Source organism: Kribbella orskensis (genome assembly GCF_004342085.1).
GTDB lineage: Bacteria > Actinomycetota > Actinomycetes > Propionibacteriales > Kribbellaceae > Kribbella > Kribbella orskensis.
Window position 1 is genome coordinate 57,672 of sequence record NZ_SLWM01000019.1, and the last position, 57,671, is coordinate 115,342.

A 57,671-nucleotide genomic window follows, 5' to 3' on the forward strand; every position below is an offset into this window, starting at 1 on the left:
CGGCATCCACTTCGACTGCGCCGCGCCGTACCTGGTCGATCTGGGCACCGAGGAGCAGAAGCAGCGCTGGCTGCCGAAGTTCTGCTCCGGTGAACTGGTCGCCGCGATCGGGATGACCGAGCCGTCCGGCGGGTCCGACCTGGCCGCGCTGAAGACGACCGCGAAGAAGACCGACGGCGGCTGGGTGATGAACGGTTCCAAGACCTTCATCACCAACGGCGACATGGCCGACCTCGTCATCACCGCGGCCCGGACCGACCCGAGCAAGGGCGCCAAGGGCATCACGCTGTTCGTGATCGAGGAGGGCATGGAGGGCTTCGCCCGCGGCCGCAAGCTGGACAAGGTCGGCCAGACCGAGTCCGGTACGTCGGAGCTCTTCTTCTCCGACGTCTTCGTGCCGGACGAGAACGTGCTCGGCGAGGTCGACCGCGGCTTCATCCACATGATGGAGCGGCTGGCCCAGGAGCGGGTCGGCGCGGCGGTGTCGAACATCGCGCACGCGATCCAGATCCTCGACGAGACCGTCGACTACGTGAAGCAGCGCAAGGCGTTCGGGCAGTCGGTCGGCTCGTTCCAGTACAACAAGTTCCTGATCGCCGAGCTCGTCACCAAGGCCGAGGTCACCCAGGCCTACGTCGACAACGCGATCGTCGCGCACGACGAGGACCGGCTGTCCGCGGTCGACGCGGCGAAGGCGAAGTGGTGGAGCGCGCACGTGCAGAACGAGATCCTGGACGCGTGCGTCCAGCTGCACGGCGGCTACGGCTACATGAACGAGTACCGCGTCGCGCGGGCCTGGCGGGACGCCCGGGTGACCAAGATCTGGGCCGGCTCGAACGAGATCATGAAAGAGCTCATCGGCCGCGACCTCGGTCTGTAGAACCTCCGCCGGGCCGATAGCAACCATCCAAGGAAGGCCGGAAATGCCTGAAGCAGTCATCGTCTCCACCGCGCGGTCGCCGATCGGCCGGGCCTACAAGGGTTCGCTGAAGGACATCCGGCCGGACGACCTGGCCGTGCAGATGATCCAGGCCGCGATCGGGAAGGCCGGCCTGACCGGGGACCAGATCGAGGACCTGATGGTCGGCTGTGCCGAGCCGCACGACGAGCACGGCGGCAACATGGCCCGCCGGATCGCGGTACAGCTCGGCTGGGACAACACCCCGGCGACCACGGTCAACCGGTTCTGCGCGTCGTCGACCCAGACCGCGCGGATGGCGTACCACGCGATCAAGTCCGGTGAGGGCGACATCTTCGTCAGCGCCGGCGTCGAGTGCGTCTCGCGGTACAAGAACTTCGGGTCGGCCGGCGTCGGCGACCCGAGCTCGTTCAACACCGTCTTCGCGGACGCGGTCCAGCGCACCGAGAAGTACGCCGAGACCAACGACACCTGGCACGACCCACGCGAGGACGGCCTGATCCCGGATGTCTACATCGCGATGGGTCAGACCGCGGAGAACGTGGCGACGCTCAAGGGGATCACCCGGGCAGACCAGGACGCGTTCGGCGTCCGCTCGCAGAACCTGGCCGAGCAGGCGATCAACAACGGTTTCTTCGAGCGCGAGATCACCCCGGTGACGCTGCCGGACGGCACGGTCGTCAGCAAGGACGACGGCCTCCGGGCGGGCACCACGCTGGAGAAGGTCAGCCAGTTGCAGCCGGTGTTCCGGCCCGACGGCACCGTCACCGCCGGCAACTGCTGCCCGCTGAACGACGGCGCCGCGGCGGTGGTGATCATGAGCGACACCAAGGCGCGTGAGCTCGGCCTGACCCCGCTGGCGCGGATCGTCTCGACCGGTGTCAGCGGCCTCTCGCCGGAGATCATGGGCCTGGGACCGATCGAGGCCAGCAAGCAGGCACTCGCCCGCGCCGGGATGAGCATCAACGACATCGACCTGGTCGAGATCAACGAGGCCTTCGCGGTCCAGGTGATCGGTTCGGCCCGCGAGCTGGGCATCCAGGAGGACCGGCTGAACGTGCACGGCGGCGCGATCGCGCTCGGGCATCCGTTCGGCTCCACCGGCGCCCGGATCATGACCACGCTGGTGAACGGCCTGCAGTTCGAGGACAAGCAGTTCGGCCTCGAGACGATGTGCGTCGGCGGCGGCCAGGGTATGGCGGTCGTCCTCGAGCGCCTCAGCTGATGAGCCTCAAGGACCGTACGGCGATCGTCACCGGCGCCTCCCGGGGTATCGGGCTGGCGATCGCAAAGCGTCTCGTGGCCGATGGCGCTCGCGTGGTGATCACCGGTCGCACCCAGGAGACGTTGGACGACGCAGTGGAGTCCCTGGGCGGCCGGGAGTACGCGATGGCCGTTGAGGGCAAGGCTGCGGACCCTGAGCACCGGGCCAGTGTCGTAGCCGCCGCAGTGGCCACGTATGGGTCTGTCGATCTGCTGGTGAACAACACGGGCATCAACCCGATCTACGGCTCGCTACTCGACGTCGACAGTGCTGTTGCGGCCAAGATGGTCGACACGAACGTGCTGGCGACCATCGCCTGGGTCAAGGCCTGCCGCGATGCCTGGATGGGCGTGCACGGCGGTGCTGTGGTCAACCTGTCGTCGGTGGCGGGCCTGGCGCCGTCACCCGGCATCGGCTGGTACGGCGCAACCAAGGCGATGCTCTCCCGGGTGACCACCGAACTGGCGGTGGAACTGGCACCGGCGATCCGGATCAACGCGGTCGCGCCCGCGGTGGTGAAGACCAAGTTCGCCGGTGCTCTGTACGAAGGACGCGAGGACGAGGTGGCGGCGACGTACCCGCTGAAGCGGCTCGGCCGGCCCGAGGACGTCGCGTCGCTGGTCTGGTTCCTGTTGTCCGACGAAGCCTCCTGGATCACGGGTCAGACCATCACCATTGATGGCGGCCTGACCCTCAACGGAGGCATGGTCAGCTAGCAGCTAGGGCTTGCGCCCCTCCCAGGCGACCAAGCGGTCGTACGCCGGTGCCTCGTCCGCGACCTGTACTACGGGCCCGAAGGGGATGTGGCCGCCTCGGGGCTCGGCCGGGATGAACTGCTGGACCAGCGGCAGGCAGTACTCGGCCAGCGAGTCGTCCAGGAGGTCGGTGCGGCCGGTCGCCTTGGCGAGGTCCCACGAGTGCGTGGTGAGCTCTCCGGTGTAGGCGGCGATGGCGGCGGCGCCCGGCAGGGTTCCCCAGGGCAGCTTGCAGGTGCGGCCGAGCACCGACCCGTCGGACAGCGTCTCGTCGAGAGTCGCGCGGCGCTCCTTCCACGTGGTCGGGAAGTCCGTCACACCAGGCGTCACCGTCGGGATCGACAACGGGTCGTTCCCGGTCAGTGCCAGCTCGATCCGGCTGACCACGGTCATCAGGTGGCCCAGCAGGGTGCGGACCTCGTACTCCGGGCACGGCGTCGGCAGGTCGAGTTCGTCGGCGCCGATGGTGTCGATCATGGCCTGGGTCTGGTCCAGGGCGAGCACGAGCATCGGGCGTGGGTCCGTCACGATTCCTCCAGTAGTAGGTGTCGGAACCACTCTCGCGCCCTATATACGACATCTTCTGTCGTGTATTCCTGGCATCATCGTCGGCATGAGAGCCGACCGGTTGCTGCAGATCATCCTGTTGCTGCAACGGCATCCCCGGCTGAGCGCTCGCGAGCTGGCCGAGCGGCTGGAGGTGTCCACGCGCACCGTGATGCGTGACATGGAGGCGTTGTCGGCCGCCGGTGTCCCGGTCTACACCGAGCGCGGGCGAAACGGTGGGTGCGTGCTCCTGCCGGGCTACCGGGCCGACGTGAGTGGGCTGACCCCGCGCGAGGCGCAGGCGTTGTTCGCGTGGTCCGGCCGGGCTTCGTTGTCGGAGGAGCTCGGGCTGCGGGACGCGCTGCAGTCCGCGATGGGCAAGCTGTCTTCCACCCTGCCGCTGCAACTGCAGGGCGATGCGGAGGCCCTGTCGGACGCGATCGTGGTGGACCGGCGACGGTGGTTCGCCGAGGCCGAGGAGGTCGGCGCACTGCCCGCGCTCCGGAAGGCCGTGGTGACCCGCCGGCGGGTGTCCCTGCGGTATGCGTCGGCGACCGCGGGCCGCCCGGTACGTCGTACCGTCGACCCCTGGGGGCTCGTGGAGCAGGCGGGGCGGTGGTACCTGGTGGCCGCGCATCGCGGAGTGGCCCGGATGTACCGGGTGTCGCGGATCCAGCAGGTCGACGTACGGGCGGAATCTGCGGTCAGGCCTGCCGACCTGGACCTCCAGGAGGAGTGGCAACGCCTCCGCTCCGGACTCGAGCGAAGCCTGCCGGCCGGGGTTGACGTGGTTGTCCGAGTCCGCCCGGAGCGAGCCGAGCTGGTCAGGCGCGTGGCAACCCCGATGCTGGCCAAGGGCGAGCAAGCCCGCGACGTTCCAGCCCCCGAGGACGTCTGGCCCCACGTGGCACTGCGCTTCCGCGTTCGAGAAGCAGCCTGCGGGGTGCTCCTGGGCTTCGGTGGAGACGTCGAGGTCCTGCAGCCGCCAGACCTGCGCGCCGAGCTCCTCCGCCTCGCCACAGCCGCCGTCGAGGTCTACAGCCGAGAGCGGGTGGCGGTGAAGCGCTGACGGACGGTGATGGTGCCGTCGGCAGCTTCGTCTTCGTTGCGCCAGTGGAAGCTGGTGGGGGTGATGTCGGTGAAGATCCAGCGGGTCTTGGCGGACTTGGGTTCGCGGGCCTCCAGGGTGATGGAGTTGGCGCCTGGGTGACCGATGAAGGTCATCACCATCGCGTGCTTCGGGCCCATCCAGGTCGAGCGGAAGGCGCCGAGCTCGGGGTCATGGAGCCGAATGGTGAGGCCCCACTCGCCGTCTCCGTCCACCGCGCGCTGCGCACGGCTCGGCGTGATCCAGATGTCTGCGACCGCACGTCCGTCCAGGGCCCAGGCGAAGTGCCACTCGCCCTTGGTCTCCCGCACCACCTCGCCCGCGTCGTCGTACCACTTGACCTCGAGATCCCAGCTGCCGATCAGCGGCGCGAACGAAGCAAACGCCTCGGCGAACTCCTCCCGCGGCCCGTCCGACACCATCAGTCCGGCCAACCTCTCGGCCGGTGAAGTCCTGGCTCCATCAGTCATGATGACAGCATACCTCCCACCTGACAGTGTGCTGTCAATCGAAGGAGCGGAGACCTGCCGCGGATGGCTGCTGGTATCTGGTCAGGAACGCAGAGGCGCCAACCGCGGCTCCCCAGAGCACGGCCGCCCAGGACCAGGTCGTGCTGAAGCCGCCCGGGGTGCCCTGGTGCGCCGCCGAGACGATGCCCAGATACATCCCGGACACCGCCACTCCGATCGCGGCGAGCAGGAACTGATGCGGCCACCACGCCGCCAACGCGGTCAGGGCGACCAGGGCCAGCGCCAGCGCGCCTTGGACGGAGTAGTGGTCCACGCCGTTGGTGTAGTCGCCATCCGGGCGATTCTCGCGATCCGCGGCGAACATCTCGAAGGCATAAACGACCCATGGGCCGAGGCTCACGAGCGCGAGCACAGCCAGCGGTACTGAGAGGCGTGAAGGTCCGAGTCCGCGCCAAGCACGAGGGGAACCGATCAGGACGATGGAGAGGATCTGCACGGCCAGGACACCGTCGAGAACGGCCGCCTGCCAGGCCAGCGACACAGCCGCCGCCAGGGCGATCACGAGGCAGACGACGGTCAACTGGACGATCGCGGCGGTGTTGAAAGGGGTATGGACGAGGGCAATCAGAGGCGCGGCGATCAGGGCGCCGAACATGAGGCCCCAACCAGCCTCCAGCATCACCGGCCAGGACGAACTCCACGTGACGGTCAGGTCGATGATGGCAAAGCCCGGCAGAAGCCACACCAGCGCATAGAAGACGGCGAGCGCCCGAACACTGGTCTGCCGCCAGTTGCCCACGACGCCAGCATGCGCACTGCCGGGCACCCCAGCAAGACGCTGGTTGAGGTTATTCGGAGGTGGACAGCACCAGCGAGCGGAGGCGGGTGATGGCCAGGGTCAGGCCGACCGTGGTGACTGCTAGCAGGAGGATCACGGCGATCGGGAGTTTGACCGCGGACTCGACGTGGGGAGCGTCGGAGAGCTTCTGGATCACCGCGAGGGACCACTGCTGGACCGACAGAGCCTTGGCGCCGTCCACGTACTGTCCCATCACGCTTTCCCAGAGCAACGAGTAGAGCAGACCGATGGTGACGGCGTTGGCCGAGATCACCGAGATGGCGGTGAAGATCGCGGTGTAGGCGATGCCGGCGACCAGGGCGCCGATGCCGAAGGCAAGGGCCGTCCGGAGGTCGGACGGGTCGAGGATGATGCCGGCCAGCGTCATCGGGATCGCGCCGAGGGCGAGGATGACGCCGATGGCGACGCCGGCCTTGGTGAGGATGATCGTGTAGCGCTTGATCGGCTTGCTCAGCAGGTAGACGATCGAGCCGTCGTCGATCTCGGTCGCGATCGCGCCGGTCGCCGCGATCAGGGCGACCAGCGGCAGGATCACCGCGAGCCCGAACTGCTGGAGCAACGCGGTACTGAAGTCGGCGGTGTCGTCCACCGTCAGGGCGAGCAGCACGCAGAGCGCGAGCAGCACCACGGGGAGGACGAACAGCAGCAACCCGCGCCGGTGGCCGAAGAGCGTGGCCAGCGTGAGCCGGGCGATCGTGGCGACCATCAGCGCCTCCCGACGAGGTAGGAGAAGACGCTCTCGAGGGACTCGTCCGTCGGCGCGACCTCGAGCAGCCGGATGCCCAGCTCCCGTGCCAGCGTGGGAACCAGCCTGCTGAAGCGCTCGAAGTCGAGCACCTGCACCTGCAGCGAGGAGTCGTCCAGGTCGGCGCCCGAAGTACAGGGGTCGGCGATCAGTGCGGAGGCGAGCCGGCGGTTGTCGGAGGACCGCAGCCGGTAGAGCACAGGGCGGTCCGTCATCAGTGTGCGGATGGCGCGGTAGTCGCCTGAGGCCGCGTGGCGGCCGGACACGACGACCTCGATGTGGGTCGCGACCTGCTGCACCTCCTCGAGGATGTGCGAGCTGAACAGCACCGTGCGCCCGTCCGCGCCCATCTTGCGGAGCAGGTCCATCAGGTGCAGCCGCTGTCGCGGGTCCATCCCGTTGAACGGCTCGTCGAGCAGCAGTACCGACGGCTCGTGCACGAGCGCCGCGGCCATCTTGATCCGCTGCTTCATACCCTTCGAGTACGTCGAGATGCGGCGCCCGGCCGCGTCCTCCATGGCGACGATGGTGATCGCCTCGGCCGCGGCGGCACCGGGATTCGGCAGACCCTGGAGCTGGGCGTTCGCGACCACGAACTGCGAGCCGGTCAACGTGTCGTAGACGGCCTCGGTCTCGGGGACCAGGCCGATGTGCCGGTAGGCGCCCTCGTTGCGCCACACCTCGGCGCCGTCCAGCGTGACCGTGCCGGTCGACGGCGGCAGGAATCCCGCCATCATCGTGATCAGCGTCGACTTGCCCGCGCCGTTCGGGCCGAGCAACCCCGTGACGCCAGGGCCGATCGTCATGGTGACGTCGTTGATCGCCACCACGTTGCCGTACCAGCGGGAGACCTTCTCGATCCGGATCACGCTCATCCGCGCGCCACCTTCGCGTACCGCGCGTTGACGCCCCAGACGCAGGCCGCGACGAGCAGCACGTAGACCGCGGTGAACACCAGGCCCTGCTGGGTGGTCGGCATCCAGCTGCCGTCGCGGTCGTTGCGCAGGAACCACGTCTGCAGGGCCTCGGTGAGGTTGAACGGCGACACCAGACTCGCGTACCGCGCGGCCGTGCTCGACATGTCGCCCTTCTCGTCCACGATCGCCATCGTGGTGGTCGCCGCGGTGAAGGACACGATCAGTACGGCGATGATCGCGGCGACGGCGAATCCCCGGCGTGGGGTGGCCGCAGCGATCAGGCCGCCGATCGCGGCGAGCAGGATCGACAGCAGCAACGCCCCGGCCAGCCCGGCCACGAACTGCTTGCTCATCTGCAGGAAGTTGTACTTGGCCAGCAACGCCCCGGCGTACAGGACGACGAGGGGGATGCAGATCAGGATCATCTGGGCTGCGACCAGCGCGGTCAGCTTCGCCAGCGCGTAGTCGGTACGGCGCGGCGGCCGGGCCAGGTAGAGCACGATCGAGCGGTAGCGCAGGTCGCGCGAGAACAGTTGGGGAGCCTGCGAGGCGAGGTACAGCGCGATCACCGGCTGCAGCAGGTAGATGTAGTCGACCGGCTCGATCGGCGGCTTGTCGAACTGCAGGCCGTTCTCGATGCCGACCACGATCGCCGCCGGCACCACCATCACTGCGAGCAGGAAGATCGGCATCACCTTGGACTTGCCGGACCGGCCGATTCCGTAGGCGTGCCGGAGGCTGCTGACCATCAGGGCCTGCGTGATCGCCCACCGGCCGAGCCGCGGTCCGTCGTAGTGCCGGTAGCCGATGTCGTGGATGACGCCCGTGCGGTCAGACACTGAAGACCTCTTCCAGCCGGTGCCGGTGCGGTTCGACCCGGACCAGGCCGAGGCCGAGCTCGGCGACCGTGTCGCGGACGATGTCGTACGTCTCCTCGCCGCTGATCTCCACCAGCACCAGCGGCCCTTCGGCCCTCGCCCTGGCGCCGGCCCGTTCCAGCGCCGCACCGAGCCGGTCGCGTCCGCTCAGGTCGCGGACCTCGACAGCCAGAACTCCGGTCTCGCCGGTCAGGGCCGCCTTCGACTCCGACCGGAGCAACCGGCCGCCGTCCAGCACGACGATGTGGTCGCAGACGTGCTCGAGCTCGCCGAGCAGGTGCGAGGTGATCAGCACGGGGATGCCGAACTCGGTGCCGATCCGCCGGACCAGCGTGAGCATCTCGTCGCGCCCGGCGGGGTCGAGGCCGTTGGTGGGCTCGTCGAGCAGCACGAGCTTGGGGTCGTGGGTCAGCGCCTGCGCCAGCTTGACCCGCTGCTTCATGCCGGTGGAGTAACCACCCATCGGGCGGTACCGAGCCTCGTCCAGCCCGACGTGGCGCAGTACGTCGGCGGCGCGTTCGCGGGCGGCGGTGGCCGGCAGGCCGGACATCTGGCCGAGGTGCACGACGAACTCGGTCGCCGACACGTCGGGCGGCAGGCAGTCGTGCTCGGGCATGTAGCCGACGAGCGCGCGGACCGCCTCGCCGCCGGTGACCACGTCGTGTCCCAGCACGATGGCACTTCCGGCGGTCGGGGCGATCAGTCCGAGCAGGATCTTCAGCAGGGTCGACTTGCCGGCGCCATTGGCTCCGACCAGTCCGGTCACTCCGGACCCCACCTCGACGGTCAGCTCGTCCAGGGCCGTCACACGCGGGTATCGCTTGGTCAACGATGCGGTCGCGATCACGGGCACCGGCCAACCCTAAGGCCCGAGGGTGTCTGGGCAGAATCACAGGCACCCCTCGGCTGTTGCGATCACGTCCCAACTGCCGCCGGTACGGCGAAACGCGGCGCGATCGTGGGTGCCGGTAAATGCGTGGCGGGTGCGCACGGCGGCTCGTTATCGTCCACGCCATGGAGATCAGGCCGGTGGTACCGGACGACGCCGAGGCGGTGTCCGCGCTGCGGCGCGCGACTTTCTCGTACTCCGTGATGTCCCCGGCGAGTACTCGTCACCTGATCGAGGTGCATTCGCCGGCCGAGAGGTTCCTCGGCCTGGTGGCGATCTCCGGTCGTGACCTGGTGGCGTGGGGAGCGACCGGGCTGAACACCTGGACTAGCGAGGAAGGCCAGGCCGGCGTCTCGATCTACGTGCACCCGGAGCACCGGCGGCAGGGGATCGCGGACGCGCTGGCGAAGCCATTGCATGACCACCTCGCCGAGGTCGGCGCAGTACGGGCGCGGACGTTCGCCGAGCCGGGCGGTGTCGAGTTCGCGAAGCGGTTCGGGTACGACGGGACCCGGCAGATGCACTACTCCGGGGTCGATCCGCGGGTGTTGCCGCCGCGGCCGCCGGCGCCCGAGGGGATCGAACTGGTCACGATGGACACCCTCGATGCGCGGCAGGCCTACACCGCGGACGCGGTGGCGACGTTGGACGAGCCGAGCGATTCGCCGGCCGACGCGATCGACTACGACGACTGGGTCCGCGAGGTGTGGGAGTCGCCGGCGCTGGACAAGTCCCTGGGCGTGGCGGCGATGGCCGGTGACGAGGTGGCCGCGTTCTCGGCGATCGAGACCGATGGTGACCGGGCCTGGTCGGCGATGACCGGATCGATCCCGGCGTACCGCGGCCGCGGGCTCGCGAAGCTCGCCAAGTGGGAGGCGCTGCGGCGTTGCGCCGACGCCGGCATCGTCGGCGCGTTCACCTCCAACGACGACGAGAACGGTCCGATGCTTGCCGTGAACAACTGGCTCGGTTACCGCCGGGTGCAGACCCAGACAGGACTGTTGCGAACCCTCTGAATTGCGTCCCCCTCTGAACAGACTTTCAGTTAGCGGACGAGGAGGACTACGGTTTCGGCCACGCAGGCGGGCTTGGTGGAGTTTTCCAGTTCTATGACCCATTGGAGGGAGACCTGGACGCCGGCGGGGGTTTCCTGGGCGCCGGCGATCGACGCGCTGGCCCGGACTCGGGAGCCGACCGGGACCGGGGCCGGGAAGCGGACCTTGTTGACGCCGTAGTTCAGCTTGGCGGTGACGCCCTTGATCGAGAAGAGCTCCTCGCCGAAGCGGGCGATCAGGCTCAGGGTGAGGTAGCCGTGCGCGATCGTGCCGCCGTACGGGCCCTTGGCGGCACGGGCGACGTCGACGTGGATCCACTGGTGGTCACCGGTCGCCTCGGCGAACTTGTTCACCTGTTCCTGGGTGATCTCGAGCCACTGGGTCTCGCCGAGTTGGGTGCCGACCGCGTGGACGACCTCGTCGACCCCGGTGAAGGTTTGCGCCATGTCGGTCTCTTCAGCTCCTAGCTAGCTCAGTTGCGGGGGCCGCCGGCGACGTACAGGACCTGGCCGGAGACGAAGCCGGCCTCCTCGCTGCAGAAGAACGACGCGGCGGCGGCGATGTCCTCGGGCTTGCCGGTCCGGTTCACCGGGATGGTGGCCGCGGTGGCCTTCTTGAACTCCTCGAAGTCGACGCCGACCCGGGCCGCGGTGGCCGCCGTCATGTCGGTCTCGATGAAGCCCGGCGCGATCGCGTTCGCGGTGACACCGAACTTGCCCAGCTCGATCGCCAGGGTCTTGGCCAGGCCCTGCAGACCGGCCTTGGCGGAGGCGTAGTTGGCCTGGCCGCGGTTGCCGAGGGCCGAGGTGGAGGAGAGGAAGACCATCCGCCCGTACGCCGCCTCGACCATGTGCGCCTGGCACGCCTTCGACATCAGGAAGCTGCCGCGCAGGTGCACCGACATCACGGTGTCCCAGTCGTCCTCGGTCATCTTGAACAGCAGGTTGTCGCGCAGCACGCCCGCGTTGTTCACCAGGATCGTCGGCGCGCCCAGCTCGGCCACGACCCGCTCCACGGCGGCGGTGACCTGGTCGGACTTGCTCACGTCACACCCGATCGCGACGGCCTTGCCACCCGCGGCGGTGATCGCCTCGACGGTGCCGGCGCAGGCCGCCTCGTCCAGGTCCAGTACCGCGACCGCGTTGCCGTCGGCGGCGAGCCGCTGCGCCACGGCGGCGCCGATCCCCCGGGCTGCCCCGGTGACGATCGCCACCCTCTGCTGCTCGCTCATCCGCCACACTCCTTCGCTGCCGGTCGTGCACTGCGTATAGACCAATACCACCGCGCCCGGTGGACGCGTCCGGGATGCAGACTACCCACGCCTCGTCGGACACGCTGTGGCACGGATGCGATGATCGCCGTGTGCATGATCACAGCGATGATCACAGCGAGCCCCACAACCGACACGTCTATCACTGCCCGCTCCGCTGGGGCGACATGGACGCGCTGGGCCACGTGAACAACGGCCGGTACGTCGACTATCTGCAGGACGCCCGGGTGGACTTCCTCTTTCGGACCGCCAAGGAACTCGGCGCCGACGACCTGGAGACGGGACTGCTGGTGGCCCGGCACGAGGTGCAGTACCGCGCCCCGCTGGTCTTCCGCGCCGATCCGGTCCGGATCGAGCTGTGGATCAGCGAGATCAAGGCCGCCTCCTTCACCGTCGACTACGAGATCCTCGACGCCGAACCGCGCCGGACGTACGTCGAGGCGCGGACCCGGCTGGTCCCGTTCGACTTCGCCGCGAACCGGTTGCGCCGGATCACCCCGGTGGAGCGCGAGGCTCTGTCGAAGCTGGTGGGCTCATGACCTTCACTCATCCGGTCCTGGTCCGCTGGTCGGACATCGACTCCTACGACCACGTGAACAACGTCCGGTACTTCGACTACCTGCAGGAGGCCCGGATCCTGTTCCTGGCCGAGGTGGTCGGCACAGGCGCGGCCGACTACTTCGCCGAGTACCCATGCGTGCTGGTCAGCCAGACCGTCGACTACCTGCGCCCGATCCTGCTCAGGCACCCGCCGTACGACGTGGACGTGTGGGTCGAGTCGATCGGCACCACGTCGTTCACGTTGGGTTCGCGGATTGTCGACCGAGGCGGGGAAGCCGAGTTCGTCTACGCCAAGGCGGTCTCGGTGATCGTCGCGGTGGACGGCGAGACGCAGGCCAAGCGGCCGCTGGGCGAGTCCGAGCGGGCAGCCCTCGGTCGGCACGTTTCGGCGGGTTGAGACACTGGGAGCGATGAGCGAGCCACAGAGTTTCTACGACGCCGTCGGGGGAGCCGACACCTTCCACCGATTGGTGGCCGCGTTCTACCGCGGTGTCGCCGCCGACCCGGAGTTGCGCGCGATGTACCCGGAGGAGGACCTCGGCCCGGCCGAGGAGCGCTTCCGGATGTTCCTGGTGCAGTACTGGGGCGGGCCGCGGACCTATTCCGAGCAGCGCGGGCACCCCCGGCTGCGGATGCGGCACAACCCGTTCGCCGTCACCCCGAGCGCACGGGACCGCTGGCTGGGACACATGCGAGCCGCCCTCGACGAGATCAAGCTGGAGCCGGACCGTGACCAGGAGATCTGGACGTACCTGGTGATGGCGGCACACAGCATGGTGAACACCGACGAACCGCAGTACCCGGGCGCGATCGACGTGTCCGGCACCTGAGCCTTAGGAGAGACAACGAGCATGGCCGCTACCCGCACCGCCAAGGCCCACTGGGAAGGTTCGCTGCTGGAGGGGGCCGGTCAGGTCAACCTCGAGTCGTCGGGCCTCGGCACCTTCGACGTGACCTGGGCCGCCCGGTCCCAGGACAAGGCCGGGGGCAAGACCAGCCCGGAGGAGCTGATCGCAGCCGCGCACTCGACCTGCTTCTCGATGGCGCTGTCGCACGCGCTGGCCGGCGCCGGCCACGCGCCGGAGGCGATCGACACCACCGCCGACGTGACCTTCCAGCCGGGTGAGGGCATCACCGGCATCCTGCTCTCGGTGAACGGCAAGGTCCCCGGCCTGACCGCGGACGAGTTCGCCCAGTTCGCCGAGGAGGCCAAGAAGAACTGCCCGGTCTCCCAGGCGCTGACCGGCACCACGATCACCCTGGACGTCACCTTCACCGCCTGACGTTCCGCCGTACTGCGAACCGGCGCCGGCCCCAACTCCATCGCGGAGCGGGGCCGGCGTCGTCGTGTCTGGAATGAGTGATCAGGCTGCGCGGGTCAGGCGTCTGGTTCGTGGCCTCGGGAGCCTGCGCCGGGCGGCGGCGCGGTAGTGCTGTTGGCGTCCACCGGGCGGGTCTCGCGCGGTTCGGTGGGCTGGTCCAGGTGGGGTGGGTTGTCGGCCGCCTCGGCGGCGCTGCCGACGCCGGTGGACGTGGTGGTGGGTGCGTCGGGGTCGCGGGTGGTCAGGTTGCCGACCCGGAGCACCTCGCCGTTGCGGACGTACCAGGTGGTGCCGTCCTCGCCGCGCAGCCGGGTGACCCGCAGGCCGACCGCCTCGACCACGCCGGTGGCCTTCTCCATGTCGACCAGGTCGCCGACGCCGTACTGGTCCTCGAAGATCATGAAGACGCCGGCCAGGAAGTCCTTCACCAGCGTCTGGGCGCCGAAGCCGAGGACCACGCCGATGATGCTCGCGGACGCGACCACCGGCAGGATGTTGAAGCCGAGCTCGGCCATCACCATCACCACCAGTATCGCGGTCAGCACGATCGTGACGGTGCTGCAGAGCAACGACGCGATGGTCTCCGCCCGCTGGGTCCGGCGTTCGCTGAGCAGGGTCTGCTCGACGAACTCCTGACCGCGCTTGGACTTGGCCAGCACCCCGGCGACAGCGCCGTTGCCGGGCGGCCGGGCGAACCGGCGGATGGCCTTGTGCAGGATCCAGCGGAGCACGAAGAAGGCGACGATCAGGCCGAGGATCCGGGCCGGGACCGTGATGATCTGGTCGGTCACTTCGAGCTTGCCGTCGTTCCCTCTGCGGATGAACGTCGGGAAGCTCTGGGGCACGGAGAACAGGGGGTGACTGAGCAGGGACACGGGGTAACTGAGCAGAATAGGCATCTCGCCGCCCTACTGTAGTGATCACCGCCAGGATCGCCGCATCCCCGGACCCCGGAAAGCGCGAGGAGGAGAAACGGCCATGCCGAGCCGGCTCGATGACGAGCTGACCAGGCTGGTGAGCGCGGGTGTCCTGCGTCAGTACCAGGCCGACGCGCTGCGGTCCGCCGCCGCTGCGGACTTCGACACCGCTCCCGCCTCCACGCAAGGGTTTTCCGAACCGACCACCCCCAGGACCTCACGGCAGCCACCCACAGCAACGCACGCGTCGGCCTTGACCGAGGTGCTCGGCTACATCGGCGGTGCCTTGCTGCTGGGCGCTGTAGCCCTTCTCACGGTCGCGAACTGGGGCGCGAGATGGGCCGTGCGGCCCGGATCGGCACCGGAACCAGCGCCGCCGTCATCCTGCTCGGTGTCGCCGTGGTGCTCGCGTTGCTCCGCAGAGGTGAACAACTCAGCTCCGCACTGGCCTCGCTCGGCTGCTGCGTGGCCGGATTCGCCGTGTACGTCGCGGTCGAGGGCGTGATGGGTCGTGTCGTCGGAGTAGCCGTGGCGCTGGCCATCGCCGCGCTGGGAGTCTGGTGGCTCGGCGGCTCATCGTTGCTAGTGGCAACGTTCGGGATTCTCGCGGTCGGCGTGCTGGTGGTCACGGCGGACCTCCTCACGCCGCCGCCACGCCTCGGCGTACGCGGTGGTCGGGTGCTCCATCCTGCTGGTCATCTGGCCGACCGCGCTCTATCAGTTGACCGACAACATGGCAGGGGTGGCCATCGGGCTCGTCGTGGCGAGCGCGGTGCTGCTGGTCGCAGTACTGCTGCTGAGTCGCCGCCAACGACGGGTTCCCGGCTAGAGGGTCGACACCTTCAGGCCGCGCAGGGCCAGGACGCCGTCGGTGGAGCCTCGGCCGATGTGCAGGTAGCCGCCGCGGTACGCCCTGTCGATGACGATCACTTTGGGCGGGACCTTGGCGGACTGGTCCAGCCGGGTCCAAGTGAGGTGGGTCGGGGTGACCTCGAGCCGTAAGGACAGCCATTCGCCACGGAAGGGCGCGGCGGTCTTCTTGGTGGCCAGCTTGGTCCCCGCGGCCTTGCCCTTGCGGTGCGCGTACAGGCCGAGTTGCCCGTCGGCCTGCAGAATCGCGTGGTAGCCGTTGCCGGCGGCCAGATGGTGTTCGTAGTACGCGTCGTCCTGATGGCCGAAGGCCAGCGTCAGGTTGGCGGTCGGGTCCGCCGGGAGGGTGGCGTAGGAGGCCTGGAACTCCACCGAGTAGCTCGGAGCGGTGATCGGGCCGAGGTTGCCGAGGGTGAGGAAGTGCTGCGTCTTCTGGGCACCGAGCAGGATGGTGCCGTCCTTGCCCCACCCGACCGCGAACCGGTCGTCGTACGGATCGCGGGTGAGCTCGCCGGGCACGACAGCGCCGGTGGCCCACTGGTCGGTGACGTCGACCTTCGTCCTGGCGAGCAGGTAGCCGATGTTCGAGGTGACCGCGCCGGGCATGCCGAGCGCCTTGTAGTGGGTCACGTCCGAGCGCCTGTGCAGGGGATACGGCCAGACCGGTAGGCCCGTGGCCATGGCGGCATCGGCGAGTTCGGGCGCGAGGTACCCGCCCGGGCCGGAGTTCGGCACCACGATGGCGTCGGTGCCCGGCGACAACTTGCTCGCCACCGTCCGGATCGCCTCGACCGTCATCTCGGCCGGCGTGGTGAAGTAGGCGAACACGCCCAGCCCGGCGCCCTTGGCCTCGATGATCCGCTTGCTCTTGAAGTAGGTCTTCAGCATCACCGACGTCTCGAGCCCGTACTTGGCGATCATCGACATCATCGGCCCGTGCGCCCGGTCGTCCTTGGCCTCGACGCACAGGATCACCCGGCCGCCGAAGGTCCGCAGTACGTCCTCGAACAGCGGGATCTTGGCCTTGTTCTGCCAAGCCGGGCCCAGCCGGGGGATGTCGAGCCACCCGTCCCGCACGGCGTCGTACGTCGTGGTGCGCAGGTTGCCGGTCAGAGTGGTGGTCCGGTCGAGGGTGAGGTCGTGCAGGCAGACGAGCACGTTGTCGGAGGTGATGCCGACGCTGATCTCCATCGCCTGGGCACCCCAGTCGACCGCCGCCTGGTACGACTCCATGCTGTGCTCGGGGAACACATCGCCGACGCCACGGTGGCCGACCAGGTAGCTGTCGCCGCGGTCCGCGACCCAGTGCGTGAGGTTGTAGTCGCCGATCGCCGAGGTGCTTTTCGCGGACGGGCCCTCGCAGCCGCTGGCGGCCGCCGAGCCCACTGCGAGTGCGCCGAGCCACCCCAGGGTGGTGCGCCTGGTGATCCCGTGCGGCCTCTCCATCCATACCCCCTCTGCCGGCGCGACTGCCCCTTCGCTCACCGAAGGGTAAAGGCTCCCGCCGGTCGGACGGCAGCCGCGCTTCCCGTTCGGGCTGGAGGGGGACTGGGTGTGCCCGGACGCCTCCGCGCGGTGACGCGTGTGGGGTGTGCGGCGCGCGCCGTTCGGTGGCTCGGCCCGGGATACGGCAGACTCGCACGCGTGACTGCTCCCACTCCGGCCCTTGTAGAGCTAGCCGTCGCCCATGGAGTGGCGACCGAGTACTGGGACTGGCAGGGCAAACACGTACTGGTCTCCAGCGAGGTCGTCTCCGCCGTACTGGCTGCTCTGGGCGTTGACGCCTCCAGTCCCGAGCGAGCCGCCGATGCGCTGGCGGAGCACCAGTTGGCGCGCTGGCGGCGTACGTTGCCCGCCACGGTGGTGATGCGCGAGGGCTGGACGCCATGGTTCGCAGTACACCTGCCGCACGGCTCCGCGGCCGAGGTGTGGGTCGACCTGGAGGACGGCGGCCAGCGCCGCGACATCCCGCAGCAGGACCACTGGGTCGAGCCGGAGTGGGTGGACGGCGTACAGATGGGCGAGGCGACCTTCCAGCTGCCCGGGGACCTGCCGCTCGGCTACCACCGGCTGTGCGCGCGGATCGGCGGCAACCCGGAGATCTCCGTCAGCACGCTGATCGTCACCCCGCAGCGGCTCGAGCCGCAGAAGCTGCACCGGACCTGGGGCTGGGTCCTCCAGCTGTACTCCGTGCGCTCCCGCAGGTCGTGGGGGATCGGGGACCTGCACGACCTCGCGGATCTGGCCGCCTGGTCGGCGAACGACCTCGGCGCCGGCTTCGTGCTGGTGAACCCGCTGCACGCCGCGGAGACCGCCGGGCGGATGGAGCCGTCGCCGTACCTGCCGGCCTCCCGCCGGTTCGCGAACCCGCTGTACCTGCGGATCGAGGACATCGACGAGTACGGCGACCTCGCGCCGGCCGAGCGCGACCGGGTCCGGGCCCTCGGCCTGCAGACCCGCGTGCTGAACGAGGACGCGACCGCGCTCGACCGGGACACCGTCTGGGCCGCCAAGCGCGAGGCCCTGCAGCTGCTCTTCGGCGTCCGCCCGTCGATCGGACGGATCGCGGAGTACGGCGCGTACTGCGACCGCGAGGGGCAGGGGCTGATCGACTTCGCCACCTGGGCGGCGATCTCGGACCTGCACGGGCCCGAGTGGAGCAAGTGGCCGGAGGAGCTGCAGGATCCGGCCGCGCCGGATGTCGTTGCCTTCCGCAATGAAAACCCGGACGCGGTGGAGTTCCACTGCTGGCTGCAGTGGCAGCTCGACGAGCAGCTCGCCCGGGCGCAGGCGCGCGCCAGGTCGGCCGGGATGTCGCTCGGCATCGTGCACGACCTCGCGGTCGGCGTACACCCTGACGGCGCGGACGCCTGGGCTCTGCAGCGGGTGCTGGCCGCCGGGATTCACGTGGGTGCTCCGCCGGACGCGTTCAACCAGCAGGGGCAGGACTGGTCGCAGCCGCCGTGGCGCCCGGATGCCCTCGCTGCCACGGGGTATGCGCCGTGGCGTGACCTGGTCCGCGCGGTGATCCGGCACGGCGGTGGCCTGCGGATCGACCACATCCTCGGGTTGTTCCGGCTCTGGTGGGTCACCTCGCCCGAACGACCGACCGAGGGCACGTACGTGCGGTACGACCACGAGGCGCTGATCGGGATCCTCGTGCTCGAGGCGTCCCGGGCCGGCGTGGTCGTGGTGGGGGAGGACCTCGGCACGGTCGAGCCGTGGGTGCGGGACTACCTGACCGAGCGCGGCGTACTGGGTACTTCGGTGCTGTGGTTCGAGCGGGACGCGAACGGGAACCCGCTGCCGCCCGAGCGGTGGCGTGAGCTTTGCCTTGCCACGGTGACCACCCATGACCTGCCGCCGACTGCTGGGTATCTGGCTGGGGACCACGTGGAGCTCCGGGACCGGCTCGGACTGCTGACCCGGCCTGTGGCTGAGGAGTTGGCCGTGGACGAGGCCGAGCGGGACTCATGGCTCAACGCACTGCGCGAGCGCCATCTTCTCGGCAATTCGGACGGGGACGTCGAGCGCATCGTCGAAGCCCTGCATCGGTATGTGGCACACACCCCGGCCAAGCTGGTCGGTGTCGCCCTGACCGATGCCGTGGGAGAGCGCCGGACGCAGAACCAGCCGGGCACGACCGACGAGTACCCGAACTGGCGGATCCCGCTGGGCGGGCCGGACGGCGGGGTGCTGATCGAGGACCTGCCCAACAACCAGCGGCTCCGACGGCTAATCGGCAGCCTCTCCAGCTAGCTTTCTGTAAGCGAGTGCTCACGAATCGTTCGCGCGAAGCACGCGCGAGCGGCACGGTGCAGAACTGCGGCCAGATCCAGTGGGAGCCGCAGCGCACCGAGGGCCCGAAGGGCTTCCCGGGCAGCGGCCGTCTGGACCATGGCGGACACCGCGAACGCCTTCTATCAGTGCTCGGACGTTCACTTCTGATCTGAGGCGTCCCCCGGTCGAGGAGCCGGGCCGACTGCCCACGGCCCGGCTCCCCGTTCTCTCGGCTCCCGTCCGTCCGTTTCCGGCGCCCTTGTTCGGACCCTCGTCCTGCGTTGTTCACGTTTTGTCAACAACTTTCCTGGGAAAGGCCCTCCTTGAAACCCTCCGCCCCGAGTTTCAAGGAGTTCCCATGAAATCCTTCGTACGTCGCGTCGTCGTGCCCGTCGTCGCCGTGCTCGTCGGGTTGCTGCCCGGCGTGATCGCGGTCGAGCAGGCCTCCGCGCTCACCAAGATGACCCACTCGCAGGCCGCCTCGATCTTCCGCGCGGCCGGCATCACCTGGTCGTCCACCGGTGGTTGCTCCGACTGGAACGTCTCCACCTGCACCTCGTTCACGAACATCAACGACAGCACGGTGTACGGCGTCCGGACCCTGAAGCAGGCGAGCGGCTGCGCCGTGAACATCACCGGTGGCACCGAGGTCGGCCACGCCAGCGGCACCTACAGCCACCGCAACGGCTACAAGGTCGACATCTCCGTCTACACCTGCGTCAGCAACTACATCCGCAACACCTTCACCCGTATCGCCAACCGAGGTGACGGCGCCGCGCAGTGGCGCTCCGGCGCCGGCAACATCTACGCCAACGAAGGCAGCCACTGGGACATCACCTACTACAACTGCGGCGGCTGCTGATCTGTCGCCTCCGGACGGGCGAGCTGCGGACGCAACGACAGGAAGTACCGCGTTCCCACTGCGCACCAACCGAATCGGTACGCGTGGAGGTTCACCTCGCGAGCAACATCCTCCTGTCGTTCGGTACAGCCGGGCCCGGTGCAGCAGCCCTTGGTGGACCTCATGCAAGGCGTACCAGCTAGGGTTCGGGGTGTGATCACTCTGCTTTCCGGCCACACCTTGCTGGTGTTCGTCGGCATCCCTGCGCTGGTCGTCGCGGTGGTGGCGCTGCTCGTCTTCGCGTCGTCGATCGCGAGTGGTCCGCGTTACCGTCCGGGTCTGTCGTGGTGGGCTCCGCCGGTCTGGATCGGCGGACCGGACGTCAACGCCAAGCCGGACCCGGCCAACCTGCCCGAGCTTCCCGCCGGCCCCAACTCCGCGACCGCCTCCACCGGCGTCGCCCGTACGACCGGAGGCGCAAGTGCCAGCTGGTGACGCATTCACCCCGGAGCAGTTGTACGACATCGAGCGCGCGGTGCGGCACGCCGAGGAGGCGTCCGGCCTGCATTTCTCCGTGTACGTCGGCGGTGCCGACTCCGAGACCCGCCCGTTCGCGGTGGAGCTGCTGAACGAGCTGGAAGACCCGGACGGCAGTGTTCTGGTGTACGTCGACCCGGCCGGCCGTCGGCTGGAGATCGTCACCGGTGCCACCGCGAAGCGTCAGCTCTCGGACCACGCGGCCGGTCTCGCGGCGCTCAGCATGCAGACCTCGTTCGCCACGGGCGACCTGACCGGCGGCCTGGTCACCGGCGTCCAGCAACTGGGCGACCACGCACGCCAGGCCCCGCTACTGCACGCCAACGAACCCCACAAGCAGTAGGACCGCACCACCTTCGCCCGCTCCCGCCGACCTGCCGGAGCGGGCGAACTGCTGTCCGGAAAATCGCAAGAAGCCCGACCTCAAGTCGGGTAGAAAGGCCGGGTGGAAACAGCTGTGGGCTTGAAGCCGACGCGCATCGAAGTCGACGAGCTCGTACTGCGCCCGCTGGTAGCAGGGGACGAGGCCGCGGTGGCGACAGCGATGGCGGACCCGGACATCCTCCGGTGGACCGCGGGTTCCGCAGTACTGCGGGTGCCGGCTGACAGGCGGGCGGTGAAGTGGCTCGAGTCGCGGATCGACGGGTGGTCGCGAAACAACGCGGTGTTCGCCGTCGCGGACGCGGCGACCGACGTACTGCTGGGGTCTGTCACGCTTCGCGACGTGAACCGGGTCCCGGATCAGGCGGTCGTCGCCTACTGGGTGAGTCCCGCGGCGAGAGGGCGGCGGCTTGCGGCGCGGGCGCTCGACGCGGCGGCGCGGTGGGCGTTCACCTCACCGGGCGACGGCGGCCTCGGGCTGCACCGGTTGTCCCTCGACCACGCGTTGGTGAACGAGGGCTCCTGCCGGGTCGCGATCAGAGCCGGCTTCCTGCTGGAAGGCACCATGCGCGACTACTACGTCGAGGCCGACGGCAGGCGCCATGACTCGCACCTGCACGCCCGCCTCGCCCCCGACCCCCGACCCGCGGAGCGTTTGTAGAGCGGGTGTGGAACAGCTGTTGAGCGGGATGCGGGACGGTGAGTGCTCGACCTCGGGGAGGGGTTCCTGATGAGCACGCCGATCTTGACCTACGTCCACGGCAGTGACCCGATCTCGCGGGCGGGAGTGATCAGCCAGTTGCGGTCGCGGCCCGAGATCCGGCTGGTGCACGAGATGGAGGTGGACGAGGCCGCCGTCGCGGTCGTCGTCACCGATGTGCTCGACGACAACACCGCCCGGACGATGCGAGCGCTGCGCCGCGGCGACCTGCCCCGGCTGCTGCTGGTCGCGACGGTGCTCGACGAGGCCGCGCTGGTGGTGGCCGCGGAGATCGGCGTCGGCGGGTTGCTGCGCCGGATCGATGCCACCCCGGACGCGCTGGTCCGCACGATCGCGCGGGTGGCCGCGGGGGACGGCGAGATCCCGTCCGATCTGCTCGGCCGGCTGATGGAACAACTCGGCCGCCTGCAACGCCAGGTGCTGGCCCCGCGCGGCCTCACCTTCACCGGGCTCAGCCCCCGCGAGGTCGACGTACTGCGGTTGGTCGCGGACGGCCTCGACACCGGCGAGATCGCCGAAGAACTCAACTACAGCGAGCGGACCGTGAAGAACGTGCTGCACGAACTCACCACGCGCCTCCAGCTCCGCAACCGCTCGCACGCGGTCGCCTACGCGGTCCGCGAAGGTCTCATCTAGCCCGCCAGAGTCCCGTTTGGCCGGCAGGAGTCCCGTCTAGCCGGCGAGGAGTCCCTCGAGGGTTCGGGTGGCGACTCTGGCGGCCAGCTGGCCGGGGCGGCTGGTGAGCGGATGGGTCGCGAACGCCTGCCAGGAGGTGAGCGCGGCCAACGCCGCTTCGCGTACTTCGTTCGCCGAGGCGTCTGCTCCCAGTCCCAGCCGCGCGCTCGGGTCATGGCCCGAACCGCCGAGCAGGCGATCGAGTTGCTCGGCCCGCTCCGGCTTGAGGGTGATCCCACCAGACCTCAGCTCGGACAGCAGCCGGATCTCCTGGAACTCGTGTGCTCCGGCACTGATCTCTTCCACCCGCGCCTGCAGCTCGGTGGCGGCATCGAAGTCTCCCGAGCGCAGGAGATCCGCCAGTGCCGCCACCGCGGAGTACGCCTTGAGCACCCGGCTCCGGGTCTCGAACTGACGAACCAGGATCGCCCGCAGCCGGTTCAGCCCACTTCGCTCGGCGAGTTCGGTGCTCAGCTCGGACGACGTGGTCGCGGTGCCGTCGCGGATCAGCTCGACGCTCAACCGCACGCCGTACAGTCCGAGCCGTTCCAGCAGGTGCTCGCGTTCGAGCTCGGTGACCGGGGGCCCGGTCGGTGTCGAGGTGAACCGGTCGGCGGTCAGCAGCAGTTCGGCGACCTCTTCGGCCGGCGCCCGCGCGATCGTTGCCAGCAGCGCGTACTCCGCCTCGCGCAGGGTTGTCGCTGTGTGGCCGAGCAACCCGTTGACCGGCACGATCACCGGGCACAGCCGATGCAGTCGCGGCTCGGCCTCGTACCGTTTGGCGACCCGCTCGGCGACCTCCATCGAGTCGAGCCGGCAGGAACCGATCTCGTCGGCCCGGGACAGCACGCCGATCGCGTTCATCGGCGTACCGTGCGCCAGTTCGTCGTCGTGGAACGACTCGAGGAACCGGATGTCGCTGGAGTGGGTGTGCCGGAGCAGATAGAGGATCGCGTCCGCGACCGGGACCCGGCCGTCGTCCGCGGCCAGCACTCGCTGGGTCCGGGCTGACACGTCGGCCGAGATCGACGCGATGCCGGGGGTGTCGAGGATGGTCAGCTCCCGCAGCCTGCTGGTCGGCCAGCCGATCTCGAGGTGGTCGACGTCGGCCGGTCGCAACCCGCCGAGGTCGACCTGCAGGGCGCCGTCGTCGCGGTCGTAGGGACGTTCGCGGGGTTCGCCCTGGAGGGGGAACAGGGTCGCGTGCGGCCGGTCGTCGAGGGCGTACCAGGTGACGATCTGGGTGCATTCGCCGGCATCGGTCGGGGCCAGCTCCTCACCGAGCAAGGCGTTCAGCAATGTGGACTTGCCGGCTTTCACCTTGCCGGCGATCGCCAGCCGGAGCGGGCCGGTCAGGCGGGCGTGGATCTCGGCGAGTTGCTCGCGGTCGTCGTCCGTCCGGGCCGCACGCTCGGCCTGGTCGAGGACGGCGAGGATCGCGGCGGACAGGTCGTCAGTCATCGTCGTCCACCTGGTCGTCGTCGATCACCTGATGAGCTACCGCGCCGACACCGATCCCGGCGGCCGCACCGATGGCGGGGCGGGCGCCGGCCATCGCCACCTCGCGAAGGCCGGAGCGGAGTGAGCGCAGACGGTTGCCTTCGAGGGAGAGTTCGGCGGCCCGCGCGGTCTGTTCGGCGGGTGGCAGTTTGGCGGTCCGGTCGGCGGCGGTCAGGGCGGCTGCGGCTGACCGGTGGATCAGGCCTGCCCGTTCCTGGAAGTCGTCGCGCAGTTGCCGCTGGGTCTTGCGGAGACTGTCGCGAGTGTCCTTGTTCATCACGAACGCGACCTCGTCGACGTACCGGCGGACCGCGCCCTTGGCCTGCTGCTGGCGGTAGGTGCGCTGGCGCTTGCGTTCGTCCTTCAGCAGCTTGCCGCCGATGCCGGCCCCGAGGGTGGCCGCGACCCCGGCGACCGCGATCACCGGCAGGAACAGCGAGCCGAGGCTGAAGACGATCATCGGGACGAAGATCCCGGTCCGGCCGGCCATCATCAGCGAGGCGAGCCGGCCGCCGGGCATCGACAGGGTGCTGACCGAGGCCAGCTCGAGTTGCTCCAGGTCCGTGCTGAACTGGGACAGCTCGACCTCGACCTCGGTCCCCGCCTCCAGGTCGAAGGCCTCGGCGACCCGCTCGCCGAGGTCGCGGGCGCGTTCGATCAGCAGGTCCCGGTTCGCCACTCCGGCCACGGCGACCTGGCGGCGCAACCAGACCTCGGTGTCGCCCCAGGTCTCGTTCGGATCGCCCTGGTCGATGATCGTCTCGACGTCGCGCATCACCGTACGCAGCCGGCTCTGCAGGTCGTGCTCGACATCGGCGACGAGGTCGGCGATTCCGTCGGACAAGGTCTGCTGCCAGGTGGCGCCGGCCGCGGTGAGACCGGCTGCCTGGTCACGGGCCTTGGTGAGCTTGGAGAGCACCTCCGGGCGGCTCTGCGGTTTGCTGAGTACTACGCGTTCGGCGTCAGACTCCTGCGCTAGTTGGGTGGCGACGAAGTCGACCTCCTGCGCGATGGTGGCCGCTGCGCGCGTAGTACCCGGTACTACGACTGCCGTGGCCAGGAACTCCACCAGTGGGGCGAATCCGGACTCCTGGTTGAGCTCGGGGCGCTGAGCGGCGCGCAGGCGGAGGAAGGAAGACACCGGGATGATCGGCAGGTCTATGCCGGCTGTGGCGAGGTGTGAAGTGTTCAGCTCGACTATGCGGCGCCAGTGGCCGTACAGGTCGGTCTTGGTGATCACCACGGCGGCTGCGGGGCAACGGGAGACCGCTGTCTGAAGGAACTCGAGCTCGGGGGCAGTCAGCTCTTGCGCGGCATCGGTGACGAACAGGATCGCGTCTGCCGCGGACAGCGCGGCCAAAGTGAGCTGACCGTGGACGGAGTCGAGACCGCCGACACCCGGGGTGTCCAGCAGGCTCAGTCCGGACCGGAGCATGCGGTGCGGGACTTCGACCGTGACGGACTGCAGACGGCCTTCCTCGGGTCCTTCGCTGGATTCGGACACCAGTTGCGCGATCTGGTTCAGGGGCGCCGGGAAGCCGACGGGGTCCTGCCCGGGGTTGGCTTGCCGGTAAGCGGTGAGGCCGGGACGCTCACCGTACCGGACGAGCGTCGGCACTGCGGTCACGATGTCGGCGTCGACGGGGCAGACGGCGGTCTGCAGCAACGCGTTCACCAGGGTGCTCTTGCCGCGCTTGAACTCGCCGACCACCACCGCTGTCACCGTCCGCGAGTCGAGCTTCTTCTTCGCCGAGTCCAGCCGGGCCGCGAGATCCGGTCGCTTCCTTTCCTGGGTCAGGGTCCTGCCTTCGTCAATGGCGGCGATGAGTTGCCCCACGTTGGTCCGCGGCCGTGGCTGTGGGGGAGCGGGCGTCGGCGGCGGCTCGACGACGGGTTCCGGCGCGGGCTCGGGCACAGGTGCGGGTTCGGCGACAGGTTCGGGTTCGGGCGCGGGCTCGGCTACGGGTGTGGGCTCGGCCACTGGTGTGGGCTCGGCTACGGGCTCGGTTGCCGGTTTGGTGGCTTCTGGGTCGCTCCAGGCCAGGTAGTGGTTGCAGGACGTGCAGAACATGGCGTCGTCGGGGTTCGGACGTCCGCAGTTGCCGCAGTTGATCATCTGGTCTCCGATCCGCCACAGTGGGGCTGGGGAGGTGGGGACCATCGAGGATGTCTGCACGGCGTGCGGGGAACGAAACCCGGCCGGCTCGGCCTTCTGCCTGTACTGCGGGGTCTACCTGGGCTGGGACGAGGCGAGCACTGCCGACCAGCCGGCCACGCGCCAATCCGTTCCGTCCGCCGAGACCTCTGCCTACTCATCGCAGAACCCGATCCAGTCGCAGAGCGTCCAGGGACAGCCCGCCGTCCAAGGGCAGCCCAACGTCCAGGGACAGTCCACCGTCCCCGCCCAACCGATCCCCGACTGGCGGTCCAGCGATCCGCCCTGTCCCCAGTGCGGCCAACCCAACGCGGTAACGCTCAGGTTCTGCAGCAAGTGCGGCAAGGCGTTGCGGCCCACCCAGCCGATCAGTCAGGCACCGAGAGCGGCGGTGCCCCAGACCTGGTGGGAGCGCTTCTGGGACCCGACCGATCGCCGCGCCCGTCGCGAGTACCGCCGCAGCCTGCCACCGCTCTATCGCTGGCGCCGGGTGATCATCGGGGTCGGCCTGGTGGTCGCGGTACTGGTGCTGTTGTCGCTGATCGGGAAGGACCCGGTGGGCTGGGCCAAGGACAAGTACTACGCCGTTCGCGGCACTCTCGTAGTCGCCGATCCGGTCGGCTACGCGGGGAGTCCGCCGGAGTCCGTTGCCCAGGGGTACGATCCCGCCGCGCTCGGGTCCGCCGCCGTGGACGATGCCTGGGCGACCGCCTGGGCGCCGGATGCGCTCGCCCCGCTCGACGCTTGTGACGGGAAACCCGCAGCCAAGGGGATGGTCCGGTTGACCTTCACCGATCCGCTGCGCGTTCGCCGCCTGGACGTGGCCGCCGGGCTGCCGGCAGCCGATGCCAAGCGCCCACTGCAGTTCAAGCCGAGCGTGCTGCTCGTCATGTACGACGGGCGATGCACCGAGTTGCCGCTCAAGGACAGCAGCGAACTCCAGAAGGTCACGCTGGATACCGGTGTTCCGGTCACGGAGTTGCTGGTCGCGATCGGTGCGACCTATCCGGCGCGGGCTGATGCTGGTCAGCCTTTGACGGCGTTGACCAGTCTTGCGGTGCTCTCGCGGCCTCACTAGTTCCCTGCCTGGGCCGGCTGGAAGGTGATACAGGCGGCCCCAGGGAACACCTTCCGCGCTGCCTCCGACCTGCAGAGCGTCGCTGCCTGGTCTGCTGCTCCCGCTGGACCCACGTAGACCACCCAGGCATCCCGCAACGGCTGCCGTGATGTGTTGGTCAGCCCCGGGTACTGCCCGGTCGCGTTCAGCACCTGCGCGGGGACACCTCCAGCTTTCAGCCGTGCGGCCAGATCCCGCGCTGTCTGCTCGGCTACGCCGCTCCCAGCCGGGTAGGAGTCGACCAAGGCGATCCACTGGCCGGCTGCGAATGCGGGGGAGTCGGGTCCAGTGCCAATAGTCGGCCCGCCGGTCGAAGGCGGTCCTGAAGTAGGTGCACCGGTCGTACCGCCGCCTGTCGGTCCACCCGAAGTAGGTCCGCCCTGAGTCGGCGCCCCGGAGGTCTGTCCGCCAGAAGTAGGAGCGCCGGGAGAAGCGGTCAGAGCCGCCTTGGCCGTCGTGGCGCAGGCGGGTTCGGACTCGGGCCCCGCCAGCTTGCCGTTGATCGCGCGCAGCTTGAAGCAGTACTTCGTGGCGGGTGCCAGCTTGTCGACGTTCTTGGCGTTCTGCTGGACGTCAAGGCCGGGCTCGGTCTTGTTGGTCCGGCCGGTCGCCGGATCGACGTACTGCAGGGTGTACGAATCGACGTTCCGCAGCAGCTCCCACGCCAGGCTGATCGTCCCGGGTTCGGCCGCGGTCGCGGTCAGTACCGGCTTGGCCGGCACGGTGACGCCGTCGCCCGCCGGGGTGGTCGCGGGGCCGCCGCGGGTCAGGGCGAACGCCAGTACGCCGATCAGCGCGACCCCCACCACCGTGGCGGCCATCACCACGCCGCGGGACAGGATCGGCTTCTGGGTAAAGGCTCCGTCGACAGCCGGGCGGCCTGGATCGGCGCCTGGGGCCTCCGGCGTTCCCAGTGGACGAGGCGGATCGGGCTCGCCCACCACCTTGAACGGCAGCCTGCTGTTCGAGCCGCGCAGTACGGGCTTGCGGGTGCGGGCCTTGATCCGCGCGGTGACCGTGGCGCCCAGCGGGACGTCGACCACCTCCGGGCGGATCAGGAACCCGAGCGCCTGGTCCTGGTCGGACGCCACGATCCGCAGCCGGGCCGGGGCGTTGCCCCAGTTGCTGAACTGGATCGTGTGCAGCCCCCGCCAGCGGCCGGACGAGGTGACCGGGGTCAGTTTGGCCTGCAGCCCGAAGACCTGTCCGATCTCCAGTTGGCCTTCCACCACCGCACTGCTCGACGGGTCGACCTGCGACTTCGCCCGGATCCCGAACGGCACGGTGCCACCCGGACCGGTCGGCCCTGCCGGCGGGCTGAAGACGACCGTCGCCGTCTCCTGCTGCTGGGGATAGACGGACAGCACCGGCGGCAACACCTCGGCCCACGGAATCGGTTGCTCGCCGACGACGTCCAGGGTGTAGCTCTCGACGATCGTGCCCGGGTTGAGGACGGTGAACTCCGCCCGAACCTGCCCGCCCGGCTCGACCGTGAGCTGCGCGGTCTCCAGCCCCAGCACTGGGTCCGTCACTCGGCCCTCCCCCCACTCCGCCGTCCGGCTCGATCTCCGGTGTCGGTCTCAGGCTAAGCCCGTATGACGCACCTAGTGGAGGGCCAGCCGCCTGCCTGCTGGTGCAGCCCGGCCTGCCCGATCGGGCAGCCGAGAGTGCCCCGGGCTCGACCCTTGCCCGCTCCGGGCCCGCGCGGCCCGGGCAGAACACTCGTTCACGTGATCCAAGAGGTGGACTCGGCGCTGCAGGCTCTGATCCAGCGCGAGGCGATCGGTGCGCGGGACGTCGAGGTGGTGTTCGACGCCCCTACCAAGGAGTGGTCGAGCCGGCGCAACGCTCCCACGATCGACGTCTACCTGTACGACATCCGCGAGGATCTGCGCCGCCGCGAACGCGGCCTGCTGAACGAGTACGACGACGACCAGCGGATCACCGCGCGGCATCTGCCACCCCGCTACTTCAAGCTGTCCTACCTGGTGACCGCCTGGACCCAGCGGCCCGAAGACGAGCACCGGCTGCTGTCGGGCCTGCTCTCCTGCTTCCTGCGGCACGACGCGCTGCCCATAGACCTGCTCACCGGCCCCCTGGCCGGGCTGGGCCTCTCGGTGCCGGTGTCGATCGCCCTGCCGCCACCGGAGGATCGCTCCTTCGCCGATGTCTGGTCTGCCCTGGGCGGAGAGCTCAAACCGTCCCTGGACCTGGTCGTCTGCGCACCGACCCCGACCGGTCGGGTCTACGAGGCGGCCACGCTGGTGGATCAGCCGCCGCGGGTGTCGATGGGTGGCAAGGACGGCTGGCCACCGCGCGAAGAAGCAGGCCGTACTGCGAACGAGCCGCAGCGCCCCAATCCTCGGCGACCGCGCAAGAGGACCGGGTGACTACGCACGGGCTGGACTATCTCCTGGCGCGCCTGGGCCTGGTCGAGGACCGGATCCGGGCGCTCGTGGCGCAGCGCCGTGCGGACGATCCCGCGATGGACGACCCGTTCCGTGGCCTGTACGTCAACGACGAACTCGTCGATCGGCTGCTCAGCGGCGAGGCGCACACCGCGGTCGTGGACCGGGCCGCGGCCGCCGGGCTCGAACGCTCGGCCGACGAATTCATTGCTGAGGGCAACGTCATTCGGCTGCGCCGGCTGGCCGGTGCCGCCGGGTTGTCGGAGCTGGACACCGAGCTGCTGGTGATCGCGCTGCTGCCCGATCTCGACAGCCGGTTCGAACGGCTCTACGGCTACCTCAACGACGACGTGACCCGGCGGCGGCCGAGCGTGGGGCTCGCGCTGGAACTCGCCGGTGCCTCCTCGATGTCGTCCGTTGCCCGCGGCCGGCTGATGGCGAGCGGGCCACTGGTGGCTCGTGGCCTGCTGATCATGGAGGACCCGGAGCGGCCTTTCCTGACCCGCGCGATCCGGGTACCGGACCGGGTGGCCGCGCACCTGCTCGGGGACGACCTGCCCGATCACCGGCTGGTGCCGATGCTGACGGAGCTGACGCCGTACAAGACCGACGCGAGCGCGGATCTCGGCCGGAGCCTGGCGGCCGGCGTACGGCTGGTTCATCTGCGCGAGCACGAGGCCGGTACCGGGCAGTCCATCGCGGCGGCGGCCTTGGCGGCCGCAGGGCGGGGCGTGGTCGCGATCGACCTGAGCCTGATGGCGCGCGACGCCGATCCGCTCGGTCTGGCCGTGATCGCCGGGCGTGAGGCGTTGTTGCAGGACGCGGGGCTGGTCGTCGGGCCGGTAGAAGCTCTGGCCGAGGCGTCGCTGGAATCACTGCACCGGCTGAGCCGATGGGAAGTGCCCGTCCTCTTCATCGGTACGACGACCTGGGACCCGCGGTGGAGTCCGGAGACCCCGCTGACAGTGGACGCGCCCATACTCGGCGCGCATGACCGGATCGAGCTATGGCGGGAACACCTGAGCGAGTCGGAGCTCGATCCCGAGATCCTGGCGGCGCACCTCGCGCTGGGGCCCGGCCAGGTGCGGAACGTGTTCAAGACGGCGGCCGCATCGGCCCTGCTGGCGGGCACGGCGATCACCGCAGACGACCTGCGCCGCGGAGTACGGGCTCAGAACGCGGCCGGACTCGAGCGGCTGGCCCGAAGGATCGAGCCGGAGGTCGGGTGGCCTGACCTTGTCCTTGCTCCTGCTGTACTGCGGGCGCTGCAGGGGTTGGCTGCTCGGGCGCGGCATCGCGACACGGTGTTGACCGACTGGCGGATGCGGCGCGGCGGGGGACGTGGGCGGGGCGTGACGGCCTTGTTCGCGGGCGATTCCGGCACCGGTAAGACGATGTCGGCCGAGGTGATCGCGACCGAGCTCGGGCTCGACCTGTACACGGTCAACCTGGCGACTGTGGTGGACAAGTACGTCGGCGAGACCGAGAAGAACCTCGAGCGGATCTTCAGCGAGGCCGGTGGAGTGAACGCCGTGCTGTTCTTCGACGAGGCCGACGCGATCTTCGGCAAGCGCAGCGACGTCCGCGACGCGCACGACCGGTACGCCAACATCGAAAGCGCCTACCTGCTGCAGCGGTTGGAGAGCTTCGACGGCCTGGCGATCCTGGCGACCAACCTGCGGGCCAACATCGACGACGCCTTCACCCGGCGGCTCGACGCGATCATCGACTTCCCGGCGCCGACCCCGGACCTGCGGCTCCGGCTCTGGCAACAGTGCCTTGCGCCACCGCTGCCACTCGGGGACGACCTCGAGCTGGAGTTCTGCGCGCGGTCCTTCGAACTGGCCGGTGGCAACATCCGGTCGGCCTCGGTGAGCGCTGCCTACCTGGCCGCCGAGTCCGGCCAGCCGGTGCGCATGGTGGATCTCATCACGGCGGTCGGCCAGGAGTACCGCAAACTCGGCCGCCTGGTCCTGGAACGCGAGTTCGGCGAGTATTTCCCGCTGCTTGACGGACAAATGCCGGGGACGCGCGCAAACTGACTGCTATGGGACTCCGGGGGGACTGACGATGGGCTATCGACTCGGCGTCGACCTCGGGACCACGTTCACGGCCGCGGCGACGTACGACCTGGGCAGCGGCAAGCCGCCGTCGATGCTCGGGCTGGGGAATCGGGCCCTGCAGATCCCGTCGGTGTTGTTCCTCCAGGAGGACGGTCAGTTCCTGATCGGTGAGGCGGCCGAGCGCAAGGGGTCCATCGACCCCGCGCGGGTGGTGCGGGAGTTCAAGCGGCGGATGGGTGATCCGGTTCCGTTGCTGGTGGCGGGTACGCCGTTCTCGCCGCAGGCGTTGACCGCGCGGCTGCTGGCATGGGTGGTCGCGGCCGCCACCGAGCGGCTGGGATCGGCGCCGGAGGAAGTGGTGCTGACCTTCCCGGCGAACTGGGGTGAGTACAAGCGGGACCTGCTCGACCAGGTCTTCACGCTGGCGGACGTCGGACCGGCCCGGACCTGTCCGGAGCCACAGGCGGCCGCCGTCCAGTACGCGGCGCGGGCCCGGCTCGACCCCGGCGCCCGGGTCGTGGTGTACGACCTGGGTGGCGGCACCTTCGACGTGTGTGTGCTGGAGAAGACCGGGACCGGTTTCACGATCCTGGGCAGCCCCGACGGCGTCGAGCACCTCGGTGGGGTGGATTTCGACGAGGCCGTCTTCCAGCACGTGGTGGGGTCGCTGGGCCCGGCGGTCACCGACCTCGATCTGACGACGCCGGAGGCCAAGGTGGCGTTGACCCGGCTGCGGCGCGACTGCGTCGAGGCCAAGGAGGCGCTGTCCGCAGACGTCGACACGGTCATCCCGGTGACTCTGCCCGGCCGCATCACCTCGGTACGGCTGACCCGGTCCGAGCTGGAGAACCTGATCGGCCCGTCGATGCGGGACACCGTCGACGCCACCAGCCGGGCCCTTCGCGTGGCCGGCATCTCCAGCGACGAGCTCACCGCGATCGTCCTGGTCGGTGGCAGTTCCCGGATCCCGCTGGTCAGCCATCTGCTGCAGAGCACCTTCGGTACGGCGACCGCCCTCGACACCCACCCCAAGCACGACATCGCGCTCGGCGCCGTCCTGTACGCCGCGCCCGAGGCCGCGGTGGATCAGCCGGCTCCGGTACGACGCGACGGGCAGGCGGCGCGCGACGCCCGAGCCCTGGCGGACGCACGAGTCCTGCGCGAGGTCCTGCCTCCTGTCGCTCAGCCCGACCCGACTGCGGCCGACACCCAGCCGATCCCCAGCCAGGCCAGCACTCAGCCAATCCCCAGCCAGGCAGATACACAGCCGATCCCCAGCCAGGCCGGCACTCAGCCAATCCCCGCCCAGGCGGATACCCAGCCGATTCCCGCTGCCACGGCACTGCTGGGGAGCGGGCCTGCCGGCGCCGGACCGTCCGGCCCTGACGCGGACCAGGGCAACCCGTGGTGGCGGAACCGCTGGCTGGCGATCGGCCTCGCCGCGGCCGCCGTACTGGCCGTGGTCGTCGTCGGCGCCCTGGCTCTGCGAGACGAGCCCCGTGACGATGCCCAGCAGAACCAGTCGACGCCCGCCCCGAGCCCAGGGCCTTCATCCGGCCCGAGTGCGCCGACATCCGCCCCGACGTCTGCACCGACCTCCGCCCCAACCCGTGTCGTCCCCGGCGCTCCGGGCATCTACGGCGTGGCGGTCAGCAGCGACGGTCGCCGGATCTACGCGAGCAACAGCGACCTGAACACCCTGTCGGCGGTCGACATCGGCAGCGGCAAACTCGCCGGACGCCCGATCGCGGTAGGCAACCAGCTGCGAGGTGTGGGCGTACAGCCGGACGGCACCCGCGCGTACGTCGTCGCCGCCGATCCGGGCACCGTGACCGTGATCGACACCGCGGCGCTCGCGAAGGTCGGCCGCCCCATCAAGGTCGGCAGGATGCCGCTCGCGGTCGCAGTCCATCCGACGGCCGCTCGGGCCTACGTCACCAACACCGGATCGGACAGCGTGTCCGTCATCGACACGGCGGCGAGCAGGACGATCGCCACCATCCCCGTCGGCGACTCTCCGTTGCAGGTGACGCTCTCGCCGAACCGCAGCCGCGCCTACGTCGCGAACTACCAGTCGAACAGCATCTCCGTGATCGACACCACCACGAACCGGATCGTCGGCAAACCGATCGCGGTGCTCGCGAAGCCTCATGCGCTGGCGGTCAGCCCGGACGGCTCCCGGCTGTACGTCACCCACATCGACTCGAACGAGGTGTCCGTGATCGACACGTCGTCGGGATCCGTCACTGCATCGTCGATCACGCTGCCGGCGAACGCCTGGGACGTCGCGGTCAGCCCGGACGGCCGACGGCTCTACGGCACGCTCCATGACCGCAACCAGGTCGCGGTCATCGACACGTCGACGCTCCAGCCGTTCGCCCCGCCCATCGCTGTCGGCAAGAACCCGACGGACATCGCCAAGAGCGCCGACGGGCAACACCTGTACGTCGCCAACAACAAGTCCGGCACGATCTCGGTGATCAGCACCACCTCCAACCGCGTCGAGACCACCATCTCCGTCCCGAAATAGCCCGGCTCTGCCCCGGTGCAACACCCGAGCTGACCTCGGACACGGCTGACCTGCCGCAGGGATCCGGCCTGGGCGGTGGCGATGGCTCGAGCGGTTTGGCTTGAGCAGGGGAGATGCCCTTTCGGGCAGGGAGGAGTGCCCGGGGATGTGCCTGGTCATCGGCTGGTCGGCAGCGGCGTACCCGGGAGGCTCGACGCATGGTCGGCGCCCGTCAGACGGCAGCTTCAGTCAAGGCCGAGGCCTCTGACGCCCTGACGGATGCCAAGCGCAAGGCGGCGAGCGGGCCGCGGGGTCGCCTGCAGGGTTTGCTCGCGTTGCAGCGGAGTGCGGGGAACGCGGCCGTGAACGCGTTGCTGGCTGCGAAGCTCAGGTCGCCGGGTGGGGACGCTGTCGGCGACATCGACGCGGCGCTGCGAGAGGTCCGGCGCGATGAACCGGCCGTCGACACCGTGGAGAAGGGGCTGAAGGCAGCTAAGGCGGCCGGTGTGCCGGTCGATCTGGAAGGGCCCAAGCCGCCCGCGTCAGCGCTGGCCGTGACGACGACCGGCTTCGGACCTGGAGCGGTGGCTCCGAAGAAGCCCGTACCGCCGCCGAAGCCGGTGCCTGCGGTCAGCCCGCTGGGCAAGGCAGGCGCGAAGGCTGCCAAACCTGGCAAGGCGGGAGGAGGCGGCGCCGGTACTGCGGGCCCGGCCGCGGCGGGTGGCGCTGCCGGCGGGGGCGGTGCGGCCGCGCCGGAGATGGCTCCGCTGTCTGCTGATCAACTCTTGCAGCCGCCGGCCGCGCCGACCGGAGTACGGCCTGAAGAGGATCCCGCGTTCACCCAGGTGACGGGGAACGTGAAGGGCTTCGCCAAGGCCAAGAGGGCGCATCCGCCGGCAGCGTCGAAGGCCAAGGAGGCCCAGGACGCCGCGCTCGCCCCGACCGACGATCTCACCGGCCAGGCCAAGGCGGCCAAGGCCGACACGATGGACGCCCAGCAGGCGGGCGCCTTCGACAAGAAGGCCTTCATCGCGGCGGTGAAGACGGCCATCGAGGCGAAGTCGCCGAAGACCCTGAAGGAGGCCGACAACTACAAGGAGTCCGGCAAGGCGGGTGAGGTCAAGGGCGAGATCAAGGGCATGGTCGGCCAGGGCAAGGAGGGCCAGGCCAAGGACATCGAGACCGCCACCGAGGCCCCGCCCGACACGTCCAAGGGTGTCGCGAAGCCGGTCACGCCGATGGAGACCGAGCAGCCGGGGCAGGCGGTCCCCATTCCCGCGGCCGGCGCAGTACCGAAGACGGCGCCGCCGGAGCAGACCAACCTCGAGGCCGGCAAGCACCAGGCCAACCAGGAGCTGGCCGAAGCCGAGGTCAGCGAGCCGCAGTTGGCGCAGTCGAACGAGCCTCAGTTCCAAGACGCACTAGCCGACAAGCAGGCCGCAGCTGCGCACGCCGATGCCGCGCCCGCCGCCTTCCGTGCCGAGGAACAGCAGGTCATCCAGCAGAACAAAGAGGAAGCGGCCGCGGAGACCAAGGGCGGCGTCGCGGGGATGCAGGGCGCCAAGGGTGCGGCGCTGGCGAAGCTGGTCGCGGAGAAGGGCAAGACCAAGTCGAAGGACGAGGCGAAACGCGCCGAGGTCACCGCGAAGATCCAGAGCATCTTCGCTGCCGCCGAGACCGACGTGAAGAAGATCCTCGACGGCATCGACCCGAAGGTCGAGAAGGAGTTCGAGTCGGGTGAGAAGACCGCCCGGGCCGCCTTCGAGAGCTACGTCGCGGCCAAGATGTCGGCGTACAAGAAGGACCGGTATGGCGGGTGGACCGGCAAGTTCCGCTGGCTGCGGGACAAGATCAAGGGGATGCCGGACAAGGTCAACGAGTTCTACGTGGCCGGCCGGGAGCTGTACCTCAAGGAGATGGACCGGGTGATCTCCCGGGTCGCGGACGTCGTCGGCAACGACCTGACCGCCGCCAAGGCACGGATCGCGACCGGCCGGAACGAGATCGCGACGTACGTGAAGAGCCTGCCGAAGGACCTGCAGAAGGTCGGTTCGGAGGCGTCGAAGGAGATCGGCGAGAAGTTCGAGCAGCTGGAGAGCGACGTCGACTCCAAGCAGGAAAGCCTGGTCGACACGCTGGCGACGAAGTACACCGAGGCCCGCAAGGGACTGGACGAGCGGATCGAGGAGCTGCAGGCCGAGAACAAAGGCCTGGTGGACAAGGCGATCGGCGCGATCAAGGCCGTCATCAACACGATCCGCGAGCTCGTCTCGATGCTGAAGAACGTGCTCGCCCGGGTGGCCGGCGTGGTCGGCGACATCGTCAAGAACCCGATCGGCTTCCTGTCCAACCTGATCGCCGGGGTCAAGGGCGGCATCCTCAAGTTCAAGGACAACATCCTCGACCACCTGCGCAAGGGCCTGATGAGCTGGCTGTTCGGGGCGCTGGCGGAGGGCGGCGTACAACTGCCCGACAAGTTCGACATCAAGGGCATCCTGCAGTTGCTGCTGTCGCTGTTCGGCCTCACCTGGGCCAACATCCGCAACCGGCTGGTGAAGAACATCGGTGAGCCGGCGATGGCGGCGATGGAGAAGGGCGTCGAGATCTTCCAGAAGCTCCGCAGCGAAGGCATCGCGGGCCTGTGGCAGATGCTGATGGAGAAGCTCGGCGACATCAAGGAGATGATCCTCGAACAGGTGAAGGACTTCGTCATCACGAAGATCATCACCGCCGGCATCACCTGGCTGATCGGCCTGCTCAACCCGGCCGCCGCCTTCATCAAGGCATGCAAGCTGATCTACGACGTGGTGATGTTCTTCGTCAACAACGCCGGCCGCATCATGAAGTTCGTCAACACCGTGATCGACTCGGTCGCCGACATCGTCCGCGGCAACGTCTCTGGCGTGGTCAACAAGATCAACGACGTCCTGGGCCAGATGGTCCCCATCATCATCGGCTTCCTGGCCAGCGTCATAGGCCTCGGCGGCATCGGCCAGAAGATCCGCGAGATCGTCGAGAAACTCCAGAAACCGGTCAACAAAGCCCTCGACTTCGTCATAAAAACCGGCCTCAAACTGGCAGGCCCCATCATCCGAGGCCTCAAAGGCATCTCCGGCAAAGTCAAATCCAAGGTCGCGGCCGGTAAGGCCTACGTCAAAGGCAAGGTCAAAGCCGGCAAGGCCTACGTCAAGGCCAAGGCTGCCGGTGCTGTCCGAGCCGTGAGGGATTGGTTCACGCTCCGCAAGACCTTCACAGCCGCAGATGGCACGCACGCACTTTACTGGCAAGGGCGAGGGGCTAGCGCCAAGCTGACCCTGGCGTCCACGCCGACTCCGGTGGACGCGGTTCTCGTCACGGCAGCGGGGCTGATCAGGGCCACACACCCTCAGTACGGCGCATTACAGGCTGCCCAGGCAAAGCAGGCCGAGATCCGCAAGATCAAGGCGAGGGTGGAAGCAACTGGTCCCACGGCGCGTGACGCCGCGGAGGTCGACAGCCTGAATGGGGCGATGGAGGACCTGGTCAAACTGCTGGCGCCGCTCGTGCCGGTGGTGTTCCCGGCGACAGCACCGATCACCGGACAAAAACTGCCCTCGTGGGTGCAGCCGTTCTTGCTGGTGAAACTGAACAAGAGGCGGAGCGTGGCTCGCGTATTGGGGGTCAACTTGTCCAACCCCGCGTTGCCGGTCGTGCAGTACCAGGTCATTCGCGAGCGGAAGAGGTCCACGGATCCGTTCCACGCGCCCACCAGCGGGCCCACCGGTGCGCCTGAGACAGTCACCCCGGGCGACGTGAACCGCGACTGGTCCCCGTATGTCGAGAAGCCACGGAACTACTACATGGGCCCAACCCCCCAAAAGAATGAACCGGTAGGCCAAGCAGTGATCGCTCGTATGCGTGCCGAGGGCAGGATCGTGGGAGATCAGGTGAGGTCTGGGCGGGACGCCGCGGGCAATGTGCTGCCGCCAGGCAAGTTCGAGTGGTGGCCGCTGAGCGAATGCGTCATGGGTCACGTGATCGACGCGGTGACCTGGTGGAACACGAACGGCCGGTTCACCGGACCGCAGTCGAGCGAGGTCCAGAAGTTCATGACCGATCCGGCGAACTACGAGATCGAGCCAAAGGTCTCGAACTCGCTCCGTGGTGCTTTCCTCGGCGGCCGAGGAGGTAACTACCTTCCCTCGGCGAAATGACTGCAGTGCCCCTTCGGCAGGGGAGGTTGCGCGGTGGTATCGCACCTGGCCGTTGTCTGTCCCAGGCGCGGGTGGGACTTTGAGAACAGAGACGTCAGAAGGGTTGGGCTATGCGTGAGCACGGGTTTGATGCTGAAGAGGTCGCTCTGCGGCCTAAGGCGGGGCGGGTTGAGGAGCAGGTCAGCGATCACGTGGGGAAGGCTGCTGCTGAGGGGCGCACCGATGTGGTTGGGGGCGCGGGGATGTTGGGGCTGCAGCGGGCCGTGGGCAACAGCGGGGTCACCTCGATGATCGAGGAGGAGAGGTCGCCGGTGCATGACGTGGTCTCGGGTGGGGGGCGGCCGTTGGAGCCTGAGGTTCGGGGGGAGATGGAGGGGCGGCTGGGGCATGACTTCTCGGATGTTCGGGTGCATGACGATGGGGCGGCGCATGAGTCGGCGAAGGCTGTGAATGCGCATGCGTACACCGTCGGAAGCAATTTGGTGTTCCAGCGGGACAAGTACGACCCGGGTTCGGATGCCGGGAAGGTGATGTTGGCGCATGAGTTGACGCATGTGGTGCAGCAGCGGAGTGGGCCTGTGGATGGGTCGTCCGCTCCTGGTGGGATCAAGGTGAGTGATCCTTCCGACCGGTTCGAGCGCGAGGCTGCTTCCACTGCGGAGCGCGCGATGGCGGCTCCTGCTCCCTCGCCAGTGCCCGTGGCTGCTGCGGCCCCGGTCCAGCGTGATGTCGATGAGGCCGGCGCGCCGCCTGTGCAGCGGGACGAGGCACCGGCCGAGGAGGAGAAGGAAGAGGAGGCGGTCCAGGGCGCCTTCGTCCAGCGCGATGAGGAAGAAACTCAAGAGGAAGAGTCCTGAGTTCACGTCCGCAAGCCCGGTGAGCTGGCACTCAGTCGTGGATCAGCGGCGTCGGAAATCGGTTTCCCGCACCTCAAATCCACGATTCGGCGAGCGGACCCGGGCTTGTGTAGACAGCGGCCGGGGCCAGCGGGTGCACTGGATATGTGCATGTGCGCAAAAGGCATGGAGGTACGGCGGCGCGGAAGGCGTCGGGGGGTGTGGCGCGTGCGGTCACCGGCGGCACGCAGTACGAGCGGGTGTTGGCGTTGCAGCAGACGGTGGGGAATCGGGCGGTGTCGATCGCGCTTCGTGGCGGGCCGGTGAGTGTGAATCTGCATGGGGAGACCAAGGGGAATTACGACGGCGGTACTAGCGTCGTGAGCAAGCCGAAGGTCGTGCGGGCGAAGGGGTGTGACTGCCCGGACGAGGATCCTTGTCTGCGGGCTACTGGGACGATCGCGGTCGCGTACCACGTGGATGTGGACATCCGGATGCCACCAGTGCCGGACGGGCTGAGCGAATGCCAGGAGCGGCGGGTGAGGTCGTTCCTGCGGGATGTGCTCGGGCCGCATGAGCAGGACCATGCGCGGCGGTTGCGGACCTACAACGGGACCACGCGGCGGCCGTATTCGATCACAGGCTGTGGAAAGGCCGGCCTGGAGACCGAGATGTCGACCAAGCTGCAGGAGATGCACGACACCGAGGCCGCGGACCGCGCCACCGCCGCCGACAACCACTCGGCCGCCATCGATCCGTTCGTCCGCCCGATCGACCTCGACTGCTGAGCCCTCGTACCTGAGCGGGCTTCGGACACCAGGCGGGGGGTTCGGACACCAAGTTGGGGGTTCGGACATGTTATTTCCTGTTCGCGGCCCTTGGTTCCTGTCCGCGGTCCCGTCTTCCGACCCTGTCGCTTGCCCTGCTGGCGTCGGCGGCTTCCCCTTCGGGCAATTGAGAGTGCCCTGCTCTGCGTCCGGTTGGTCGCCCGCGGGGGCAGGTGGCGGCTTCAGGCTGGAGCAAACCTGATCGAGGAGGGGCAGCATGCCGACGTACCTGTCACCAGGTGTGTATGTGGAGGAAGTCGAATCGGGCGCACGCCCGCTCGAGGGTGTCGGTACGGCGGTGGCCGCGTTTGTCGGGCTCGCCGAGGACGGCCCTTTCAACCAGGCGACGCTGATCAGCAACTGGACGGCGTTCACGGATGCGTTCGGCGGATTCGTCCCCGGGTCGTACATGGCGCAGGCCGTGTACGGATACTTCCTGAACGGCGGCGGCAACTGTTACGTCGTACGGATCGGCGGTGGAGCTGATTCCAGCGACGGCAATGGCAAGGGTGCTCGCGGACGCAAGGAGTTGCCGGCCGGACCGCAGGCGATGCTCGGGCGCTTCCGCGTCGTCGCGCTCGACCCGGCTCAGGCACCGGGGGAGGTGAGCGTCGAGATCACCGACGCCGGCGGGGAGAACCCGTCCGAGGACATGTTCAAGATCGTGGTGAAGCAGAACGGCAACCAGGTCGAGGAGTTCGACCGGCTCACCGTGTCCCGGGGCAAGACCAATGTCGCCACCGTGGTGAACGCGCAGTCCAAGCTGATCAAGATCGAGGAGGTCACGGGCGCGGCACTCGAGAAGCCCGCGCTCGGGGAGGTCGCTCTGGCTGCCCCGCCGCCGGCGCCCGCAGTACCGTCGCCGCGGTTGAGCGCCGAGGACTATGTCGGCGACGTGTCCGACCGGACCGGGTTCGGTGGGCTGGAGGCGGTCGATGAGATCACCATGCTCTGCGTGCCCGACTTGATGAGCGCGTACCAGCAGGGCGCGATCGACCTCGAGACGGTCCAGGCGGTCCAGCTGGCGATGCTCGCCCATTGCGAGTTGATGGGCGACCGGATCGCGATCCTCGACTCGCCGCCCGGACTCAACGCCCAGCAGGTGAAGGAGTGGCTGGTCGACAAGGCCGGCTACGACTCGGCGTTCGGTGCCCTCTACTACCCCTGGATCAAGACCGCCGACCCCGCCACCGGGCAGCTCGGCTTCATACCGCCGTCCGGGCACATGGCCGGGATCTGGGGTCGCAACGACGACACCCGCGGCGTGCACAAGGCGCCGGCGAACGAGGTCATCCGGGGCGCGGTCAGCCTCGAGGTACAGATCACCAAGGCCGAGCACGACCTGCTCAACCCGGTCGGCATCAACGTACTGCGAACCTTCCCGGGCCGGGGCAACCGTGTCTGGGGCGCGCGGACCCTGTCGTCCGATCCGGCCTGGCGCTACCTGAACGTCCGGCGGCTGTTCAACTACCTGGAAGAGTCCATCCTCGCCGGCACCAACTGGGTCGTGTTCGAGCCGAACGACGAGGCGCTGTGGGCCCGGGTCCGCCGGACCATCTCCGCGTTCCTGGTGAACGAGTGGCGCAACGGCGCACTGTTCGGCCAGACCCCGGACGACGCGTTCTTCGTCAAGTGCGACGCCGAGACGAACCCGTCCGAAGGGATCGACGCCGGCCAGGTGGTCTGCGAGATCGGGGTCGCGCCGGTCAAGCCGGCCGAGTTCATCATCTTCCGCCTGTCCCAGTACTCCGGCGGCACCAGCCTGGTCAGCGAGTGACCTCCACGCAGCGAGAAAGGTAACCAGTCATGCCACTTCCGGACATGGACTCCGGTGTCGGTCACTCCTTCGGGCTGGAGTTCGACGGCATCCAGATCAAGAGCATCACCGAGATCAGCGGCCTGAAGATGGAACAGGACGTGATCGAGCTCAAGGAGAACGGTGCCGACGGCAAGTATGTGATCAAGAAGCTGCCCGGCCGCTGGAAGGCGCCGGAGATCACCCTGACCCGCGGTCTGTCGTCGGACACGAGTTTCGACAAGTGGATCAAGGATTCCCAGTTCGGCAAGATGGGTGCGGTCCGCAAAGGCGGCGCGATCATCGTGTACGACTACGAGGGCGCGCCGCTGAAGCGGTACAAGCTCACCAACGCCTGGCCGAAGAGCCTCGAGATCGGCACCATGAAGGCCGGCGACACCTCGGTGATGACCGAGAAGCTGGTCGTCACCTGCGAGCGGCTCGAGGTGGAGTGATGCGCCGCACCACGTCCGGCACGCTCGACCAGGCCCCGGAGTACGCGCAACCGGCCGGTACTGCGGACCACGCGGCCGGGCGCGACACGTTGCGGACCGAGTTTCCGTTCGTGCTGCCTCGTGGGTACGTCGACTCGGCGGGCGTGGTGCATCGCGACGGGGTGATGCGGCTGGCGACGGCTCGGGACGAACTGGTGCCGCTGCGGGACGACCGGGTGCGCGAGAACCCGGCATACCTGACGGTCGTCCTGCTCGGCCGGGTCGTCACGAGGCTCGGCAGTGTGACCGATATCCATGCGGGGGTGATCGAGGACCTGTTCGCGGCGGATCTGGCGTTCCTGCAGGACCTGTACCGACGGGTGAACCAGGAAGGGCATACCAGGGCCGGGGTGAACTGTCCCGAGTGCGGTCACGCGTTCGCGGTCGACCTGGCCGGTGGTCGCCTGGGGGAATCGTGACGTACGCGCCCGACCAGCTGTACTCCGAGGTCGCGTACGTCGCCTACCACTTCCACTGGTCCCGCGAGGAGATCCTCGACCTCGAGCACCCCGAACGCCGCCGTTTCGTCGACGAGATCGCTTCGCTGAACACCCGCATCCAGTCCGGGAGGTGACCCCATGCGCTGGCCCTTCCACCGCGACACGACGCCTTCGCCGGATACCGGGGTGGGCGCTGGTGTAGGTGGCGGCGACTCTGGCGCCGGGTCGGCAGAAGCGCGGGCGGGATGGCGGGAGCTTCCGCCGTTGCAGCGGTCGACGGCGGATCTCGCACCGATCGCGCCGGCGGCTTCGTTTCGTGAGTCGTTGGCCGCGCATCAGGACCCACGGTTCTTGGCGCCGCTCGGTCATTCGCTCGTTGTCGACGCGCCGGCCGGAGAGGTCGGCGGATACGCAACACCTGTGTCGGAGGTTCCTTCGAAGGTGAGCTTTCCGCATCCGCCGAGTGTCGACATCTCCGGTACTACGGCCGGCAGCGCGCCGGTCGGTCTGCAAAGAGCTGTCGACGGGGGTTCCTCGTCGCCCGTCCCGCGCGCGTTTTCGTTGCCAGCTGCAACCACATTCGTTGCCTCGGAACTCCCGGCGGTAGAACCACGCCCGGTCCCGGCGACTCCCGTCCCGGTGACTCCGGCCCCGGTGACTTCGGTGTCGGCGAGTTCCCTGCCGGTGGTCCAAACCTCGCCCGACCCGGTGGCGTCCCCGTCTGTGCCGACCGTGCCATCCGCCCCATCAGCGCCGCGCGCGTCGTCCGCGCCGGTGGTCTCGAGGTCGGTCGAGTCACACGATCAAAGCCACCACGACCACACCCAGCACGAGCACACCGAGCACGAGCACAGCGAGCACGAGCACACCGAGCACGAGCACGCGGCTCATGAGCAGACGCTTGCTGGGCAAGGGGCCGAGGTGCTGGGGGCGCCGGTGCAGGAGATGCCGCTGGTTGGGTTGTCGGAGCCGCTTGGTCAATCGCCATTCGTGTCTGCGCTCGGCGGTCCGGAGCCGGGACCTAGCGTTCAGCGGGCAGTTGAGGCCGTGCCGGTGGTGAAGCGGGCAGCTGATGCTGAGCTCGTGGTGCACCGGGTGGCAGAGGTTGGGCCGGTGGCGCCGCGGGCTGTGGAGGTTCAGCGAGAGGTGCCGGAGGCGTCGGTAACCGCTAGTTCGAAGCCAGTGGCGCACCGGTGGTTGCAGCCCGAGTTCGCGCTGCAGCGGGCGGCGGAGTCCGGTGGAGTGGTATCCGGTGGATCGGTGTCGGGCGGGAGCGTAGCTGGCTGGAGCCTGTCTGGCGGCGGATCCGGGGATGTGGCTGCGGTGTCCGCGCCTGCGATGCCTGTTCCTGTGGTGCCCGACAATGTGGCTGGTGCGGCGGTCGCGCAGCGGGCGGTGGACGGAGGACTGCCTGTTCATCAGGTGCAGCGAGCGGTGGGTGGCGAGCCGATTGCTCCGGAGGTACAGCGAACCCGTGTGGACGAGCCGTCGCGCGGAACGCGTAGCGAGGTTGGGCTTGTGGGGCAGCGTGAGATGGCAGTGCAGAGGGCTGTCGAGGCCGAGTCGGTGGGGCGCGATGCTGCCGATCGGCATCCGGCACGCATCGCAGGGATTGGCCCGGTCTTGCAGGGGGTCGGTGAAGGTGCAGGCGGAGTGCAACGAGTTGTCGAAGGTGCAACCGGGACGGCTGGGCCGATCGAGCAGGGCCGCGCTGAGGCGGTACAGCGGAGCATCGTGCGTGGGGGTGCAGCGGCCGCACACGGTGCGGGGATGCACGGTGCTGCGAGGGAACGGGTTGTGCAGCGGGCTGTTGACGTTGGGCCGGTGGTGGCGCGGGCAGTAGCAGCGCCGGCGGAACTGTTGTGGCCGCCTCAGGGTGGAGTGGATGAGGGTGAGATGGCGCCGTTGTCCAGTGCGTTGCCCCTGACTGTGCCGGAGGTGCAGCGGCCGGTGAGCGTTGCGGTGGGGAATACGCCCCCGGCAGTTCAGCGGGTTGTTTACGGACACCCTGGTCTCGGCTCACCAGCCAGTCCTCCACGAGCTACACCGCAAGCGCCTTCACTACAAACCGCGCCCGCAACACAAGCAGCGCAGGTGCCGGCCTCGGTTGGGCAGGGAAGTGCGGACGGGGACGTGCTCTCCTGGTCTTTGGGGGACAGCTTTCACGCGGGGGAACCGGTAGAGCCCGCGGTGCAGCGGGCTGACGTTGTTCGGTCGGTGTCTCTGCAGCAGATGTTCAGTGGGCATGCCATGACGGCACCAGCTGAGGCGGACCACGCAGTACAGCGGGATGAGGCACTGCAGGAAGCACCCGCGGTTCAGACGGCAGAACCAGCACCAGCACCAGCGGTGGCACCGGTACCGGCTCCAGCGGCGGGTGCTGCGGCAGGGGGCGGGGCGAAGACGGTGAGTGCGGCCGAGGTGGAGGAGTTGGCGAAGCGGTTGTACGAGCCGTTGACCGCGAAACTACGCGCCGAACTCTGGCTGGATCGTGAACGCGCCGGGCGGGTGACTGACAGATGGTAGGACCGACTGCAGTGGGGGTGGCGGGATGAATCCGCAGTATCCGGAACCGGCGGTGAGCGTCTGCTTCGGGGTGACCATCGACGACAAGCGGCTGGGTGCGTTCAACAGCTGTGAGGGACTCGGGCTGGAGGTCGTGCTGGAGCAGCGCGAGGAGGGCGGGCAGAACGGGTTCATCTGGCAGCTTCCGACCCGGATCAAGTATACGAACATCAAGCTGACCCGGCCGCTGTGCCAGGACACGACCGAGGTGATGGCCTGGCTGGCGAGCATGACCTCCGGAGTCAAACCGTCGACCGGAAGCATCACGGCAATGACGGCCGCCCTCAAGCCGGTGGCGCAGTGGAAGCTGGCCGGCGTGATCCCGGTGAAGTGGAGCGGACCGGGGCTGAACCTGGACTCGCCGAAGGTGGCGATGGAGACGCTGGAGATCGCGCATCACGGTTTCACCGCGGAGAGGGTCGCCTGATGACCAATCCGATCGCGCTCAAGGCCTCGGGCGGTGCTGGGAGCTCGGCGCCGGCGGAGGACAAGAAGTCGCTGCAGAAGGCGAAGCTGAAGCTGTTCGATCCGACTACCAAGGGGGGTCCGCTGGGCCAGGATCGCGGCGAGATCCCGTTCCAGTTCAACCCGAAGGAGGTGACGATCCAGAAGTCCGCCAAGTGGGAGCGGAAGCCGGCCAAGAAGGCGAAGTCGGCCGGGTCGGTGGAGTTCAACGGCGCCGAGCCGTGCAAGCTCACCGTCGAGATGTTCTTCGATGCCTCCGGCAACCAGGATGGCAGTGTGGTGGCCGCGGTCGAGAAGCTGTTCAGCTGCTGCGTGCCGACCGAGGACAGCCGGGGCAAGGACAAGCCGACGCCGCCGCTGGTCATGTTGCAGTGGGGCAAGATCGCCAGCTTTCCGGCCTTCGTCACCTCGGTGAACGTGAAGTACACGCTGTTCAGCTCCGACGGCGTCCCGATCCGCGCGGTCTGCAGTGTCGCGATGGAGGAGATGCCGAACGAGCCGTGGCGGCAGAACCCGACCTCCGGCGGCCAGTCCGTCCGCCGGTCGCACCGGACGATCGACGGTGACACCCTCGCCTCGCTTGCCTACGCGGAGTACGGCGATCCGGGCATGTGGCGCACGATCGCGAAGTACAACGGGATCGACGATCCGATCCGGCTGCCGAGTGGCTCGGTGGTCGTGTTCCCGGCGGCCGAGGAGCTGGTCTGATGTCGATCGTCAACAGCTGCCTGATCGAGATCAACGGGTCGCCGCTGCCGGAGGATGTGGTCAACCTGTTGAGCACGATCTACGTGGACGACAGCCAGCGGTTGCCGGATCTGTTCGAGATCAGGTTCCGCGACGGCGACCACGTCGTCCTGGCGAAGACCGGCGCGAAGATCGGCTCCGCGGTACGGATCTCGGTGCTGCCCAGTACCAGTCAGACCGCCGTCCTGTTGATGGCCGGCGAGATCACCGCGCTGGAAGCCGAGTTCGACACCGGCGGGTCGTTCACGGTGATCCGGGGCTATGACCCGGCCCATCGCCTGTTCCGGGGACGCGGGACCGGCAGCTACCTGCAGATGACGGCGTCGGACATCGCGCAGAAGGTGTCGCAGCGAGCCGGTTTCACCAACGGCACGATCAAGTCGACGACCACCGTGTTCGAGCACGTGTCACAAGCAGGTACGAGCGACTGGGAGTTGCTGGACGCGCTGGCCGCGGACGCCGGCTACGAGGTGTCAGTCCGCGACGGCAAGTTCAACTTCGGTCCACCGGAAACGGCGTCGGCCGCACCCAACGGCGAAGAGAACCCGCTCGTCCTCAAGCTCGGCACGGACCTGCTCAGGTTCCGTGCCGTGCTCACCTCGGCCGGACAGGTCAAGGAGGTCGAGGTCCGCGGCTGGGACACGTCGACCAAGCAAGCACTCACGACCAGGCGTCCGGCCGAGACCAGGAGCGCCGAACTGCCCCAGGCGAGTCCGGCCGATTTCGCCCATGCTTTCGGCGACAAGGTGTACGTCGCGACCGACGTACCGCACCGGACCCAGGCCGAGGTGGATGCGGCCGCGGCCGCGATCGCGGAGGGGATCGCAGGCGCGTTCGCCGAGTTCACCGGGGTCGCCCAAGGGAACCCGGCCCTGAAAGCCGGCGTGGCGATCACCGTTGACAACCTGGGCGCACCCTTCGACGGTAAGTACACCGTGACCACGACCAGGCACCGGATCGATCCGACGACGGGCTACACGACGTCGTTCGCGGTCACCGGCGCCCACGACCGCAGCCTGCTCGGCCTGACCGGCTCGACGGGAGCCCAGCGGGCGCCGACGGGAGTCGTCATCGGCCAGGTCAGCGACAACAACGACCCCGAGAAACTCGGCCGGGTGAAGGTGACGCTGCCGTGGCTGTCGGACGACTACGTGAGCGCCTGGGCCCGGACCGTCCACGCTGGTGCGGGCAAGGACCGCGGCACGCTGATCATCCCCGAGGTCGGTGACGAGGTGCTGGTCGTCTTCGAGCAGGGCGACCTGAGAAGGCCTTATGTCCTTGGCGGTCTCTACAACGGAGTCGACAAGCCGGACGCCGAGGGCATCGACCCGATCGACTCCGGCTCGGGCGCGGTCAACCGGCGATCGATCGTGTCGAGGAAGGGCCATCGCATCGACCTGCTCGACCAGGACGGCCAGAAGGAAGGCATCACGCTGGCCACCGGCGACGGCAAGCTCAGCGTGACGGTCGACTCGACCAGTACGACGATCACCGTGCACGCCGACGGGACGGTGAAGATCGAGGGCAGCAAGGGCATCCTGATCGACGCGGCCGCCGCCAAACTCGAACTCAAGGGTGGCGAGGTCGCGGTCACCGCGACCGGCAACCTGCAACTCAAAGGCGCCAACACGACCGTCGAGGGCAGCGCCAACACCGAGGTCAAGGGCGGCGCGATGTGCTCCGTCTCGGCCGCCCTGGTCAAGATCAACTGAGGAGGCAGCCATGCCCGCAGCAGCCCGGGTCGGCGACCCGACCGGACATCCGGGGGTGATCGGCCCACCCGGAGTACCGACCGTGCTGATCGCCGGGATGCCCGCGGCGACGGTCGGGACGCCCCACATCTGCTCGTTCCCACCGCCGGCGGTGCATCCGCCGACCGTGATCGCGCCGCCCGGTTGCCCGACCGTGCTGATCGGTGGCATGCCCGCCGCGCGGATGGGCGATCTGGCTGCTTGCGGTGCGCCGATCGTGATGGGCGCACCGACCGTCATGATCGGAGGCTGAGATGATTACCGACTTCATCGGCGCCGGCTGGGCCTTCCCGGTCAGCACGGACGCCACCGGCGGGGTCGCGCTGGTCACCCGGGAACGCGAGATCGAGCAGGCGATCCGCCTCATCCTCGGTACCGCCAGGGGCGAGCGGCCGATGCGGCCCGAGTTCGGCTGCCGGATCCACGACCACGTCTTCGGACCGGCGAACGCGGCCACCGCGGGCCAGATCGCGTACGACGTCCGGGAGGCGCTGGAACGCTGGGAGCCGCGGATCTCGGTCGAGGACGTCGGCGTCGGCTACGACCGGATCGAGCGCGGCCGGGTGCTGGTCGACATCGGCTACGTCATCCTCGGCACCAACGATCCGCGCAACCTGGTCTTCCCGTTCTACACGATCCCGGACGAAGAGGTCGCCGGTACGACGCTGCCGGCCGAGCTGGGGGTCTGAGATGCTGCCGGCGCCGAACCTGGACGACAGGACCTTCCAAGGGCTGGTGGACGAAGCCAAACGGCTGGTCCAACGGCGTTGCCCCGAATGGACCGACCACAACGTCTCTGACCCGGGGGTGACACTGATCGAGGCCTTCGCGCAGATGGTCGACCAGTTGATCTACCGGCTCAACCGGGTGCCCGACCTCAACTACGTGAAGTTCCTGGAGCTGATCGGGGTCGAGCTCCGGCCGCCGGCGGCGGCTCGGGGTGGGGTGACGTTCTGGCTGTCCTCGCCGCAGCCGCAACCCGTGCTGGTCCGGGCCGGTACCGAGGTCGCGACCCCGCGGACGGACATCCACGAGCCGATCGTCTTCACCACCGGCCAGGACCTGGAGATCGTCCCGTGCTCGTTCTCGCGGGCCGGAGCGGCACCGGCCGACGGGACTCCGGCCGATCTCACCACGGCACTGGCCGGCAAGAACGGATTCCCTTGTTTCCAGGAAGTTCCGACTCCAGGTGACGCACTGCTGATCGGCCTGAGCGACGCCGTCCCGTCGTGCGCGGTGACGATCCGGCTGAACTGCAGCGTCTCCGGAGCCGGTGTGGACCCGCGGCATCCACCGCTCGTCTGGGAGGCCTGGACCGGCTCCGGCTGGACCGAGTGCGATCTCGACAAGGACGACACGGGCGGGCTGAACAAGGCGGGTGACGTCGTCATCCACGTCCCGCCGCAGCACGAGACCTCGATCATCGCGCGCCAGCGGGCCGGCTGGATCCGGTGCCGGTTGCTGCCGGTGGACGACGGGCGCCCGACGTACACGGCGTCGCCACGGGTCCTCTCGGCGTCCGCGTTCACGATCGGCGGGACGGTGCCGATGCTGCACGCCGAAGTGGTCCGGCACGAATTGCTCGGTCGCTCCGACGGGACCCCAGGGCAGCGGTTCGCGCTGAAGCGCCGTCCGGTCGTGCCGTCCGAGGAACCCTCCACGATCGAGGTCGCCGATGAGGACGGAGTGGAGAGCTGGGAGCCGGTGACGAGTTTCGCCGACTCGACCGAGACCGATCGGCACTTCCGGATCGAGGCGTTCTCCGGCGGTGTCCAGTTCGGCCCCGCGGTACGGACTGCGGACGGGCGACTCCAGCACTACGGCGCAGCGCCTCGCTCGGGCACCAGCATCGCGATCTCCTCGTACCGGACCGGCGGCGGCCGGCGCGGGAACGTCGCGCGCGGCCAGGTCCGGGTCCTGAAGACGAGCGTCCCGTACGTCGCCCGGGTGGAAAATCGCGCGCCCGCCATCGGCGGAGCGGACGCCGAGACACTCGACGAGGCGAAGGTCCGAGGCCCGATGCTGCTCCGGTCGCGCGGGCGCGCGGTCACCGTGGAGGACTTCGAGGAGTTGGCTCGCGAAGTCGCGCCGGACGCCGCCCGGGTGCACTGCGTCCCGGCGACCGAAGCTGCCGACGCGGGCGGGATCCGCGTTCTCGTAGTACCGCACGTCTCGGGAGACAGCGTCGGAAGGATCCGCCGGGACGACCTGATCCCGCCCGAGGGAACGCTGGAACGGATCACCCAGACGCTGGACGAGCGACGCCTGGTCGGCACCCGGCTGCTGGTGGCGCCGCCGGAGTACGTCGGGCTGACGGCGGTGGTCGACGTGAGCGCGCGGTCCAGGTTCGAGCCGGAAGAGGTCAAGGAGGGCGTGCTCAAGGCCCTGTACGACCTTCTGCATCCGCTGACAGGCGGGCCGGACGGTACTGGCTGGCCGTTCGGGCGTTCGGTGCAGTCGCACGAGGTCCACGCTGCGCTGGCGCGTATCCCTGGTGTCGACATGGCGCAGGAGATCAGCGTCGCGTTGTTCCCGGCAGACCCGGTGACCGGGCGGAGGTCGGCACCCGTCCAGCGCCTCGACCTGCCGGCCACCGCGCTGGTCTTCTCCTACGAACACCAAGTGCGGGTGCGCTGATGCGTGGCGCGTTGGAAGCGCTGCCGAGCCCGCATCCGCTCGGGGAGACGCTGCCATCGGTCTACCGGACGGACCAGTTCACGCAGCAGCTGTGCGCGAGCTTCGACGACGTGCTGTCTCCGGTGATCAGCGCGCTCGACAACCTGCCCGCGTATCTGGATCTCGGTACCGCGCCCGAGGACCTGCTGCCCTGGTTGGCACACTGGATCGGGCTGGCTGTCGATCGTGGTGACGACCCTGTCCGGCAGCGAGAGCTGTTGCGGTCGACCAGCGAGCTGCACGGCCGGCAAGGGACGCGGCTCGGCATCGAGTTGGCGATCAGCGCAGTACTGGGGGTGCGGACCGAGGTTGTCGAGACCGGTGGTGCCAGCTGGTCCGTCGACCCCAACGACCCGTTGCCAGGGGAGGCGCGGCCCGCGGTCGTCGTACAGGTGTTCCCGGTGGCAGGGCAGGAGATCGACGAGGAACGATTGAAGGAAGCGGTGGCGGCTCTCAAGCCTGCACACGTGATCCATCGCGTACAGGTCGTACCCGCGGACTGACAGGGGCTGCCAGCTCCGCACAGATCCGGGCGTGCTCCCGGCGAGTGGCCGCTGCAGCGGTCGGATCGCCTTGCGCCTCTTGCAAATCGGCCAGGAGGAGCCAGGAGGAGTCCCGCAGCGGATCAAGGTCGACCGCACGATGTGCTGCTCGCAGTGCTTGGGCATCGGTGGCCAGACCAGCGACCTGTACTGCGGCGTCGGCCGCGGCCAGGCGGTAGCGATCCCGCTCGGCCAGTACCCACTCTGCCGCGCCTACCTCGGGCAGCAACTCGCCTACGTACAGGTCGAGCACTCCCGACCAGTCCGCCAGCGTGCCGGATCGTCTGGCTCGCCGCAGCCTGGTCTCGAACTCGGTCAGGTCGATCCAGGTGCCGGGGAGAACCAGTCGATAGGCATCGCCGTTGCGCTGGACGGCCTGGTCGCCCAGCCCGACTGCGGCCAGGCTCTGCCGCACGTTGGAAGCCGCCACCTGCAGGCGATGGGGCCCGGCATCGGCAGGCGCGTCCGGCCACAACGCGTCGATCAGCCGCTCGCGGTGGAGATCCTTGCCCTGGTGGATGGCCAGCAACAGCAGCAGCGCTCGCGCCCGCGGGCGCAGGGGCGGCCAGGCGACCGGCTTTCCGTTCAGGACTACCTCGAACCCACCAAGAGTCCGCAGTACACAGCCGCTTCGCTCGGGCACGGCGCTCGGCGGGGTCGTGGCTGGGACCTCGTTCGTGCTGCTGTCCTCGTCGGCCAACTGGCGGGCGTGGTCGAGGAGTCGGTAGGCGCCGGTCACGGCCGCTGAGCGGATGAGGCCTTCGGCCCCTTTCAGCTGGACAGCCGTGTTCGGATGTCGCAGCCTCGCCATCGCGACGGACCCGAGCGTGAAAGCCCAGGCCTGGAGCGCGTGGGCCTCGAGGTTTTCAGCCGCCGTCGCTGCTCGCCGGAGCCACTCGATCGCGGCCTGGTCCTGGCCGGCCTTCAGCTGCGCCGTCCCGATGAAGATTGCCATCAGCAACGATCCCCAGCGGTCGCCGTCCCGGGTGCACTCGTCGACCAGCGAGGCGCAACCGTCCGGCCGCCAGTCCTCGGGTCGTGTCGCCAGCAGCACAGCGGCCTGCAGCCCTCGGGCGATCCGGGCCAGCCAGGGGAGTTCCTCCAGCTCGGCCGACAGCGCGATCTCCTCCAGCGGCACCTCCGCATGCGACCAGTTCCCCACCGCGAGGTCCGTGACGACGACAGCGATCGCGGCCCACAATCGGCCCGCCTGTCGCATCGCTGGGTCCGCCGCCACCGGCGTCAAACATTCCCGGGCAAGGTCGAACCGTCCACCCAGCAAGGCGATCGTGCCTGCCGCCAGTGGATCGCCCGGAGCCGCCTGCGGCCCAGGACCCAGCCCAGGCAACCGCTTGGTCGCTTGCCGGATCACCTGCCCAGTACGCCGTACGGGTGTTGCCTGGGGTGGTTGCGTCATCCAGACCTCAGCCTGCGCACGTTCGTCAGCGCAGCGCGCCTGGAACTCGGGGTCGTCCAGCATGGCCTCGGCATCCCGATAGGCAGCGACAGCGGCATCGACCGCACCGGACCGGAACAACCGTCTGGCCCGGGCCAACGCCAGCCAGGGGTCGTCGTCCGGCAGGCCCGATCGGGCGACCCAGTCGTGCGCGACCGTGTTGCCTTGCTGCAGCAGCCGCGCCACCGAGGCCCAGTCATCAGCCAGTGCGTGTGCTCGCATCGCCTCGCGCGGATACCCGGCCTTCTCCAGCAGGTGCCCGCTGCGCGAGTGGATCTCCCGCGACGCTGCAGCACCCAACTCGTCGATCAGCAAGCCTTCCAAGTGCGTCTGCAGCACCTGGTGATACCTGTACGTCGAGCCGTCGTCCGTAGACGTCGTGAAGAACTGCAGCGTCTCCAGTTCCTCCAGCACAGCCGAACTGCCGGTCTGCTCCAGCAACTCGTCGCAGAGCGGCCCGGTGAGTCGCCCCAGCGCACTGGTGATCAGCAGGAAGTTCCGTCGCTCGGGAGCCAACCCGGCAAGCACATTGCGAGTCAGGTAGGCGCGCACCAACCGCGACCGGCCACCGAGCTCGGTCGCGGCCCGGATCCGCTCGGTACTGGACTTGCCCATCGTGGCCAGGTGGAACAGCTGCAACCCGGCAGCCCACCCGCCCGTACGACGGGTCAGCGCGGCCGCCGCCTCAGGCGAGAGCGGCTGCCGGTAGACCGACCGGAACAACTCCTCGACCTCCCAGGAGCGGAACCGCAAGTCGTCGCTGTCCAGCTCCAGCAGGTCCCCGGACACGATCAGCCGCGGCGTGTTCAGAGCAAGCGGTCGCCGGGATCCGAGCAGCAACCGCAGATGTCGTGGCCGGAACTCGAGGAACCGCTCGAGCGCTGCTTCGGCCGGGCTGCCGGCCAACTCGTGGACGTCGTCGACGATCAGCTGGGCCGGCGAAGGCACCCCGCTCTCGGTGGCGACGATGAGCTGGTCGACGGTGGTGGAAGGAGCCAGCGCGTTCGGCAGCACCACCGACAGAGCTTCGGTCACGTGCTGGACGAGCGCGTCCTCGGATCGGTCTTCTGGTCTGGCCCGGTACCAGGCGGTCGGCCGGTGCGGAGTCGCGGCAACCTGCCCGAGCAGGGTTGTCTTGCCCGAGCCGGCCGGTGCCAGCAGCAGACAGACGCTGGGGCCCGCTTCGTCGAGCAACGGACGTTCCAAACGGTCGCGGGACAGACCGGATGGCTCCGGTCGACGGACCTTCTCCCTGAACACCACTGAACCCACTGCAAGCCCCCCGGCGTGACAGACGTCAGGATTCAGTGTGGAGCACCGTCGGGGGTCCCGCCCAGCCCATCAAGCAAATCGATTCCGCCGACCCCTTGATCCAGGCCGTCCAGGCCGGCCGCCGTGCCGCCCACTCCGTCGCCCGCGCCGGCCCCGAGTTCGCCGCCCAGACCGCTCTTCAGCGGATCGGAACCGAACTGCACTTCGAGCGCGTCACCGAGGCCGTCGCCGTCCGAGTCGAGCATCGTCGGCTTCGTCCCCAGCGACAGTTCCGTGTTGTCGGACAGGCCGTCGAGGTCGGTGTCCGTGCTCATGGGGTTGAGGCCCGCCTTGGTCTCGTACGTGTCCGTCAGCCCATCGTGGTCGGTGTCTACCACACCATCCCGGATCACCTCGGCGAACTGGCCCTGGCCGCCGACTCCGGCGACTCCGGGGATCCTGCCGGGATCGCTGCCCGACGAGATCTCGAACGGATCGGACAGCCCGTCCTTGTCAGTGTCCGCGACCAGTGGGTCGGTGTGCGACTTGATCGCCTCGAACGCGTCCGGCAACCCGTCCTTGTCCGTGTCGGCCGAGGCCGGATCGGTCCCGGCGAGCTTCTCGAAGGCATCCGTGAGGCCGTCCTTGTCGGTGTCCGGGGGAGCCGCCATCGCCGTACCGAGGTCGATCTGGTCGTAGTGGTTGGTCGCCGCGAGGGTCGCGACCGGCATCGAGGTGCCTGCCGGGTTCGCCGGTGGCGCCGGCGACGAGTCCAGCCCGGGGATCACCCCGGCGTAGTTGAACCGGTTGTGCGCGGTGAACTCGCCCACGCCGTACTTCGTGCCCTTGGCCTCGATCGTTCGCCCGTCGCCGAGGCTGATCGCGACGTGCGCCCTCGACGGCCGGCCGCCACCGGGAGTGGGCTCGTTCGAGAAGAAGAACAGCAGCGCGCCCTTGGTGTGCATCGCTTGGTCGACCGGGACCAGCGCGTCCTGCTTCTTCAGATCCAGGTACTGGTACATCGCGCCGTCCGGGATCTCCACCCCGGCCTGGTGCGCCGCCCACTTGGTCAGCTCGGAGCAGTCGAACTCCTCCGGATCCCTATCGCTCAGTCTGGCGCGGGCCCCGAAGACGTACTGATCGCCCTTCTGCGCAAGCGCTTCGTCGACGAACCGCTCCACCTTCGTATTCCCACCGGCTCCCGTCGACGGCGCACCGGCAGCCTGCAGAGTCTGTACTGCGGGCTGGGTGCCAACGGTCTGTACTACGGGTTGCATGGCGACGGTCTGCGTCATACCGCCCGGCTGCATCCCGGGGATCACCCCGTCACCGCTGTCCGCGTGCTGCGGATCCGATCCGTACTGCACCTCGATCTGGTCCGACAGTCCGTCGTTGTCGCTGTCCCACTTCAGCGGATCGCTGCCGAGCGTCGCCTCGGTGCTGTCCGACAAGCCGTCCAGGTCGCTGTCGGCCAGCTTCGGATTCGAATGACTGACGGCGATCTCGTATCCGTCGGCGAGCCCGTCGTGGTCGGTGTCGGCCAGCTTCAACCCGGTCCCGGCGGCCCGCTCGAACGCATCCGTTAGACCGTCGCGGTCGGTGTCCAGTTGCATCCCGACCGTCTGTCCGGCATCGATCCGGTCGTACGACGCGGCAACCACCCCGGCCGGCTGCAGCGACTCGTTCGAGGACGGCAGGGGCGGAGGCAGTTCCGAGCCGTAGCCGCCCACGCCACGACCGTCGCCCCGCACACCGGTGACGGCCTCCACCTTGTCCAGGTAGGTGCGGTAGTCGGCCGCGGTGCCCTTGTTGGAGTCGTGGGTGGTCGTCCACGGCCGCATGTCCTTGCCGTGGTGGGAGATGTCGTACGCCGCCCTGGCGTTGTTCAGCGGGTCGTTCAGATCGCCGTACTTCGTGCCGCGGCTGCCGTCGGAGGCGACGTTGATCTGCCACAGGCCCATCGAGTGCTCGCCCCGATCGTTGAGCGCGCCGGTCCGGCCACCCGATTCGGCCATGGCGATAGCGGTCCACGTCGTCGCCTGCTGCGGAGTGAACCCCGCGGACAGTGCGGCGTTGTAGATCTCCCCGATCGACAGTTTGGCCATCAGAACCCCCTGTTCCGATCCTCCCGTTCAGTCTAAGGACTTGCCCTACGATGAGTGAACCGTCGGGCTGTCCGGGGTGGGGAATGGGTTATCGGCTGGGCGTTGATCTGGGGACGACTTTCACTGCCGCCGCGATGCGCAACGGTGGTCCGCCGAGCATGCTCGGACTCGGTAATCGCGCGCTGCAGATCCCGTCCGTGCTCTACCTGCGGGAGGACGGCCAGTTCCTGGTCGGTGAAGCCGCCGAGCGCCGCGGCGCCACCGACCCGTCCCGGGTGGTCCGGGAGTTCAAGCGACGGATCGGTGACCCCATCCCGCTGATGGTCGCCGGTACGCCGTTCTCCGCGCAGGCGCTGTCGGCCCGGCTGCTGGCGTCGGTGGTCGCGACCGCCACCGAGCGCCGGGGCGCGGCACCGGACGAGATCGTCCTGACCTACCCGGCCAACTGGGGCGCGTACAAACGCGACCTGGTCGGCCAGGTGATCTCGCTCGCCGACGTCGGGCCCACCGTCACCTGCCCCGAGCCGCAGGCCGCCGCCATCCAGTACGCCGCGCAGGCGCACCTTCAACCCGGCGACCGGGTGGCCGTCTACGACCTCGGCGGCGGCACCTTCGACGTGTGTGTGCTGGAGAAGACCGGTACCGGATTCACCATCCTCGGCAACCGCGAAGGCATCGAGCAGCTCGGCGGGGTCGACTTCGACGAAGCCGTCTTCCAGCACGTAGTCGGCGCGCTCGGCCCGGCCCTCGAGCAGCTCGATCTCGACAGCCCGGAAGGCCGGGCCGCGCTCACCAGGCTGCGCCGCGATTGCGTCGAGGCGAAGGAAGCGTTGTCGGTCGACGTGGACACGACGATCCCGGTAACGCTGCCGGGCCGCAGTACGTCGGTGCGCCTCACCCGTGCCGAGCTGGAGACCTTGATCGCTCCCGCGCTCGAGCAGACCGTCGAGGCGACCGGCCGGGCTCTGCGCACAGCCGGGACGACGGCTGAGCAGCTGACCGCGATCGTCCTGGTCGGCGGTAGCTCACGGATCCCGCTGGTCAGCCACCTGCTGCAGTCCCGCTTCGCCACGCCGACGGCGCTGGACACTCACCCCAAGCACGACATCGCCATGGGCGCGGTGCAGTTCTCGGACGTGGCCGAAGCGACCACCGCGCCGCTGGCAGCAGTCGCCTCGACGAACGGCATAGCAGCCGGTACCGCGCCCGGCGTGCTCCCGAAGCCGACCAGGCAGCCGCTGTCGGCCCAGGCCAAGCGCCGCATCGCTGTGCTGGCCGGGGGGCTGGCACTGCTCGCGATCGGAACCGTGGTGGGAGTGCAACTGCTCACCGGCGATCCCTCCGGTGCCGCCGCGACGAGCGGGGGTCAGCCGCCACCGACCACCTCGGCTCCGGCGAGCTCGACGGGGACCTCGGCTCCGGCCACGGCACCGCCCGCGCTGAAGGTTCTGCCGGTCGCGCCGGTTCCACTGAGCGCCTCCGAGCTGGTCATCCCG

At 68.9% G+C, this 57,671-nt stretch carries 52 protein-coding genes (2 of these 52 cut by a window edge); 36 read left to right on the plus strand and 16 right to left on the minus strand.

The annotated features are described in order from the left end of the window. The 3 genes in view from EV644_RS34015 to EV644_RS34025 are tightly spaced (at most 43 nt apart) and all read left to right on the plus strand, a layout consistent with a single transcriptional unit that may run on beyond the window. Positions 1 to 880 carry the 3' portion of an acyl-CoA dehydrogenase family protein gene (locus EV644_RS34015; protein WP_132193830.1) on the plus strand. 266 nt of this gene lie to the left of the window's left edge, so the window shows 880 of its 1,146 coding nt (coding positions 267-1,146); its start codon lies beyond the left edge, outside the window; it ends in the stop codon at positions 878 to 880. Positions 881 to 923: 43 nt separating this feature from the next. After that, on the plus strand, positions 924 to 2,144 hold the full coding sequence (locus tag EV644_RS34020; protein WP_132193828.1) for an acetyl-CoA C-acetyltransferase: 1,221 nt from the start codon (positions 924 to 926) through the stop codon (positions 2,142 to 2,144). Next, entirely contained in the window at positions 2,144 to 2,899 is a 756-nt protein-coding gene (locus EV644_RS34025) for an SDR family oxidoreductase (protein ID WP_132193826.1), read from the plus strand. The genes EV644_RS34020 and EV644_RS34025 overlap by 1 nt, the downstream gene beginning before the upstream one ends. Positions 2,900 to 2,902: 3 nt before the next feature. Here the strand turns inward: EV644_RS34025 and EV644_RS34030 are convergent, their stop codons facing one another. Continuing rightward, positions 2,903 to 3,466: a TIGR03086 family metal-binding protein gene (locus EV644_RS34030; protein WP_241999160.1), complete on the minus strand. Its 564-nt coding sequence runs from the start codon at positions 3,464 to 3,466 to the stop codon at positions 2,903 to 2,905. Positions 3,467 to 3,551: 85 nt separating this feature from the next. Here EV644_RS34030 and EV644_RS34035 point away from each other — a divergent pair, with 85 nt between their 5' ends. Beyond that, positions 3,552 to 4,553 (plus strand): helix-turn-helix transcriptional regulator, encoded by a 1,002-nt coding sequence (locus tag EV644_RS34035; RefSeq protein WP_132193824.1) that lies wholly within the window; start codon positions 3,552 to 3,554, stop codon positions 4,551 to 4,553. Here EV644_RS34035 and EV644_RS34040 read toward each other — a convergent pair. From EV644_RS34040 to EV644_RS34065, 6 genes are read right to left on the minus strand one after another with little or no spacing between them, the layout of a single operon-like run. Next, positions 4,520 to 5,062: a hypothetical protein gene (locus EV644_RS34040; protein WP_132193822.1), complete on the minus strand. Its 543-nt coding sequence runs from the start codon at positions 5,060 to 5,062 to the stop codon at positions 4,520 to 4,522. The genes EV644_RS34035 and EV644_RS34040 overlap by 34 nt on opposite strands. Before the next feature lie 34 nt (positions 5,063 to 5,096). Then, positions 5,097 to 5,861: a hypothetical protein gene (locus EV644_RS34045; protein ID WP_132193820.1), complete on the minus strand. Its 765-nt coding sequence runs from the start codon at positions 5,859 to 5,861 to the stop codon at positions 5,097 to 5,099. Between the two features lie 49 nt (positions 5,862 to 5,910). After that, positions 5,911 to 6,627, minus strand: coding sequence for an ABC transporter permease (locus EV644_RS34050; RefSeq protein WP_199240148.1), 717 nt, complete (start codon positions 6,625 to 6,627; stop codon positions 5,911 to 5,913). Further along, positions 6,627 to 7,541, minus strand: coding sequence for an ABC transporter ATP-binding protein (locus EV644_RS34055; RefSeq protein WP_132193818.1), 915 nt, complete (start codon positions 7,539 to 7,541; stop codon positions 6,627 to 6,629). The genes EV644_RS34050 and EV644_RS34055 overlap by 1 nt, the downstream gene beginning before the upstream one ends. Beyond that, on the minus strand, positions 7,538 to 8,422 hold the full coding sequence (locus EV644_RS34060) for an ABC transporter permease (protein WP_132193816.1): 885 nt from the start codon (positions 8,420 to 8,422) through the stop codon (positions 7,538 to 7,540). Before EV644_RS34060 ends, EV644_RS34055 begins: the two co-directional genes overlap by 4 nt. Beyond that, complete coding sequence (locus EV644_RS34065; protein ID WP_132193814.1) at positions 8,415 to 9,314, minus strand: ABC transporter ATP-binding protein; 900 nt, start codon at positions 9,312 to 9,314, stop codon at positions 8,415 to 8,417. The genes EV644_RS34060 and EV644_RS34065 overlap by 8 nt, the downstream gene beginning before the upstream one ends. A 161-nt stretch (positions 9,315 to 9,475) precedes the next feature. Between EV644_RS34065 and EV644_RS34070 the strand changes: the two genes are divergently transcribed. Then, positions 9,476 to 10,366, plus strand: a complete 891-nt coding sequence (locus EV644_RS34070) for a GNAT family N-acetyltransferase (RefSeq protein ID WP_132193813.1) — start codon at positions 9,476 to 9,478, stop codon at positions 10,364 to 10,366. Between the two features lie 29 nt (positions 10,367 to 10,395). On the opposite strand, the gene EV644_RS34075 is transcribed toward EV644_RS34070, so the two are convergent. Then, complete coding sequence (locus EV644_RS34075) at positions 10,396 to 10,851, minus strand: MaoC family dehydratase (RefSeq protein ID WP_132193811.1); 456 nt, start codon at positions 10,849 to 10,851, stop codon at positions 10,396 to 10,398. A 26-nt stretch (positions 10,852 to 10,877) separates the two neighbouring features. Beyond that, a complete protein-coding gene (gene fabG, locus EV644_RS34080) occupies positions 10,878 to 11,636 on the minus strand; it encodes a 3-oxoacyl-ACP reductase FabG (RefSeq protein ID WP_132193809.1) in 759 nt (252 codons plus the stop codon). Between the two features lie 131 nt (positions 11,637 to 11,767). Here fabG and EV644_RS34085 point away from each other — a divergent pair, with 131 nt between their 5' ends. Genes EV644_RS34085 through EV644_RS34100 form a run of 4 tightly spaced genes read left to right on the plus strand, consistent with a single transcriptional unit; the run spans position 11,768 to position 13,519 of the window. Next, a complete protein-coding gene (locus EV644_RS34085) occupies positions 11,768 to 12,214 on the plus strand; it encodes an acyl-CoA thioesterase (RefSeq protein WP_241999158.1) in 447 nt (148 codons plus the stop codon). Continuing rightward, the gene (locus tag EV644_RS34090) at positions 12,211 to 12,633 is read left to right on the plus strand and encodes an acyl-CoA thioesterase (RefSeq protein WP_132193805.1); all 423 of its coding nucleotides are present in this window, start codon (positions 12,211 to 12,213) and stop codon (positions 12,631 to 12,633) included. The genes EV644_RS34085 and EV644_RS34090 overlap by 4 nt, the downstream gene beginning before the upstream one ends. Positions 12,634 to 12,646: 13 nt before the next feature. Next, a complete protein-coding gene (locus tag EV644_RS34095; RefSeq protein ID WP_132193803.1) occupies positions 12,647 to 13,066 on the plus strand; it encodes a globin in 420 nt (139 codons plus the stop codon). Positions 13,067 to 13,087: 21 nt separating this feature from the next. Then, the gene (locus EV644_RS34100) at positions 13,088 to 13,519 is read left to right on the plus strand and encodes an OsmC family protein (RefSeq protein WP_132193801.1); all 432 of its coding nucleotides are present in this window, start codon (positions 13,088 to 13,090) and stop codon (positions 13,517 to 13,519) included. 95 nt (positions 13,520 to 13,614) lie between these two features. On the opposite strand, the gene EV644_RS34105 is transcribed toward EV644_RS34100, so the two are convergent. Continuing rightward, positions 13,615 to 14,457 (minus strand): mechanosensitive ion channel family protein, encoded by an 843-nt coding sequence (locus tag EV644_RS34105; RefSeq protein ID WP_241999156.1) that lies wholly within the window; start codon positions 14,455 to 14,457, stop codon positions 13,615 to 13,617. A gap of 688 nt (positions 14,458 to 15,145) precedes the next feature. On the opposite strand from EV644_RS34105, the gene EV644_RS46785 reads away from it, so the two are divergent. After that, positions 15,146 to 15,304: a hypothetical protein gene (locus tag EV644_RS46785; protein ID WP_241999154.1), complete on the plus strand. Its 159-nt coding sequence runs from the start codon at positions 15,146 to 15,148 to the stop codon at positions 15,302 to 15,304. Here the strand turns inward: EV644_RS46785 and EV644_RS34115 are convergent. Next, positions 15,301 to 16,791: a glycerophosphodiester phosphodiesterase gene (locus tag EV644_RS34115; protein WP_132193799.1), complete on the minus strand. Its 1,491-nt coding sequence runs from the start codon at positions 16,789 to 16,791 to the stop codon at positions 15,301 to 15,303. The genes EV644_RS46785 and EV644_RS34115 overlap by 4 nt on opposite strands. 198 nt (positions 16,792 to 16,989) lie before the next feature. Between EV644_RS34115 and malQ the strand changes: the two genes are divergently transcribed. From malQ to EV644_RS34145, 6 genes are all read left to right on the plus strand, one after another. Next, positions 16,990 to 19,104 (plus strand): 4-alpha-glucanotransferase, encoded by a 2,115-nt coding sequence (malQ, locus tag EV644_RS34120; protein WP_132193797.1) that lies wholly within the window; start codon positions 16,990 to 16,992, stop codon positions 19,102 to 19,104. Positions 19,105 to 19,483: 379 nt separating this feature from the next. Then, complete coding sequence (locus EV644_RS34130) at positions 19,484 to 19,987, plus strand: hypothetical protein (protein ID WP_132193795.1); 504 nt, start codon at positions 19,484 to 19,486, stop codon at positions 19,985 to 19,987. A 192-nt stretch (positions 19,988 to 20,179) separates the two neighbouring features. Further along, positions 20,180 to 20,461: an aa3-type cytochrome oxidase subunit CtaJ gene (ctaJ, locus tag EV644_RS46790; protein WP_241999153.1), complete on the plus strand. Its 282-nt coding sequence runs from the start codon at positions 20,180 to 20,182 to the stop codon at positions 20,459 to 20,461. Beyond that, a complete protein-coding gene (locus EV644_RS34135) occupies positions 20,448 to 20,846 on the plus strand; it encodes a DUF5130 family protein (RefSeq protein WP_241999151.1) in 399 nt (132 codons plus the stop codon). Before ctaJ ends, EV644_RS34135 begins: the two co-directional genes overlap by 14 nt. 102 nt (positions 20,847 to 20,948) lie before the next feature. Continuing rightward, a complete protein-coding gene (locus EV644_RS34140; protein WP_132193791.1) occupies positions 20,949 to 21,545 on the plus strand; it encodes a GNAT family N-acetyltransferase in 597 nt (198 codons plus the stop codon). 69 nt (positions 21,546 to 21,614) lie between these two features. Further along, complete coding sequence (locus EV644_RS34145) at positions 21,615 to 22,241, plus strand: response regulator transcription factor (protein ID WP_132193789.1); 627 nt, start codon at positions 21,615 to 21,617, stop codon at positions 22,239 to 22,241. Positions 22,242 to 22,277: 36 nt separating this feature from the next. On the opposite strand, the gene EV644_RS34150 is transcribed toward EV644_RS34145, so the two are convergent. Together EV644_RS34150 and EV644_RS34155 are read right to left on the minus strand one after the other, a co-directional pair. Beyond that, positions 22,278 to 23,741 (minus strand): dynamin family protein, encoded by a 1,464-nt coding sequence (locus EV644_RS34150; protein WP_132193787.1) that lies wholly within the window; start codon positions 23,739 to 23,741, stop codon positions 22,278 to 22,280. Then, a complete protein-coding gene (locus EV644_RS34155) occupies positions 23,734 to 25,896 on the minus strand; it encodes a dynamin family protein (RefSeq protein ID WP_132193785.1) in 2,163 nt (720 codons plus the stop codon). The genes EV644_RS34150 and EV644_RS34155 overlap by 8 nt, the downstream gene beginning before the upstream one ends. A gap of 34 nt (positions 25,897 to 25,930) precedes the next feature. Between EV644_RS34155 and EV644_RS34160 the strand changes: the two genes are divergently transcribed. Next, positions 25,931 to 27,013 carry a hypothetical protein gene (locus EV644_RS34160; protein WP_132193783.1) on the plus strand — a complete coding sequence of 361 codons (1,083 nt, stop codon included), beginning with the start codon at positions 25,931 to 25,933 and terminating at the stop codon, positions 27,011 to 27,013. On the opposite strand, the gene EV644_RS34165 is transcribed toward EV644_RS34160, so the two are convergent. Continuing rightward, a complete protein-coding gene (locus EV644_RS34165) occupies positions 27,010 to 28,584 on the minus strand; it encodes a fibronectin type III domain-containing protein (protein ID WP_132193781.1) in 1,575 nt (524 codons plus the stop codon). The genes EV644_RS34160 and EV644_RS34165 overlap by 4 nt on opposite strands. Positions 28,585 to 28,782: 198 nt before the next feature. Here EV644_RS34165 and EV644_RS34170 point away from each other — a divergent pair, with 198 nt between their 5' ends. The 18 genes from EV644_RS34170 to EV644_RS34250 all read left to right on the plus strand — a co-directional run bounded on the left by EV644_RS34170 (position 28,783) and on the right by EV644_RS34250 (position 51,324). After that, positions 28,783 to 29,442 carry a Pvc16 family protein gene (locus tag EV644_RS34170; protein ID WP_132193779.1) on the plus strand — a complete coding sequence of 220 codons (660 nt, stop codon included), beginning with the start codon at positions 28,783 to 28,785 and terminating at the stop codon, positions 29,440 to 29,442. Next, complete coding sequence (locus EV644_RS34175) at positions 29,439 to 31,502, plus strand: ATP-binding protein (RefSeq protein ID WP_199240149.1); 2,064 nt, start codon at positions 29,439 to 29,441, stop codon at positions 31,500 to 31,502. Before EV644_RS34170 ends, EV644_RS34175 begins: the two co-directional genes overlap by 4 nt. 28 nt (positions 31,503 to 31,530) lie before the next feature. Then, the gene (locus tag EV644_RS34180) at positions 31,531 to 34,053 is read left to right on the plus strand and encodes an Hsp70 family protein (RefSeq protein WP_132193777.1); all 2,523 of its coding nucleotides are present in this window, start codon (positions 31,531 to 31,533) and stop codon (positions 34,051 to 34,053) included. Positions 34,054 to 34,250: 197 nt separating this feature from the next. Next, entirely contained in the window at positions 34,251 to 38,225 is a 3,975-nt protein-coding gene (locus EV644_RS34185; protein ID WP_199240150.1) for a phage tail protein, read from the plus strand. Positions 38,226 to 38,335: 110 nt separating this feature from the next. Further along, a complete protein-coding gene (locus EV644_RS34190; protein ID WP_132193775.1) occupies positions 38,336 to 39,082 on the plus strand; it encodes an eCIS core domain-containing protein in 747 nt (248 codons plus the stop codon). A 200-nt stretch (positions 39,083 to 39,282) separates the two neighbouring features. Next, positions 39,283 to 39,849 carry a hypothetical protein gene (locus tag EV644_RS34195; protein ID WP_132193773.1) on the plus strand — a complete coding sequence of 189 codons (567 nt, stop codon included), beginning with the start codon at positions 39,283 to 39,285 and terminating at the stop codon, positions 39,847 to 39,849. A gap of 256 nt (positions 39,850 to 40,105) precedes the next feature. Then, positions 40,106 to 41,665, plus strand: coding sequence for a phage tail sheath family protein (locus EV644_RS34200; protein WP_132193771.1), 1,560 nt, complete (start codon positions 40,106 to 40,108; stop codon positions 41,663 to 41,665). 29 nt (positions 41,666 to 41,694) lie between these two features. Continuing rightward, complete coding sequence (locus tag EV644_RS34205) at positions 41,695 to 42,138, plus strand: phage tail protein (protein WP_132193769.1); 444 nt, start codon at positions 41,695 to 41,697, stop codon at positions 42,136 to 42,138. Next, positions 42,138 to 42,596 (plus strand): hypothetical protein, encoded by a 459-nt coding sequence (locus EV644_RS34210; RefSeq protein WP_132193767.1) that lies wholly within the window; start codon positions 42,138 to 42,140, stop codon positions 42,594 to 42,596. The genes EV644_RS34205 and EV644_RS34210 overlap by 1 nt, the downstream gene beginning before the upstream one ends. After that, positions 42,593 to 42,751, plus strand: a complete 159-nt coding sequence (locus EV644_RS45650; protein ID WP_199240151.1) for a DUF6760 family protein — start codon at positions 42,593 to 42,595, stop codon at positions 42,749 to 42,751. Before EV644_RS34210 ends, EV644_RS45650 begins: the two co-directional genes overlap by 4 nt. A 2,116-nt stretch (positions 42,752 to 44,867) precedes the next feature. After that, positions 44,868 to 45,143 carry a hypothetical protein gene (locus EV644_RS34215; RefSeq protein ID WP_132193765.1) on the plus strand — a complete coding sequence of 92 codons (276 nt, stop codon included), beginning with the start codon at positions 44,868 to 44,870 and terminating at the stop codon, positions 45,141 to 45,143. A 25-nt stretch (positions 45,144 to 45,168) separates the two neighbouring features. Further along, entirely contained in the window at positions 45,169 to 45,609 is a 441-nt protein-coding gene (locus EV644_RS34220) for a phage tail protein (RefSeq protein WP_132193763.1), read from the plus strand. Continuing rightward, positions 45,609 to 46,355, plus strand: a complete 747-nt coding sequence (locus tag EV644_RS34225) for a CIS tube protein (protein ID WP_199240152.1) — start codon at positions 45,609 to 45,611, stop codon at positions 46,353 to 46,355. The genes EV644_RS34220 and EV644_RS34225 overlap by 1 nt, the downstream gene beginning before the upstream one ends. Then, a complete protein-coding gene (locus EV644_RS34230) occupies positions 46,355 to 48,106 on the plus strand; it encodes a VgrG-related protein (RefSeq protein ID WP_132193761.1) in 1,752 nt (583 codons plus the stop codon). Before EV644_RS34225 ends, EV644_RS34230 begins: the two co-directional genes overlap by 1 nt. Before the next feature lie 10 nt (positions 48,107 to 48,116). Beyond that, positions 48,117 to 48,398 carry a PAAR domain-containing protein gene (locus tag EV644_RS34235; protein ID WP_132193759.1) on the plus strand — a complete coding sequence of 94 codons (282 nt, stop codon included), beginning with the start codon at positions 48,117 to 48,119 and terminating at the stop codon, positions 48,396 to 48,398. 1 nt (position 48,399) lies between these two features. After that, entirely contained in the window at positions 48,400 to 48,834 is a 435-nt protein-coding gene (locus EV644_RS34240) for a GPW/gp25 family protein (protein WP_132193757.1), read from the plus strand. Between the two features lies 1 nt (position 48,835). Then, positions 48,836 to 50,782, plus strand: a complete 1,947-nt coding sequence (locus EV644_RS34245; RefSeq protein ID WP_132193755.1) for a putative baseplate assembly protein — start codon at positions 48,836 to 48,838, stop codon at positions 50,780 to 50,782. Further along, a complete protein-coding gene (locus EV644_RS34250) occupies positions 50,782 to 51,324 on the plus strand; it encodes a phage tail protein (RefSeq protein WP_132193753.1) in 543 nt (180 codons plus the stop codon). Before EV644_RS34245 ends, EV644_RS34250 begins: the two co-directional genes overlap by 1 nt. Here the strand turns inward: EV644_RS34250 and EV644_RS34255 are convergent. Together EV644_RS34255 and EV644_RS34260 are read right to left on the minus strand one after the other, a co-directional pair. Beyond that, complete coding sequence (locus tag EV644_RS34255) at positions 51,275 to 54,013, minus strand: AfsR/SARP family transcriptional regulator (RefSeq protein WP_132193751.1); 2,739 nt, start codon at positions 54,011 to 54,013, stop codon at positions 51,275 to 51,277. The two genes, EV644_RS34250 and EV644_RS34255, sit on opposite strands and share 50 nt — an antisense overlap. Positions 54,014 to 54,123: 110 nt before the next feature. Continuing rightward, the gene (locus tag EV644_RS34260) at positions 54,124 to 56,175 is read right to left on the minus strand and encodes an NlpC/P60 family protein (protein ID WP_132193749.1); all 2,052 of its coding nucleotides are present in this window, start codon (positions 56,173 to 56,175) and stop codon (positions 54,124 to 54,126) included. Between the two features lie 50 nt (positions 56,176 to 56,225). On the opposite strand from EV644_RS34260, the gene EV644_RS34265 reads away from it, so the two are divergent. Beyond that, positions 56,226 to 57,671, plus strand: the 5' portion of a protein-coding gene (locus EV644_RS34265) for an Hsp70 family protein (protein ID WP_132193747.1). 864 nt of this gene lie beyond the right edge of the window; only the first 1,446 of its 2,310 coding nucleotides appear in the window; its start codon is at positions 56,226 to 56,228; the stop codon falls past the right edge of the window.

Bases quoted from the DNA above. Each gene is read 5' to 3' on its own strand.
- EV644_RS34020 (WP_132193828.1), top strand. From the start codon at position 924: ATGCCTGAAGCAGTCATCGTCTCCACCGCGCGGTCGCCGATCGGCCGG.
- EV644_RS34025 (WP_132193826.1), top strand. From the start codon at position 2,144: ATGAGCCTCAAGGACCGTACGGCGATCGTCACCGGCGCCTCCCGGGGT.
- EV644_RS34035 (WP_132193824.1), top strand. From the start codon at position 3,552: ATGAGAGCCGACCGGTTGCTGCAGATCATCCTGTTGCTGCAACGGCAT.
- EV644_RS34040 (WP_132193822.1), bottom strand. From the start codon at position 5,062: ATGACTGATGGAGCCAGGACTTCACCGGCCGAGAGGTTGGCCGGACTG.
- EV644_RS34050 (WP_199240148.1), bottom strand. From the start codon at position 6,627: ATGGTCGCCACGATCGCCCGGCTCACGCTGGCCACGCTCTTCGGCCAC.
- EV644_RS34055 (WP_132193818.1), bottom strand. From the start codon at position 7,541: ATGAGCGTGATCCGGATCGAGAAGGTCTCCCGCTGGTACGGCAACGTG.
- EV644_RS34070 (WP_132193813.1), top strand. From the start codon at position 9,476: ATGGAGATCAGGCCGGTGGTACCGGACGACGCCGAGGCGGTGTCCGCG.
- EV644_RS34075 (WP_132193811.1), bottom strand. From the start codon at position 10,851: ATGGCGCAAACCTTCACCGGGGTCGACGAGGTCGTCCACGCGGTCGGC.
- fabG (WP_132193809.1), bottom strand. From the start codon at position 11,636: ATGAGCGAGCAGCAGAGGGTGGCGATCGTCACCGGGGCAGCCCGGGGG.
- EV644_RS34090 (WP_132193805.1), top strand. From the start codon at position 12,211: ATGACCTTCACTCATCCGGTCCTGGTCCGCTGGTCGGACATCGACTCC.
- EV644_RS34095 (WP_132193803.1), top strand. From the start codon at position 12,647: ATGAGCGAGCCACAGAGTTTCTACGACGCCGTCGGGGGAGCCGACACC.
- EV644_RS34100 (WP_132193801.1), top strand. From the start codon at position 13,088: ATGGCCGCTACCCGCACCGCCAAGGCCCACTGGGAAGGTTCGCTGCTG.
- EV644_RS34105 (WP_241999156.1), bottom strand. From the start codon at position 14,457: ATGCCTATTCTGCTCAGTTACCCCGTGTCCCTGCTCAGTCACCCCCTG.
- EV644_RS34115 (WP_132193799.1), bottom strand. From the start codon at position 16,791: ATGGAGAGGCCGCACGGGATCACCAGGCGCACCACCCTGGGGTGGCTC.
- EV644_RS34130 (WP_132193795.1), top strand. From the start codon at position 19,484: ATGAAATCCTTCGTACGTCGCGTCGTCGTGCCCGTCGTCGCCGTGCTC.
- EV644_RS34145 (WP_132193789.1), top strand. From the start codon at position 21,615: ATGAGCACGCCGATCTTGACCTACGTCCACGGCAGTGACCCGATCTCG.
- EV644_RS34150 (WP_132193787.1), bottom strand. From the start codon at position 23,741: ATGACTGACGACCTGTCCGCCGCGATCCTCGCCGTCCTCGACCAGGCC.
- EV644_RS34155 (WP_132193785.1), bottom strand. From the start codon at position 25,896: ATGATCAACTGCGGCAACTGCGGACGTCCGAACCCCGACGACGCCATG.
- EV644_RS34180 (WP_132193777.1), top strand. From the start codon at position 31,531: ATGGGCTATCGACTCGGCGTCGACCTCGGGACCACGTTCACGGCCGCG.
- EV644_RS34185 (WP_199240150.1), top strand. From the start codon at position 34,251: ATGGTCGGCGCCCGTCAGACGGCAGCTTCAGTCAAGGCCGAGGCCTCT.
- EV644_RS34190 (WP_132193775.1), top strand. From the start codon at position 38,336: ATGCGTGAGCACGGGTTTGATGCTGAAGAGGTCGCTCTGCGGCCTAAG.
- EV644_RS34200 (WP_132193771.1), top strand. From the start codon at position 40,106: ATGCCGACGTACCTGTCACCAGGTGTGTATGTGGAGGAAGTCGAATCG.
- EV644_RS34205 (WP_132193769.1), top strand. From the start codon at position 41,695: ATGCCACTTCCGGACATGGACTCCGGTGTCGGTCACTCCTTCGGGCTG.
- EV644_RS34210 (WP_132193767.1), top strand. From the start codon at position 42,138: ATGCGCCGCACCACGTCCGGCACGCTCGACCAGGCCCCGGAGTACGCG.
- EV644_RS34215 (WP_132193765.1), top strand. From the start codon at position 44,868: ATGACGGCACCAGCTGAGGCGGACCACGCAGTACAGCGGGATGAGGCA.
- EV644_RS34220 (WP_132193763.1), top strand. From the start codon at position 45,169: ATGAATCCGCAGTATCCGGAACCGGCGGTGAGCGTCTGCTTCGGGGTG.
- EV644_RS34225 (WP_199240152.1), top strand. From the start codon at position 45,609: ATGACCAATCCGATCGCGCTCAAGGCCTCGGGCGGTGCTGGGAGCTCG.
- EV644_RS34230 (WP_132193761.1), top strand. From the start codon at position 46,355: ATGTCGATCGTCAACAGCTGCCTGATCGAGATCAACGGGTCGCCGCTG.
- EV644_RS34235 (WP_132193759.1), top strand. From the start codon at position 48,117: ATGCCCGCAGCAGCCCGGGTCGGCGACCCGACCGGACATCCGGGGGTG.
- EV644_RS34240 (WP_132193757.1), top strand. From the start codon at position 48,400: ATGATTACCGACTTCATCGGCGCCGGCTGGGCCTTCCCGGTCAGCACG.
- EV644_RS34245 (WP_132193755.1), top strand. From the start codon at position 48,836: ATGCTGCCGGCGCCGAACCTGGACGACAGGACCTTCCAAGGGCTGGTG.
- EV644_RS34250 (WP_132193753.1), top strand. From the start codon at position 50,782: ATGCGTGGCGCGTTGGAAGCGCTGCCGAGCCCGCATCCGCTCGGGGAG.
- EV644_RS34260 (WP_132193749.1), bottom strand. From the start codon at position 56,175: ATGGCCAAACTGTCGATCGGGGAGATCTACAACGCCGCACTGTCCGCG.